The following is a 57671-nucleotide window of genomic DNA, read 5'->3' as shown; positions in this document are numbered from 1 at the left end:
CTTTGATCCGAATTTTTAGTGTCTCCAACTTCATCGATCACATGATCAATAATCTTGGAGCTGACGGTATCGTCATCCAATTTGGATGCAAGAATCTTGCCAGCTAAAGCTGCTGCAAGAACCGACACCTCTCCTTGGAGGCTGGACATGGCATGCTTATGCTGAGCCTCAATGGAATGCTGCGCTTCACTGATAATCTTCGCAGCATCCTTTTCAGCGCGTTGTCTAGCTTCGCCAATAATTTTTGAAGCTTCCGATCGAGCCTCTTCACGAGTCTTTGCAGCATCAGTTTGAGCTTGAGAAAGTTCGTTTTCAATCTGGCTCTTCAACTCGTCTGCTTCACGCTGCACATTAGCAGCCTTAGCCATTCCGCCTTCAATTTTTTCTGCACGCTCGTCGAGAATTGCCTGGAATTTAGGCATAACAAACTTGTAGAAAAACGCTGCAAGAACTACCAAAACTACTAATGACCACAGTACGTCATAAGGCTCAGGCAAGAACAACGCCAACTTATTACTTCCGGCTGCATATGCCATGGCTTGTCCTTTCTATTCTTTCAACACTATTCGTGTTGTGCATTGTAAGTTTTGTTCAGGCTCCCATAATGTAGGAAACGAAGCCAAGCAAGCCCAAAACCTCAATAAATGCCAAGCCGACGAACATAAACAGCTGAATGCGGTTGCCAACCTCTGGTTGACGTGCAGTAGATTCCATAGCCTTAGACACTACTATTGCCATGCCGAGTGCAGGGGAAATAGTTGCTACAGCAAAGCCAAGAATGCTCAGGTTGCCGGTCAAACCTGCAAGAGCGATGATACTATTCATTGGTTTCCTTTCTGTTGAAACAGTAACCAGTATAAACCCGTAAGATATGTAAAATCTGAAAATCTAAACTACTTTTATTAAGCAGCTACAACAGCAGACTTTTCTTCCTCTTCCGGATAACTTTCCGAAATGTAGACTGAAGCAAGCACTGTAAAAATAAATGCCTGCAAGCCAGCTACCATAATTTCGAATAGGGTAAACAGAATGCCACCAAGCAGCCACAAAGCACCGCCTAAGGCAAGGAGTTTATTGCTGGAATCCACCACGAAGAAATTGGTGAATACTAAACAAGTGGCCACCAGCAAATGGCCAGCAATCATATTCGCAAACAAACGAATTGTAAGCGAAAGTGGTCGCACAATTATTAATTCTATGAGCTGCAATGGCGAAAGAATAAAGTAAATCGGCCATGGCACACCCGCTGGGAACAATGCTTCGCGGAAGAATCGCAAAAAACCTTTTTCGCGAATGCCAGCAATAAGATATTGGCAAACAACCCACAAAGCAAATACCAACGGACAAGCAATGGTTGCGGTTGCAGCCATATTTAATCCTGGAATCACAGAACAAAGATTAAAGAAGAAAATAGTGAGGAATAATGTGGACATCATTGGCACATAGCGCTTGCCGCGTTCCTCGCCAATCATTTCGTAAACAATGTTGTAGCGCACAAAATCCATCAAAATTTCAAGCACGCTTTGGAATCTGCCAGGAACAACCTTTGCTCGCATAGCACCAATTCCAAAAATAATCATTACTACTACTGCCATAAGTAAGCGCACTAAAATAATGCGATTCATGGCAAATGGAGTGCCTTGGAACAAAATTTCTGGAGGCAAAAACTCACTAATATTAGGTAGCTCTGGTTTATTCGAAGCTACAGTAGAAGCTACAGTTGTGGTCTTCTGTAAAACATCAACCATTACATCCATAAGTGCCTCCTTATAGCAATTCGTTCACACGCCTCAATTCAGTGCCGCTCACTCACATACTCAATTCATTCATTCTTGCGGCATATATATCAACTAGATCATATGTTTCATATTTCGTAAGGCGCGGGGCACGAAACGAAAAATATATCTAATTGCTGATTGTACTCTTTGCTTGTACATAAAATTACGCAACGTCAAAATTTATTTATTCATACCGTACTTAACTCCGTCAAATGGATAAAAATTATCGGAGCGCGGAGAAGCTGGCTCATGTCTTATAGAACGTTCAGTTCCAAGCCTTCCAGCAGTTCTTAAATGAGGAATATCAGAAAGATTGTAAGGCGTAGTTTCGTACACCCAATTAAGCCAGTTGCGCCAAAGCAAATTCGCGTGCGCGCGCCAAGAAAATAATGGCTCTAATTTTGGATCGTCATGAGGGAAATAGTTGTAAGGAAATGGAACGTTGCTCAAACCTTTTAACATGTCACGCTCATATTCCTGCGCAAGAGTCATTTTGCCATATTCCCAGTGTCCTAGCGCAAAAACTTCAGAAAAATCACGCGTAGCAACTAAGCCCGGACCAGATTCGGGACCATACGTAAGAATTTGTAAACGCTGATCTGCAGAAATGCTGTCAACATCAACACTCGCTATTCTAGAATGCGGTTGTAAAGCGATTTCATCAAAACCATTTGTAAGAAAACAGTACTCATCCTGCAAATATTGCGGGAACACACCAAAAACTTTTTTGCTGAGAACATGCTTTTTTACGCCATATCGATAGTAAAGCGCACCCATTGCACCCCAGCACAAATACATTGTTGAGAAAACGTGTGTTGATGCCCAGTCAAGAATTTGCGTAAATTCGTGCCAGTAGTCGACATCTTCAAATTCCATATGCTCAACAGGAGCTCCCGTCACAACAAATCCGTCGTAATAGTTGTTACGAAGTGCGTCAAGATTTTCATAGAATTTTACTAAATGATCAGCGCTAACATGCGTTGATACATGCGTAGAAGTTTTCATAAAATCGACGTCGACTTGCAAAGGAGACTTAGAGATGAGTCTCAAAAGCTGAGTTTCTGTCTCGATTTTTTTGGGCATAAGATTCAAAATCAACAAACGAAGTGGTCGAACATCCTGCTGTTCTGCTTCTGGGCGTTCCAATGCAAAAATTCGCTCAGCATCTAATATGCTTCGCGCTGGCAATCCTTCAGGAATCTTAATAGGCATGTGTTTATTATACTCCACACTTGTTTATGTTTATTGTGCCTATGTCACTCATGTGCACGAATCGTAAAATTCTAACCAAATACAGCGAGACACGCCCGAAAGTTGACAAATTTAAATTTGCACCTATCGTAGATAGAGCTGCTAAAAGTAGCCGACGCGGGGTGGAGCAGCTCGGTAGCTCGCTGGGCTCATAACCCAGAGGTCCATGGTTCAAATCCATGCCCCGCTACGAATAAGGTCGTAGGTTCTACTTTTAAGAATTCTGCGGCCTTTTCTATTTCCGGAACACGCCATGGAGTGGCTTCATTTAATCTCATATTGACCGACGGTCGTGTCATATCTAATACTTCCGCCAATTCATTTTGCGTACGTCTTTGACCCGCCAAAAGCATACGAATATTCATTGTCACAATCTGATTCAATGTCAAATCCATTATCATTCATCTTTCTTTCCTAAAACCAACTAGCCTTTTCATCCTATCGGTTAGTTACATATATAGTATATCACATATTATGTATTTGTAAAAAAAAACGGACTTGAAACCGTGTAACGAAACAATACGTAAAATCTTTTCTCTACGTATTCTAGTCTATGTTTTTATGTTAAAAATCAAAAGAAAACTACTCCCTAATAGTTGGGAAACATATGTTACACATTGGCTGGAATATCTTGAAGCAAGTGGATATACAGAAGATACGATTAGATGCCGCTACTACAAAATCAGTCGGCTTGCACGCCTACTTAATCAGCCACCAGAAGATATTACAGGACAACAACTTGTTGAGCTTTTTGCACACCAAGACTGGAAACGAGAAACGCGCAAAGGTTATTCTTCAACAATACGCTCGTTTTACTCATACATGATTGAAGAAGAAATTATTGATGTCAATCCAACAGTAAAGTTACCTAAAATTCGTAAAGAATACGCAATACCTCATCCATGTCCTGATTACATCATTCGTGGTGCTTTAGCCCGAGTTAGAGGTAACAAGGAGTATGAAGCCATGCTCAGGCTCGGGGCAGAATGTGGATTACGACGTAGTGAGATAGCACAAGTATCTTCATCCGATATTATGATGCTTAATACTCATCCCCAGCTTCTTGTACACGGTAAAGGACGCAAAGAACGCACTGTCCCCATCGCGCCAGATCTCGCACAAATCATCGCCAACAAGCATGGATACATGTTTCCTAGCAGATGGACCGGTCACGTCGAAGCATCCTATATTGCGCATCACATCTCTCAGCTTCTTGGTAACGGATACTCCACACATAGTCTCAGACATCGATATGCCACTAAGGCATATGAAAGTACACACGACCTTCTCTTAGTATCTAAACTCCTTGGCCACGCTAGTGTAGAAACCACTCAAATATATATCAGTCTCACATTCCCTGATAGCAGTGCCATTACAGAAGCTGTTCGCCTCTAAAACAAGACAATATGAGGGGAGCACACGAGCATATTGACTTTATATCAAAAAGTTGCCAATCGTATTCTCACTACTATGTATAAAGCAAAAGTTATCGAGATTAGGAAAGAAAAATTAGAACGACACTAAGTATGTATATATCTTTCACCTGAATATTTACGTATAGTAAAAACATAGATAGAAAGACGAAGGATAATTATGGCTAATATGGATAAAAATCAGATTATTAAACAAGAAACCGAGATTACGAGACTAGATGCTATTTCTGGTCGCGGTGACCAGAAGCCAGGGAGCAAGAAGAAGCGTAAGCTTATCATCATTGCTACTGCGGTTGTTGTAGTTATAGCTTTGCTGGTTGCGAGTATGCTGGGTGTGAAGTCTTTAAGAGATTCCAAGACTCAAGCGTGCATCCAGGCAAACAGTGCGTACGCCAAAGCGTGGGCACAGTACGAGAAGACACGCCAGGATGCTGATGAAACTGCTAAGACTGTGACTAGTGTGGAGCAGGTTGCAAACGCTAAAACCTACACCACATTCACAGCCCAGCATGCTAAGAGTAAAAAGGTAAGTAAGGCGCAGTCTTTGAATTGTGCTATCTCCTACACTCAGGCTTTCAACGCGACCATGTCTAGTCTTGATAAGACTACAGCACAGCTTAATAAGACCACTAAGGCTCTGAAAAACTCAGTCGTTCAGGTCACAAAGTCGAAGAATGTGAAGGATCTTGAAAATGCTAAGAATATGGTGAAGGCGAAGCTTGATGAGATGAATAATCTGCTCTCCTCATCAGACGGTCAAGTGGCTGATAATGCTACTCGTGATAACCTGCAAAACCAGATAAACACGCTTACCGCAGCGTTGAATGATAAGAAAGCAACCGTCGAGTCTTTGACTAAGGCTCTTGAGCCAGTCCAAGGCGCAATCGACAGTGTAAACGCAAGTATACAAGCGAAGCAGCAGGCAGACGCTGCCGCAGCGGCTGCGGCGCAAGCAGCTCCGCAGGCTCGTTCCCAGTCTGCGGCTCGTACTAGCTCGGGAGCTCCTCGTTCAAGTACTCGTGGTGGGTCTTCTTATAGTGCGCCAGCACAGAATAAGAATTCGGGTGCGGTCGACTGGGATAAATACCTTGCTGACGGGAAAGCATATAATGAATTACATAGAACACCTAATCAATGTCGATATATCTATCGCTGTGGCACTGGATGGAATACCGATGGAACACCAGATGGTGACGGTGATGTAACTAATAGCAAATAGTTTCCATCTTTACTCATTTTCCCTTTACATAGTGGTTGGTTTTAGACGACTTCTAAAACCAACCATTTTTATCAATACCAAATTTTTATTGATATAAAATAAAATTTTTTCATTTTCTCATTACTGAATGTGAAACTTTTTGGTTTCGCATTTCATAATAAGCAATTTGAAAAAGGGAGACTTTTATGTCGCTTTTCGCTAAGCATAAAAGTATGAGAGACAAGATCCGACAAGGTTCACATCGCGCTCTTGCTGGTATCGTTGTCGCATCAACAATGTTGACAGGATCCGCATTTGCCGCTGGCGGTGCCGGATGGACAGGTGGAAACACTGGCGGATCTGGCACATATAAATCGAATACATTCTGGGTTACCGATGATAACCTAGGTTCCGCATCAGATAATGAAGCAGTGGTGCGCGCTATCCAATCAGAAGGTGTAGCCATCGGTAGCTCTGCTACCCGCGAAGCAGCAGCTAGAGCGCAAATTAACGCTGCATTATCCAAGGCTCGCGGTGATTGTGAAACAGAGTATACTGCGCGAGGTGGCACTGGTTCGGCAGACTGCCGCATCTGGGGTGTAGGCTTCACCGCAACAACAGCAGGACCAGGAATCACAAAACCGGAATATAACAATACTTCTAGCGCGCAAGCAACTGGCGCTCAATGGTTATCAGCATGGAACAACGAAACACAGAACGGTACCAGAAAATATAATCACGGCGGTAGCGAATACACAGTGTTTGATGATATTGATTCAGCTAATACACTCGCTTCATTCGCTGCTCAGGGTATGAGTACGCCAAATACTGATTTGATTGTTATCGTTCTTGCAAAAGACCAGCCTAAACTGTGGGACTTTACCCCTGATAAGTCCTGGGTAAAATACTCTAACGGCAAATGGGCAACCGTTATTGATGCGAAGCATACCAACACCACCGGTGCAGACACCCAAACCATCCTTGATGGTGACAAGCTCGGCTCTGTGGTTAACGGTAGCTTGGGCGAGAACCTGGGAGATAGCCTCGACACATTCACCCTGTCTGATGATTACACGGCTGCTGACTATTTGTGGGATCCAGATATGAGTGATGTGCATGTGTATGCTGCTCCAATCCCTGAGGCATCAACTACCGTCTCCTCAGTCGATGACATCATCACTAAGGGTACTGACGTGACAAGCCAGTTCACTATCCAACAGGCTGGCACGACCATTACTGCTACCATGACCAGTCAAGCTCTTGCTGCTGCACGTAGTCTTGCTACCCCTATGCAATACACGCTGCTTATCGGAGGCAAGGCGAATTATGCAAATGGTAAGGGTGCAGCCCAGGTACGCGCTGACGCAGGCAAAAAAGCTACGGATGAAGTCGAGTTTTGTGCTGATCCAACCACAGGCGCAGCCCTCAATTCTCATGGTTTGAAGAATAAAGGCTCAGAGTCTGCCGCGGGCAAGACAAAGACTACGAACGAACCATACGTGTGTGGTTACGTTCCACCAGTAGCAAAGGCAGTCATATCTGAGGCCTCTCAGGGTGGTGACCAGGACGATATTAATGGTAAGAGTGTCATGCCAGGACAGAAGCTGGAATACGAACTCACTAGCGAACCAACCATTCCAAACAACCTGAGTTATGCTATCGAGTCTGTTGCATTCACTGACACGTATGACCAGTATCTTGAGCTTGACAAGCAGACTATCGAGCTGCGTGACCTTGAAACCGGTCGCACCATCAGTAAGAAGAACTACACGCTTACTGCAGATACCGAGAAGCATGAGTTTACTATCGAACTCAACAAGGATTACGTGACAGCGAATATGACCGCGGGATCTAAGCATCGTTTCCAGGTTCGTTTCGAAGGCACGGTATCCAAGAACGCTCCAACAGACCATAGTGTGGATAATCAGTGGGGTTTGAAACTCAACAATAGTTTGACCTCGTCTAACGTGGTATCGAATAAGCCGGTAGAGCCAAAGCCTGAAAAGAAGGATGAAACCAAGACTGGTATCAATATTGATGGCAAGACCGCATACGTAGGAGACGATATTTACTACCGTCTCACTTTAAGCGCAGCCACGTTGAAGGACACTGCGTATAAGGTTCACCGTCTCGGCATGATCGATGACTATGATGATGAGTACTTGCAGCTCAATGACAAGAATATCGAAATCCTAGACGCAGCCGGTAAGGACGTCACCAACAAGTTCAATATCCAGGTTAAGGATGGTGTCGTCTACGTGTTCGCTAAGACCGTAGACACGGAGTATCTCGGAGATATTCTTCCAGGGGATCCACAACCAACAGATTTAAAGGCCTACGCTGGCAAGGTATTGGATGTGACAAAGGATCCTGCAATCGACCAGTCTCTCCTTGGTCAGGATTACACCATCGTGCTTCCTATGACAGTCAAGCAGGTCAAGGACGGGTATGTAGTGAAGAACACTGCCACCCAGATTACAAACGATCGCAAGGATGTAACGAACACGGTAACTAACCCGTTAAAGGTTATTAACCCGAAGAAGGATGTGACTGTTAAGGTTAATGGCGAAAGTGCGAATGGTAAGAGTATTTATAAGGATCATCAGTTCTTGTATCGTCTCGATAGCTCCAAGATCGCTGGTAACCGTGCCTACAAGCAGATCAAGAATTGGCGCATCGTGGATGATTATGATGAAAAGTTTGACAAGCTAACCGGCCAGTGGGCAGTCTATGTCAACAACGACATTAAGCTCGCTGACGGCACTGTGATCTCCAAGGGTAGCCGTATCGACGGTAGCGGTGTTGATGCCGGATATTTCACTTTCACCGAGGCTAATGGTGCGTTTACTGTAGAGGCAACACAACAGTTCCTTGATATTGCATCTGCTATGGATAGTGACTTGTCCTGGACAGCGTACGTGCAAATGACCCGTTTGGGCGTAAGCGATCGCGTAGAAAACACGTTCGTGGAAACCATGAATGATGTTGAACGCGAATCCAATATGGTGTGGACCAAGACCCCAGACCAGACCCCTGCTATTAAACTCATCAAGTACGACGCAGCATCTGGTCTTGAAGCGGGAGACCGTAACACACCAAGCGAAGCCTTGAAGTCTACCAAGAACGGCACCAAGATTGTGTTCCGTATCATCAACACCGGTAAAGTCAACCTGACCAAGATCACGTTAGATGATAAGACTATCGCAGGCTCCGGTACGGTAACTAATCTGGAGTATCCAGCAAACTGGTCTAACCTGGTATTAAAGCCTGGCGAATACGTAGAAGTCAAGGGCACGTTGACTGGTATGAACACGATGAATCATACCGACCGTGGTCACACGACTGGTACACCTATCGTGCCATGCGCATCCCATAACGATCACCCATTCGACCCAAACGGTGGAGATAATGGTAATGGTGGTAATACGGGTGTGTGCTATGACACTCCAGTCGAAGATTCTGATGATTGGAACGGTGTTACTGCTGCACCATTGGCTCAGACTGGTAGCGCGGTCGTGTCTATCGCTATCGCTGCTCTTGCAGCCCTGGGCGCAGGAGCAAGCATCATGATCACTAAGCGTAACAAGGAAAATGCTCGTAAGCATTAACCCGTAAACACGCTTAGTATTAACTGGCGAGGGGTCGCACATGCACACGGGACTATCTCCGTGCAATGGTGTGGCCCCTCACTCTATATTTTCTTCTTCCTCTATTGATTTCTTATTAATCTTTCACACGTAACGGTTCATACTCATGAGTAGAAAAGACACAGCCTTTACCCCTAGTCAACGTGCTTATCTCAACAGTCTTCCAGCTATCAAACACGCGACAGCCACACGAATCTACTACACAAGCCAATTCCACAAAGACGCTGTCCAGCAATACGATAACGGTGTCAGACCGTCTGTTATTTTTGCACAGGCTGGAATGCCGTCCACCCTCATCGGGCGCAAAAGGATTGAACGCTGCATCAACAGGCGGGAAAACACCGACTACACACAGTCCGGCATGCCAGAACAAGTACACAAGCAAGTCAGCATATTCCTCGACCAGATGGCGAGCAGAGTTGAGGGTTTTGATTGAAGCCAAGCGTTACACCTTATCCACCAATTCCACAGAAAGAATCCTGACATACGAATAGCCGGACTCTGCCAAACAGTAGGGATATCAGAAAACACGTACTACGAGCTGAGACTGGTAAATAGTTAAGGTCTAATAATGTACTACTAATTTTTATATAAAATTATTCCACAATAAGAGACACACTTGGAAAGAATGCGAATCCTGTATTAGGATTATTTGCATCTTCATAGATGAAGATGCAAATAAGATACAGCATTGTTCTTATGAAAGGAGACAAAGATGAACAAGAATAGCAAGCGCGGCGGAATCAACCCACGACCTCGACCATATCCTCATATGATTTAGGCATAATTTATCCGCACATATTCACACCAAAGGTTAATAATGAACATGACTTCGTACGAAGAAATGTTTGATGAGTATGTGAAATCAAGTGCAGCATATTGCGCTTCTCTATTTGAAGCAACAGAATATTTTTTCAAAGCAAATGCTGCACTTGAAGCCACTATCGTCAGTACAAACACAGCGAAAACATCCACCATCCATTCAATACAAGAATATTTCGAGACATGTAAAATATCGCTTATTAAAACAATTGATTTGCTACGGACATTCCAAGAAATACATACGACTATCCCTGGAGAGCAAGTAGAAGTCGATTTCGCACAACAATACTTCTATATAAAGAAAACATTATCTTGCGTCGAGCAGATTATTCAACTCTTTAGCACAGTGCGTGATGACAAGAACCTACAGCAACAGATTTGGGATAACGACGACTTTACAACATACTTCACTACTAGTGCCGATAGCATCTCTCAAGCAATAATTTGGCAATGTAATTTCGCGAAACGAGCAAACCTTGACGAATCTATTTAAACCTTACCGCGGATATCTGCGTTTAGCAGCTAGTGATTTTCTTTCTAACTATGCAACTACACTAGCCTCAACTACTATTCAATTATGGCTATTGAACTCACTTTTTATCGGTTTTCAGCAGTCAAGCCATTATTTATCGCTTTACCTCACCCTCACTGCAATAAGTGAATTAGTAGCAGGCCTTTTCTCAGGAGCACTAGCTGAGCATGTAGGAATTTTCAGGACAACAGTTGCTGCATGCTTAGCAAGAATGATTGCGGGATTATGTATTATCGCAATTGTATCGGTATCCTTCTCAACCCCATCTGCTAACAAGTTGCTCCTATTTTGGTGTGTTTGTATACTTGTAATGGTTACGACAGCATGTGATACTTTCTATTTTCCTGCTATTACTTCCTTTGTTAATCGTGTAACAAAAAATGATGATCTTATTAATGTTCTTTCACTTCTTCGCTTTACAAGCCTCATGGGTACATTAGTAGGACCAGCAGTTGCAGGTTTTGCGAGTAGTAAATATTTATACATTCCAATTCTATTTACAGAAACTATCGCATTAGCAGGAATAATAATTTTTATTTATTTTATTTACAAGCATGCAGTTAGAACCGGAATTTATACTTCAGACGTCGCAGATGAAAATCCAGAATATTCTCAAGGCTTTTTGGCAACTTGGGCTAGGGGAATGGCAACATTTGTAAAAAACCAAACGTACAGGACTTTAGCTCCATTTGCAATACTCGAAGCTATCGCATCTACTGGCATAAGCTTTGCTGGAGTCCTCTTATTCTCAATGGTTCTACATAGTGCAGAAGGATATGGCTGGTATTTAAGCGCAATGTCACTTGGGTATGCCCTCAGCTATCTCATCGCGCCAAAAGTGTCCAGCAAAATGTCCTTCTCTATGCTACTCACTCTTTCACATATACTAGTGACTCTTTCTATAATAGGACTGGCATTAGCGCCTAACGCTATAGCAGCAGCCGTGTTTGGTTTCCTTTTTGCTTTCTTCCAAGGAGTAGTAAATCCACCATTCCAAACAGTATTTATTCATGCAGTAGATGATAATCTCGTTGGACAGGTAATGTCTGTATTCATCTCAGTTGTTGCCGCTATAGGAGCAGTAAGCTATCCGCTATGGGATTACGCTTATTCCCACATGACCATTCCATCTCTACATGCAGAGTCAGGAATAATTGTCATAGCTGCTCTTATCCACTTTATACTGGTGCTTATCTGCATATTCGATAAGCGATTGCGTTCAATTAAAGCAGAATAAGATGCAATAAATATTGTAAATACGAGCACAACTACAAGCTGCGCTGTGAAAGTTCACTACAGAAGTTTCACAGCGCAGCTTATTTTTAAATTAGAACGCTTTCAATTCAGACATCTAAGTTAACCGAGTGAACCATACTTTATCTGTCATAGAGTGTTCATTTGTGCCGTGAGCAAATAGCACCAACATCTATATCTAGGATATTTATAACTGATGTCCCGTCTGTAAATTCTTTTGACTAACATCATGAGAATTAAAAGAAATATCAGCACCATACCCGGATCCACTAAAAAGTCTGGGCGGCTATTGTCTCCACGAGTTTCACTCGTGGAGACTGTACTGTTGTGGCGCAGCAAGAATGCTGCCACCGGTCGCCGCCCCCACTTTCTCGTGTTGGTAGCCCAGAGGCTAGCACACCCAGTCCAAAGACCACACGCCAGCCTTGTCACGCCACCCAACAAGCTCACCCCTGCCAGCCCATTCCACAACATGTTCCACGGGCTGACCGGAGTCGAGCCTGGAGCGTCGCACAAGGACTGGGAGTGTTCTTGTGGGTTTACGGGTGTGCCTGCCCTGGAACTACCAACACACAAGGAAAGGATAAAAAAAATGGTTACCATCAACAGCGACCACACGGTCACACTCCTAATAGGAGAGGTAGAAGCTCTCGTAGCATTCCACAACTACCTAGCAGGCTTTACCACGAAAGGATTGGACGAGAACACACTACGCTACGGTATCCAAGCATTAAGCAGTCTCCTCATCGTGCGTGACATGTTCCTTATTGATAGTTTCCATGGCTGCACCATGCAAGACTTCCTCGATAACGTTGAGCACCCATTCGCTGAGAAAACTGTCCACTATGTGCGTTCAAGCCTCGACCTGGTTTTTAGAGATGACAATTTCACCCTCGACACACGGCGCATCCATCGTGCAATAGCACTGCTGACCACCATGCTGGAACTTAAAGGATTAAGTCAGAGGGAAACTGTCACAGTCTATGGCACACTGTCATACTTGTATTGGCTGAAAAATGACACGACAAACGCTCGTATCACAGCCCAGAAAGCACTCACGATAGACGAGAAGTACTGGCTTGCACGCATCACTACTACAGCGCTCCTTCACCACATCACACCCCACTGGTGCCAGAAGTAAGCAGAGGGTTTGCTGGCAGAAAAAGAAGCGCAACTTTTTCTGCCAGCCCCTGGTGGCTTATCGCAGCCACCCTCCCGCGCGGGGCGCGTCTTACCCCTAGGGCATGCCCTGAACAAAATTCCATAAATTTTAGGGCATTACCCCCAGGAGCAAGCCGCGCTATTACCACGCGAGAAGGGTGGCTACTATGCTTCCATAAGTTCACACAAAGATGTGTGAACCAGCCGCCACCAGCAGAACAAAGAATCTGCCACCACTATCATGGCGGCAGACCCATTATCATCGCATGGAACACCTGCGGTGTACTCTCATTTTTTGCTTTTTATGACGTGTTCTTGACACTTCCCACTCTAAAAAACGGGTCACTTCCGCCAACTTCCCCGCGTCCTCCACTCGCGTTACGGACACGCGCGAAGCTAGGGCCCGCAAGGGGTTGGCTCCAGCGCATTCCGTTTTTGTCCCTTCCAGTGTTCAACAACACGAACGAAAAATAATCACACCAGGGTTTTTATATAAAACCAAACCATAAGAAAAATCATATACAAGTAGAAAGGAAAACAAGAATGAAAATTAACAGCAAGCCAGTCACCGGCACAAGCTTCGCATACGACGGATGCCACAAAATCTACATCTGCGAAAACACACAAGATGAGCAAGACGCGCAAAAAAACCGGATACACCATCCACCCCATAAGCGAGCTTGAAAACACATACGAAAACTCGTGCGACCTACGCTTCATCCACAACTGGACACTCGATAAAGACTATGTCTCCCAACTAGAGCCCGCCTTATTCCAAGAATAGCCCATGCTTCACCAGAAAGCGCCGTATTTAATGCAATGCAGAAGTCTGCAACATTATTGTTAGCAAGCTCTACGCTATCAATCGTTGTGACAAGTTTTTCGCGCAACTGTTGCGTAGTAGTATGTGCCCAATTCATTTGAGCATCAGGATTAAGAGAGCGAATCTCTTCCCGTTTTTCCTCGTCAAACTGGAGAGCTGCGGAAGGAGCATTAAACGTTACAAGATCGTTGACGTTATCATCTGGGTTGGTTAAAATATTAAGTACTTTCATCAAAAGACTCCGCATTGTTTCTTGATGAAAAGGCTTATTCGATAGCTCAGAGGTATTGCTCTGAGCTATCTTAATTTTTAGGAAAGGAAAGATATTAAAATTTGTGGCTTTGTAAGAGATTAGTTAGGAAACCCAGAGGTCCATGGTTCAAATCCATGCCCCGCTACTGAAGCCAAGAATCACACGAATTTCTCACGATTGTTGTGGTTCTTGGCTTTTTTATTTAATAACGCATAAGTCAGTCAATCTGCAATCGCCAAAATACAAGTCATCTTCATAAGAATCAATAAAGAAGTATTGCAAGGCGACGGCGAGCGCGCGCTAATCGAGCATCATCTGCAGGAAGTATGGCAAAATACTCAAGCATACGAGAACGAATAGCATCCGCATCACTCTTATGACCAGATGCAAGGAAGTCAAGCAGTCGCCCAAAAGCGTCATCAATATGACCGTCAATCATATCTACATCTGCTACTGCAAGCTGCGAATCTAAATCATCCTTATTATCGCCAGCAGCCTTTCTAACCGCAGCAACATCAGTATTAGTATTACGCGAAAGCAACAAAGCTTTTGCATGTTCACGCGATGCGAGCACATCATGAGGATCCGCTTCCATTACTTTTGCATACTCACGTGCAGCACCTTCATAATCACCCTTCATAGCAAGCGAATGAGCTTGCTCATGAGCAGGTGGAACACTCTCAACAGAATTATTCTCGGAACTATCTTGATCTGCATCTTTAGACGTTTCAGACTTTTTCTCAACCGAGGATTCCACAAAAGGAGCAGTTCCAGCAACACCAGAGCGTTCAGCAACCTGAACCAATTGCGGCAAAATAGTGCCACAAATCTGCTGTAATTCCTCATCGCTAGGTAAACCTTGCGCAATAGGCATAGGGCGTCCGCCAATTAAACCGTAAATTGCAGGAAGCTGCTGCGCTTGCAATGCTTGAGCAATACTTGGGCTTTCATCAGAGTCGATACGAGCTAACTGCATACGACCGTCAAGCGCGTTAACAGCATCCGCTAATTTCTGCGCCACATCATAATAGGCCTCGTCATTAGCTTGCCAAAGCAAAATAACAATTGGGAAACTTACAGACGTTTGCACCATCGCCTGAAAAGACTGCTCATTAACATCGATTACATAGCCGCCAGCTTTTGGAGCAGAAGAACCAGTAGAACCCGACGCAGCTTTAGCAGCTTGCTTAGCTTGAGCTTCTACACGACGCTTTACGCCTTCTAAATCTACAGCCCCAGCAAGCGAAAATCCGCCAGGATTCATGCCTTGCGCTTTGCTACTCACCATTTTTCCTCTTTTCCAAGCACACTACATTGCACTTACAAAATTTATAAAGCTTCTACCTTAATAGGCTGACGCTCAGCACCAACAGGAATAATCTTCATATGAGAACTAGCTGGAGGAACTACTAGAGCAATAACATTTACGTAAGTTACTCGCATAGTACCTTTTGCTTTACCGTCGCCAAATAATGCTTTTTCTTCATCAGAAGCAGGACGAGATTCACGCCCTTCACCAGCTTTACGAGTCCACACAGAATCTATGCGCGCAACAACCAAATCACTTCCATCGCTTGAACGCATAATGCTTATTTGTTTGAGATTTGGTGTAAAGACTTGTTCTTGAGAGCCTTTATTTCGCTCCATTCCAGCTTGCACTGCTTTAGAAAGTTCAACTAACTTTTTACGCAAATAATCGTCAGCAAAATGCTTTGCGTACTTGCTGTTTTCACCATTTTGTAAAACGTCAGCGTACGCAGCTACCGCTTCATCTGGAGTCATCACCAAACCAGTATCGTTAGATTTACCCATTGAAGAACCAATACTTGGCACAGCAAATTTAGGAAGATGCACTCCAGGGAATAAGCGCGCAACAGCCCAAAGTTTATAATTCGAACGCGCTCTCTGTTGACGTAAAACCAGCAAACGTTTTGACTGCTGATCTTTAGTAGTAGTTGTAATAGTCATTAAATCTCTTGGCCAACCAGAATTAGTTGGCACAATAGTTTGCGCGGCTTCACGCGGAATAGTGGCCTTAGGATCTAAGTTTCCAGTTTTGTTTGCAATCGTAAGCTCGCTCGTACGAATATCGAGAGCAGGTCCAGAAACTGCTTGAGATAATGAATCCACATCTTTTTCGTCGTTTGCCTTTTCTAGAGTGCGAAGCAACCCCAAGCGGATATCTTTTTCTTGCAGCATAGTCACATTAGGTAACTCTTGATTACTACGCGCTTCAGCAGGTTTCGGCACCTGCCCATCGCAAGCAGATAATCCGGTTACCATAACCGTTGATACAACACATGCTATTAATGTGACTACGTTGTTGCGCAATACGCCTCTATTTTTACTTTTTACTCGGTGAATATCGACATTACTATTACGCATTTTACTCATTTCCTCGCTCACTTGAAGAATTACCGCGGTAGCCTTTCCCATTTTTTCTGTAGCGACCGTTACCGCCGTCTCCTCTAAACCCATTTCGTTTTATGCGAGATTGCTTATCGTTGCTATTTTTAGACGAATTTTGACGTTTGTTTGATTCTGAGTTGCGATAGTTTTCGTGCTCATTAAGCTTTTTCTTACTAGATTCATGTGAAATCTTGCTATTACTATCTGAAGGCTTGACCGTTTCTAAACGTTTCTTTGCAAACTTTTCAGAATTATTAGCATTATTTCTATCGTTCTGACGATTACGCCTCTTGTTATTCTGCTGTGCATACTTATTTTGCTGCTGACGCTTATTCTTATAATCGTTCAGACTATTGCCATCCGACGCGCTTGCGTAAGATTTTTTCTTATTTCGCGGAGTCTTAATATTCTGAGAATTCCGCTTATATTGCTTATTTTCTGAATTTGCTGATTCTGCTGAATTTCCAGAATATTTCGCATTTCCTATATCTTCCGCATTTGCTAAATCTTCTCCGTTTGCCGCAGCATCCTGATTGTGCAAATCATTAAATTCATCATCAGCATTGTCTAAATCATCTAAATAAGAATTATCGTCATGTTGCTGCATAAAGCGCGTGGCAAACGCAAGCATTTCATCTTGCGCAATAACAGTAGTTTCAGCCAAAGAATCAGTAGATGCAACCGCTGTAGAAGCAGACGCAATTCGAGTTTGCATACCATTTGAGTCGCCGCTTTGCATTGAATCTTTGCGACGACGCGCATGATCTCCATGCCTTGCGTGGCTTCCAGAATCCTTCTTGTGTCGTTTGTGACCAAAAATACCAGACATGGTTCCAGAAATCGCCTCAGCAAAGGTGACTTCGTCACGCTGTGCAGACTTTACTGCCAACACTCCTGAACGGCTAGCTATTAATTGCTTATTACGACGACGATGCGGAGCCATTGCAAAAATAGTTGCAGAAAGTATAGCTAATACTGCAAAAAGCACTCCTACAAAATATAAAGGCGTTGCAAAATCTGGAATTTGATTACGACGCCACCGCAATTCTACGGAAGCTTCCGGCACATTATCCCCCAAATCAATTAGCAAAACACGTCTAGCAGCCTGCGAGCGCAGTGAAGAAGAAGACGCATCATGACTATTTGACTTACTAGCGCGAGTGCCCGATTTAGGCATTGTGCCGCTTGCAACAGCATGATCATACGACGCAGAACCAGAAGATTGAACATAATCTGCAGTATTTATTGCCAATTTCGCTAAACCAAGCTGGCATGTAACTATAGGCCATAAATTAGATTCTTGGAATTTTACGTCAGGATCCTTAATGTCCACAGAGTCACCCGCTTGCACAGAGGTTTTACCAGACACTTCAGAAACTGAAAGATTATTCCAATCACGCAAACCAGTAATTCTTTGTACTGGAGAACCTGCCACCCAGCCTCTTACGTCTTTCGTTAAACCTACAGCAACACAAATAGGCTTACGCGTATGCAAAGCAGCAACACTAATACGAACCCTGTTATCTACAAGATTCAAAACACCAGGATCAGTGACAATATAACGAGTTCCAGATACGTTAGCGTACGCAATAACAACGTTGCTAGGCTTCCAAAATGTTGCGTTAGCAACTCCAAGAACAACGCTTAATACTGCAAGCAAAGCAAAAAATGGAGCTACAACGCCGCGCATGATTTTACTGCGCAAAGTGAGCCGTCGCATTGGTCGTCGCATTGGTCGTCCTTCTGTATCAGAAGCATCTTCTATATTTGTCATAACGATACCATTCTACAGTCTTTTAATATTACTTGCATGTTTTGATGTAAAAATCAGCGTCAAGCGGTAATGTGAGGCTATGAAAAAAATCAAAACATTAGAACAAAAATCCTTTTTGCTTCGCACTTTTGCAACTATTAGTGCAGTGGCAATGTGTGTAGTACTCGCTTCATGCGGAGAAAGTTCCAACAACAAAAACAATTTAACTGATGAGAACGCTCAAAAAGCTGGAATGCAGTTGCTGGAAGGCGTAAGCGCATCTGGAGCACTTGGGAAAAAGCCTAAAATAACACTGAAAACGCCTGTAAAAGTAAAGCAAAATACTTATGCTGTTTTGCAACGAGGCAACGGAGAAACAATTAAAGAAGGCGATCGCGTATGCTCTCAGGGCATTGTGTTCGACTCCAAAACCGGCAAAGAGCTTATGAATACTTGGGAAAAAGGCAAAGCTGATTGCTCGATTTACATTAATAAAAATTCTACAAGCCGCCCATATTACGCTTTGATTAAAGGTAAGAAAATTAATACAACTATTGCTTTTGGCGTAAGTGAAGGATATAAAAATCCTTCATATGTTATGGTTCTTACAATGGTTTCGCGATCAAAGGCTATAACTAGAGCAACGGGCAAGGCTGTTACGAATATTCCCGCAAATTTGCCGAAGGTAACTCTTGATAAATCTGGAGCACCAACCTTAGATAAAAATAACTACGTTCCAGACGGAAAGCTTGTTTCTCAGACTTTGATTGAAGGAACCGGCAAAAAAGTAACTGCAAAAGACACAGTTTCTGCTCATTACACTGGCTGGACTACTGATAAAGACGGCAAATTGCATCAATTTGATTCTTCTTGGCTTCGTGGCATACCTGCAGACTTCCAACTTGCTGGAGGAGTAATCCCTGGTTGGACTAAAGGCTTAACTGGAAAGAAAGTTGGCTCCCAAGTTCTTTTGGTAATCCCACCAGAAGATGGCTACGGTAAAGAAGAAAAGAAGGACGCGCGCGGAAACGTAACTATTCCTGCAAATGCCACGCTGTACTTTGTAGTCGATATTCTCTATGCTTCGTGAGATTTGTAATTTTGCAAACTGTTGCAGAATTAACTAGCGATTCATAAATAATAAACCCCTCCTTCCCGAGGGGTTTTTACATATTTAGAACACATATTTAGAACAGACGAAGATCGTTGGACTCGACTCCACGCATTTCATCGTAATCCAATATTAAGCAAGTAAATCCACGATCCTCAGCCAAAACGCGAGCTTGCGGACTAATAGTTTGCGCAGCAAAAATACCTCTAACCGGCTTAAGTAACGGATCTCTATTCAGCAACTCACAATAACGCGTAAGTTGCTCAACGCCGTCGATACCGCCATGCCGCTTAATCTCAATAGCGACATGTACACCATCCGCGTCCTGAGCCATAATATCCACTGGGCCGATAGCCGTAGGATACTCACGGCGCACCAACGTTGCACCATCGCCGATTCGTTCAATCTGCTCAGCCAAGTAACGTTGCAAATGATCCTCAACACCATCTTTAATTAAGCCAGGATCCTCACCCAAATCGTAAGTATTATCGCTATAAACATGCTCGAGCGAAACCATAAGCAAATCATCGCTTTTAGCGGCAGCAACACGCAAAATACAGCCATCTACAACAACGCCAGCATCGGATTCGCCGCTATCTTCTTTACGTAAAACACGCATACTACAAGGAGCTACCATCCAATTAAGAGGTTTATATGCACCAAGCTCAGAAAAAATAAGTACGCTGCCATCTGCTTTAATAAGCAACACTCGCTTAGCTAAAGGAAGCGTGGCATTTAACCTACCTGTATACTCTGCACTGCAATCTGCAACAATAATTCGCACACAGCAAGCATAACAGAAATCAAGTAAAGAAGTACCTTACTTCCCCAAAGCTTCAGCTAAATCGCGATTCTGCCAATGTTGATGTAAGGCGCAGTATCCGCCGAACAATACGAGCCACACTAGTCCGCCAATTGCAGAAGCTCGCGTATCGTCGCTAATAAACAAAGTCACATACACAAAAGCAAAGAACGCTATAGTAAGAGAATTCAAAAGCTTATAATGCGGCATAACGAAGCCGTCTGGCATAAAATCAGCAGATTCACGGTATTTACGATGCGTAACCATAATCAAAATATAAATCATGATTATCACTGCCGAAGAAGCCGAAGCAAACAAAATAAACGCACCATGAATACCAGGGATCGAATTAATAATTGGTGAAAGAAGAATCAAAGCAGACGAGAACAAAATCGCGCGAGCAGGAACCTTCGTGCGTGAAACCTTACGCAACTTACCCAAAAGAGGCGAAGGTGACTCAAGCGCGATTTGATACATGTGGCGACCAGCAGAATACAGCAAAGAATTAAGCGCAGAAGAAGCAGCTGTAATAACCACAAAGAACACAAGCGCAGAAGCCCAATGCAATCCCGCGTATTGGAACACCATAATGAATGGTGACATAAATACGCCTTCCGCATTCGTAGCCCTAAACTGTTGCCACGGCACAATAAGCATAATCGCTATGAGAGCACCAACATAGAAAACCAGAACGCGTACAATAATCTCGTTAACAGCCTTTGGCAAAACCTGGCGAGGATTCTTAGTTTCCGAAACAGTCACACCAACAAACTCAATAAGCTGGTACGCGTAAAACACCATTTGGAAGCTCATTAAGAAGGAAAGCCAGCCATTTGGCATAAGCGAGAAATTGTTGAAAATATTATCTAATCCAGCGTGACCAGCAGGACTCATTACACCACCATGCAAAGGAGTTGCAGAGTAATGGTAACCAATTAAAGCCATAACTACGGCTGTGACAATAAGAGCAACAATTAGCGTAATTTTAATCATTGAGAACCAAAACTCAGTTTCCCCAAATAGCTTTACAGCTACCAAATTTATGCACACTAACGCCGCTAAAAATACTACTTCTATCAGCCATTTCCAATGACTTACGTCAATATCGAAAGTTTGGAAGAATGTGACACAATACGTACTAACTGCCGTAATTTCGCTCATACCAATAAGTACAAGCACAAACCAATACGACCATCCGGCAAAATTACCCCAACCTCTGCCAAGATAACGTGTAATAAAACTAATAAAAGTATGCTGGTTCGGATCCTTATACATAAGTTCGCCAATGCCACGCATCAGCAGGAACATAATCAAGCCCACAATAATGTAAACGAATACGATACTAGGACCTGTTAAGCTAATAGATTTTCCGGAACCAAGGAATAAGCCTGTGCCAATAGTGCCACCAATAGCAATAAATTGCACGTGACGCTTGGTAAGACTACGCTCCATTTGGTTTGCATTGCTACTTGCATTTTCTTGCGCAGATACGCGAGAAGATTGGTTTGAAGATTGATTATGAGAAGATGTGCTATTGTGCGTCTCTGCAGATTCTGTTTGTTTAGAACCTACATTAATGTCACTATTCACAGTCTCACTCATTATTACAACTCCGTTCCTTAATAGCCACGAATTTCTAATTTTATAGGAACCCTTAACTATTCATTACGCATTCCACAATTCGCGCAACTATTCCACACTTTTAAGTGAGCTTACTGGATCTATGCGATCCAAAGCTGGGTTGGTAGCCCATTGCACAATTAACGCAAAAATTAGTGTTGCAACGCCAGCAATGCAATAGCTTAAAGGAGCTACTTCAACTTCAAAATACAAAGACGGCATACGAAGCGCGCTAGTCAACAATCCTGCAATAAGCCTTCCTAATGGCAATCCAACTGCAATGCCGATAACAGTTAAAGTAAGCATTTCTTTATGCACATAGGAATGAACTTCTCTACGATAAAAACCAAGAACTTTCAGCGTAGCCATTTCGCGAGTACGTTCCGAAATATTAGTACTTGCAAGAGTAAAAAGCACAGCTAAAGCTAAGCCAGCAGCCAAAGTTACGATTAAAGCAACAACAGCATTCATAAGATCAAAACTAAAAGCATGCTTCATACGCGTAATATTCATAACAGCAAGCACACCGTCACGTTCAGAAACCTTGTCGGCATATTTAATTTTATTATTATCGCTACCTCGCAAACGCAAAATTAACGCATTATGTTTCAAAAGCTTACTGTTTTCTCCATTAAATAAGCGTTCGTAGCAATGTTCAGTCATGTAAATATTAGAACCGATAAGATTACGAACAATAGCTTTAACTTTAACCTTCGCACGTTTAAAACTAGTATTCGTCACATTAATTTCGCTACCACGAGTAATGTCCAGAGATGCAGCAGCGCTTTGAGAAAGCAACGGACCTTCATCCGTAAGTTTAACAGTTTGCAAATTATTGTTCACATCCTGCAAATTTACAAGATGAGACAAAGCTTTTGTGTCTTTTACAACAATCAACTGCACGCTTTCCGCATCCTCAACATGACGACTATTCGACTTATTTGATTGATTTTTAGCTATTTCTCCAGAGCCCACATAAGCCGGAAGTATAGTTTCTACTTTATTATTTGACTTGTCTTGCTCAACGCTTTTCTTCATATTTTGGAAAGATCCTGGAGCCGAGATAGAAATCATATCGTATCGATAAATTCCCTCGTATTGGCGAATACCCAAGGTCGCAACAGTATCGTTCAAAGCAAGACCGCAAACAATAAGCGCTGTGCAACCGGCAACTCCACCAATAGTCATGCACAATCTGCCTTTGAATCGCGCCAAATTGCGAACAGTAACCTTATTTAAGAAACTCATTCGCTTCCAAATCCAAGGCAACCTTTCAAGAAGAACGCGAGAACCAGCTTTTGGAGCTTTTGGTCTTAACAAAGCTGCAGGAACTTGCTTTGTTTCTCGCCAACTAACAACGATTGTGCATATTGCAACAGGAATCACAAATGCTAGCACACACAAAGAGCCATATAGCCAGTCATACTTCAACCTAACGTCTGGAACGGCGTATAAACCACGCAAGATTTTTAGTAAAAGTGAAGGGATTGCAAGAAAACCCATAATATCGCCAATTCCGCCGCCAACAAAGCACGCAAATATTGCGAAGAAAGCATGTCTTGTTACTGCAGTAGAACGACCGTATCCCAAACTTAAGTATGTGCCAATAAGCCCTCGCTCTTCTTCAACCATACGAGCCATAGCAGTTAAACTCATCATCATTGCTACAACAAGAAATACTGCCGGGAAAGCGTATCCAAGTGACTGTATTGAAGCAACGTCAGAACGCAAACTAGCATAACTATCGTTAGCTATACGAGTAGATATATGCCATTGAGCTTGAGGAACACGTTTTTGAATCTCTGACTTAATTTGTTTACGAATTTGCTTTTTTGCTTGCTCTTTAACAAAATTTGGAGCGCGCTGAAGTCTAGGATCGTTTGCAATAATGTTTTTTACTTCTGAGTTAACTTGGTTGTCGATAATTTGATTACGTCGAGCTGTTTCTCGCTTAGATTGCACGCGTTCTTGAATCTGTTCAGATGCATCGTCGACAATGCCCCGATAATCTTTAGAAAAAACATTGACATGTTGAGTATCATTCAAACGTACCGATATTGCTGTATACGGCAAGCCGGTCACGTTATCAGGAGCAGCAGAAGTAAATATTGGATATCTAGACGTCACAGAGTTACGAAATGCTTTAGATTGATAGCCATCAGGATTGTTTAAATCGTTGCTATCTAGCACGCTACCAGTTATGCGCAAACGATAAGTTTTAGACTTTGAATTAGAAGAATCAAGATTTCCAACGTCCACATTTTGCTGCATGTTGACTACTATCACATTGCCAATGCTCAAGCCACTATCGTGTAAAAATCGCTGAGTTACAACAGCTTCACTATTATTTTTAGGCATATTGCCCTTAAGCAAATGCAAACGATTAAGATTTTTTTGCGATTCTACATAATGCACGAAATTCATTGCGTATGAAGACTTTGCATCATCTGTCGCGTGTGCTGTTGCTTTCCAAGAACGCTCTGCTTCAACTTCACTCACACTTGGCAACGCGCGTAATGCTGCAACATCGTCTTTAGTTAAACCAAGAGTAGATACGATTTGCAAATCATAAGCATGCAATTTCGCATACATATCGTTAGTAGCGAGAAACATGTCGTTGCAGCCTGCATAAATACCAGTCATAACAGCAACGCCAAGCATTGCAATAACCGCAAGAACACAGAAGCGACGCCATTCGCGAACCCACATTCTAATTGCGCTAATAAATACTATTGGCAGCAATGAGTGCGTGCGCTTACCTTCACTGCCATTATTGGCGTTTTTATTATCAGATTGCTTTGAAACTGCTGTTACTTTCCGCATAACAACCACCTAATCACCACTCAATATCGGCTATAGCCATAGGATGTTCTTGCACAGTTTCGTCTACAACTTTTCCAGAACGGAAACGAACAACTTTGTGAGCCATCGGAGCAATGGCAGCATTATGAGTAATAATCAGCACTGTCATGCCTTCAGTTCGGCAAATATCTTGCAATAATTGCAATACTGCCTTACCTGTTTCATAATCCAAGGCACCAGTAGGCTCGTCACATAACAATAATTTAGGTTTTTTAGCAAGAGCTCGCGCAATAGATACGCGTTGCTGCTCACCGCCAGAAAGTTGAGCTGGGAAATTATGTAGCCTTTCTTTCAAGCCAACATCAATAAGCGTTTGAGCAGGGTCAAAATGATCTGCACAAATTTGCGAAGCTAACTCTACATTTTCAAGAGCAGTTAAATTTGGAACTAAATTATAAAATTGAAAAACAAAACCAATGTCTTCTCTGCGGTAGCGAACCAAATTACGACCTTTTAGCTTAGTAACATCGCAATCGCCAACAACAACACGACCGCTTGTTGCAGTATCCATACCACCCAAAATATTTAATGCTGTAGTTTTTCCCGCGCCAGATGCACCTAAAATTACTGTAAGCTCACCGCTCTGTGCAGTAAAACTGGCATCATCTAAAGCTCGCACAGCACCAGAACCTGATGGGTATTCTTTCACTACATGATCAAAAGTTATATATGCCACAACACACCTTCACAATATGAGAAACTATAAAAATTCAACTTCTATTTATTTGTATTATCTACCGTTATATTTCGTACTATTTTACTAAATGAGCGCAAAATTCGCTAACTTACTTCAGCGATGACACTCCACATCTTTCCATGCAATACGCATTACCAAGCCAAGTATGACGAGAATTTGGCCAGACAGCACCTAAACGCGGAGCACATTGACTCATCCATATACTTGGCACACGCCCATCTGCGCTTTGCGAACCAAGCAAATTAAATCCATTCTTGCTTTCAAGCCAATCTGGATGTTGTGTTGCAATAGCAAGCCCTTCTTCCAGCGTAAGAGGCAAACGCTCATCAGAATCAATAAGCTTACGAGCAACATCAGGCTCTCGATTCAAATACGATGAGCCAGTATGCGGATCGACAACTATATAGAACGGACCTTCAGGAAACTCATACCCGTCTTTAGGAAGAAAACTTATGATATCTCGCGGAGGCATAGTAGTGAATCCAGCCATGCGATTAATACTCGTCCGAGAAATCAACGATTCAGGCGAAACTAATTCACGCGTAGGAATCAATAAAATATTCGCACCTAAACTACTATTTTCAAGCGCACATAATATAGGATTTGCCAACTTACGAAAAGCATTGGCACTCATATCAGCCACATCTGGATACCCAAGTGCCACTATACGATCGAGTTGCTGCTGTATTTCTTCAGATGCTATTGACATAATTCCAGTTTACGCAAAATCTTACATAATCGCGAGCGCAATATAACCATAATTAGTTTAGGAAATTACGCTTTTTAGCAATAATTTCCGCCAATTGCACAGCATTTAATGCAGCACCTTTTCGCAAATTATCGTTAGTGATAAAAAGTGCCAATCCCTTATTTCCATCTACTGCTTGATCTTTCCTAATTCTGCCAACATAACTTGCAGATTTTCCGGCTGCTAGCTGAGGAGTAGGAATATCGTTAAGTTCAACTCCTTCAGCATTGCTCAATACTTCGCGAGCCATGTCTGGAGTTACATCATGCTCAAACTCAGCGTTTACACTCATGCCGTGACCAGTGAAAACACCTACTCGCACACAAGTACATGAGGCTGCAAGATTTGGCAAATGCAAAATCTTACGGCTTTCATTGCGCAATTTTTGTTCTTCGTCAGTTTCTTCAGATCCGTCATCAACTATTGAACCAATAAAAGGCACTACATTAAAAGCAATAGTACGAGCAACTTTTGTAGGCTCAGGGAAATCTATTGCACTACCGTCGAAAACGAGTTTATCTGCTCCTTGGTTTAATGCAGCTTGAGCCTCATTCATGAGTTGCAAAGCACCGGCTCGACCGGCACCAGAAACAGCTTGATAAGACGAAACTATTAAACGTTTTAATCCAAAAGCATCAGCAAGCGGCTTTAATACAGGCATGCAAGCCATAGTTGTGCAATTTGGATTTGCTACTATTCCTCTTGGAATAGTATCTAAATCTTCAGGATTTACTTCCGCAACTACCAAAGGCACATCGTTATGCATACGCCATTGCGAAGAATTATCTACTACAATTGCGCCAGCTTCAGCGAATTCCGGAGCCCAAATTTTTGAAGTTCCGCCGCCTGCAGAAAAAATAGCTATATCAATTCCGTGCAAATCTGCTTTTTCTACATCTTCTACAACTACGTCTTTGCCACGATATTGCAAAACTGTGCCAGCAGAATGAGCAGAAGCCATAAAACGTAAATCTTTTATTGGGAAATCACGCTCGTCAAGCACTCGACGCATTACCATACCAACTTGGCCAGTTGCGCCAAGTACTGCCACGTTCACGCCTTTTTCGTTGATAATTGTCATCGAGACTCCCTTAAAAGTAAGCACGTATAATTTCTACAGTTTTTACAATTCTACAATTTAAATAATTTAGTTAATTTAATAATTTAATAATTTAAATTGCTTCAGCGCCCGCTTCCGCCGTACACTACTGCTTCAACCTGACTTGCGTCCAAACCGTAAGCAGTATGCAAAGCGCGAACAGCTTCATCAATTTGTTCAACAGGAACCATGGCAGCAATACGAATTTCCGAAGTAGAAATCATCAAAGTATTTATACCATGTTCACTTAGCGCAGTGAAGAAGGTAGCAGCTAGGCCTGAATGTGTTTTCATACCAACGCCAACAACAGCTACTTTTCCTACTACTGGAACGACATCCATAGAAGTAAATTTCAATTCATCATGCGCTTCTTCTAGAACTTTACGGACTGCTTCCATTGATGCTCCTGGAGCAGTAATAGAAATATCTGCTGTACCAGTAGAAGCACTTGCTTGCGCAATCATGTCAATATTTACATTTGCTTTTGCAAGAGTTGTAAATACTTTCGCAGCCATACCAGGAATATCTGGAATACCGCGAACCGTAATCATTGCCTCACTGCGATCATGAGCAACGCCAGAGATAACAGGAGTTTCCGGACCTAAATCAGGAAATAAATCGCCCATAGTCGAAAGAATATCGTGGTTTACCATTGTTACCGCCTTTAAGCTCGAAGATTATTTGACATTATCTATTAATATTTAGTTTTGTATTTTCTAACTCAGATTAGGCAAATCGTTCGGATTAATATTATTTGGAACTATAAGCGTTCCGTTCCTATGTGAGAATGAACTTCTAACATGAAGAGGCATACCAAAACGCTGAGCGTACTCAACACAACGCAACGCAAGCACGCGCGAGCCGCAAGATGACATTTCAAGCATTGAATCATAATCAATTACAGGAATACGTTTTGCAGTTGGCACAATACGTGGGTCCGCAGTAAATACTCCATCTACATCCGTGTAAATCTCACATACATCAGCACCTAAAGCAACCGCAAGCGCTACAGCGGAAGTATCCGAACCGCCTCTACCGAGAGTCGTGTCATCTCCAACTTCGTTAATTCCTTGGAACCCGGCAACAATTGCAACACTGCCTTTGCTAAGAGCTCTTCTGACACGATCAGGCTTAACCGCACGAATATGCGCAGCTCCAAACTGAGTATCTGTCATAAATCCAGCTTGAGAACCAGTAAAAGAATAAGCATGAGATCCTTGAGCATGAATAGCCATTGCAAGCAAACTCATAGAAATTCGTTCGCCTGCTGTCATAAGCATATCCATTTCGCGAGCAGGAGGATGAGTGTTTACACTCATTGCTTGATCAATTAAATCGTCAGTCGTATCTCCCATCGCTGAAACTACAACAGCAACATCATTGCCTGCTGCTTTTGTAGAAAGAATGCGTTTGGCAACACGTTGTATGGAATCCGTATCCGCTACAGAAGAACCACCGTATTTCTGTACGATAAGCGACAATTTTTACCCCTTGCTCATGTCAATATTGATAAACGCACAGGATATGCCAAATAATGGCTTCAATATCAGACTACCAACTATGCCCTATTTACTAATAATGATTTGTGCTCATAAAAACAATATTCAAAATTACACAGATTGACGACCAGAAAATGCACGACCTAAAGTGATCTCATCCGCATACTCTAAATCTCCACCAACAGGCAATCCACTTGCCAAGCGAGTAACTTTAATTCCTAGAGGATCGAGCAATCGAGCCAAATACGTAACAGTCGCTTCACCTTCTATATCAGGATCAAGCGCAAGAATAATTTCTTGAACTTTTGCATCTTTAAGACGTTCAAGTAATTGCGTAATTGCTAAGTCCCCAGGCCCAACATTTGCCATTGGGTTAATTGCACCACCAAGAACATGATAAACACCTGAATATTCATGAGTTCGCTCAATACTCATAATGTCTTTAGGTTCTTCAACTACACAAATTTTGCTATGATCACGCCGAGGATCTGCGCATACTATGCAAGGGCTCTGCTCACATACGTTTCCGCATACATCACAAAAACGCACACTTTCTTTCATGTTATTAATTGCGTCTATTAGCTCTTGAACATCTTTATCCGAAGAAGAAAGTAAGTAAAACGCAATGCGCTGAGCGCCTTTAGGTCCAATCCCTGGAAGCTTTGAAAATGCTTCAATTAAATGACCAATTGCTCCATCATATGACGATGAATTATGCACTGTAAACTACTCCTCTTGCTTTTTCTTAACGCTCATAATCGCATTTTTAGGATTTTTAGGATCAGTAGAAGCAAATTCTTCAACAGATTTAACTTCAAAAATTTGTTTAAGCTCATCAGTGCTTACAGACGTTGCGGATTCTAATGAAGCATCATCCATCGAACATTCGTCAGCAGTAGCTCCATTCGTAGGAGAAACAGTAGTCTGAATTGATTCAGTAGACAATTCTGAAGTATTAGTTGCATTCTGAACTTGAGAGTGTAGTTTAGCTTGATCCAAGACACCAGAAATAGCTTCAGATTGGTTATGAGAATGCGAACTCTTCTGTATTGCAATCTCGTCATCATGATTCATGAGCTCATCTTCAATAGAAGAGTCTTTAGTAGAAGAATCTTCCGGCATTGCAATCACATCCGACATGGGCATAGACGACATATCTGCCCAAACATCATCATCCGCATTCGCAACATCACTTAACTCATCCGCAGTATTTTCAGAAGCTACTGATGCTGCGGAGCCATCAGCGCCACTAAAACCCGAAGATTCTTTTTTAGTAGGATTTTTATTTATTCCGCTGCCATCAGAATCAGTTTTATTACTAAATCCAGCAGATAGGCCAGTTTTGCGTAATAAAATATCTCGCTTAACTTTGGCAAGATTTTGCGGATCCATTCGAGCAACAGATTCTACTTGTTCACCATTAGCAGCAACTGGTGCAGGAGCAATCATTACTTGCGCACCAAATACTTCATGCACTTCATTCATTACTACTTTTGGCACTTTTTGCCCATCATATGGAGAAGTAGTGCATACTGCGAGCGCAAATGCATGTTGACTCATAGGCTCATTAAAAGTCAAAATAAGACGCTGCCGACCTGATTGTACTGGAGTAAGTTGCACTGTAGGAACATACTCACGAGTTACATATTCACGTACGTCATCAGGCAATTTTGAAACTACTTTATCCCACATTGCATCAGTATCCATGGAATCATTCTTTGAATTAGCATTATGTGCATCGTTCAAAAACGCTTTTTTAGATTCCATTTCTTTTGTGCGTGGAGCAGATTGCGTTTCTGCTTTAGCAATAGGAGATGCCGTAGTTTCAGAAGGTAGCGAAGAATTTGAAGTACTATTATTCTCACTATTTGCAGAAACATATTTTTTATTGCTTGTAGAACCTACGAAATGAGCACCAGAAGATACTTTATTTTGAATATTCTGCTTAGAAGTTGAAATATTTTGTTGCTGCACGTTATTGATGCGCAAATTAGTTGCAACAGTATTTGAAGTTTCGCTGTCTGCAAGCAAACGAGCAACTAAAATTTCCAAATTCATTCGAGGAGAAATTGCACTAGCCATTGCACTTAAAGCATCATTAATTGTTTGAGCCATACGTGCTAAATCATGCAATGTCATGCTTGCAGATTGCTTATTCAATATTTCCAAATCTTCTGGAGAAACATCATTAAGTAAGCTTGAAGCCGCTTTAGGACCTGCAGATACCATAAGCAACAAATCACGAACTCTACCTAATAAATCTTCTACAAACTTACGAGTATCGTAGCCTCCAACAATAACGCGACGAACTACATCGTATATCGAAGCACCATCATGATTAATAAGATTGTCAATGAATTCACTAATCAATGAATTAGGCGTAAAACCTAATAAAGCAACCGCAGAATCCAAAGAAATTGAACCATCAACAGCACCCACCATAAGCTGATCGAGCACAGATAACGTATCTCGCATTGATCCTGCACCAGCGCGCATGACAAGGCGAAGAACTCCCGGCTGTGGCAGAATACCTTCTTTTTTGCAAATATCTTCAAGATATGGAGACATTACCTCTGGAGGCACAAGTCTGAAAGGATAATGGTGTGTACGCGAGCGAATAGTGCCAATAACTTTATCCGGCTCAGTGGTAGCAAAAATAAACATTACATGTTCAGGCGGCTCTTCTACAATCTTAAGCAAAGCATTAAAACCTTGCTGCGTAACCATATGAGCTTCATCGAGAATGAAAATCTTATAACGGTCACGAGCAGGAGCGAAGCCAGCACGCTCACGCAACTCTCTAGCATCATCGACACCGTTATGGCTTGCAGCATCAATCTCTACAACGTCGATAGAACCGGCACCGCCAGTAGCTAAATCTTTACAGCTTTGGCACTCTCCACATGGGTGCGAAGTTGGTCCTTTTTCGCAATTAATGCAGCGAGCTAAAATTCGCGCAGAACTTGTTTTACCGCATCCACGCGGCCCAGAAAATAAATATGCATGCGTTATTTTTCCTTGGTCTAATGCTCTAGACAAAGGTATGGTAACCTGATCCTGCCCAATAACACCATCAAACGTGTCAGGACGATATCTACGATACAGTGCAAGTGCCATGTTTCCTAACCTACCGCGACCTAACTATTTCCCCGATATATCTTAGTTAAGACTATCAGCAGCCGCCACCCGACTGCTGATATTTATATTCGTTTTTGCTACTTACTACTTATTGCAATCTTCTAGTCCTGCTCTAGCAGAAACTTCCACGTTAGAAGCAAATGGAATATTTAGCCCAACAGAAACACGAACAGTTACATCATTACTAGTAGAGTTGCAAGATTTCAAAAAAGCATTGCTTGAAGCAACAGTACGCGCAACAACCTCACACGCATTATCCTCCATCCTTTGCAACGCAGAAGCACCAGATAAAGCAGCAGAAGTTGCAACAGCATAAGCTTGATGTTTAGCTCCGAGAACATTACATAAAATAGCAGAAAGCACTACTATTGAGCAGACTGCGATCACTAGCATAATGCCAAGCATAGTGCCAGAACCGCAGTCAATGCCCTTACATCGCTTATGAATGAAATTTATTGAATGCTTCACAAAATTCTTGCGCCTACTCATACTAAAACCTGGCTTACATGACTTTCCACTAGAGGCGGCAAAATATGAAGAGGATCGGGAATAAGAGGACATTTAACAACAATATTCGCCATATTATTGCTACGACTTATTTTCACCGACGCTCCTTGACCTGCGACCGACTGCACAATACTTGCGGCAGCTTTATCGTCCTTATGAGTCACAAGATAATACGCAACTTGCGCAGCAGCATCATGACAATTCATAGTACATACAACTGCTCTACCTATGCCAATTAATACAAATAACAGTATTAATGCACAAGGCAAAACAATAGAAAATTCAGCAGTTACCGTCCCTCTGTCATAATCACTAATTTTGCGCAACAATCTTTTGCACACAATAACTTTCCGCATCATAAGCTCATTTCATCTGCTAAAACATGCCGTTAGCCGATTTTCAATGCTTTTTTCACTAAATCTGTCAACGTTGTGCGAACCGTATCTGATTTCAAAATAGCAACTAGCAGTGCAGCAAAACCAGTAGCAGCAATAATAACTACTGCATACTCAGCTGTTACAGCTCCAGAATCCTTATTTTTAAGACCTTCAGCGTACAGTTTTCTTTTTTGACACAAACGTGACTCAATATTCACTAATTGTTCATTTACTTGAAGCATAGACACAGCGTATCGTGCAACAAGTTTTTGCATTATCCCAACCATCATCTTGTACCTTTCACTTCAAACTATCCGAAATTTTCGGATAGAAATATTATTACAACTTGTTTTGCGAATGAAAATAAAAAAATTGCATTGTGGATAAAAGCTAATTTATTTTTCTAAAAATTTATTTTTAAAAAGCTAGCGCATAAGCGACATAACTGTTGGCAAAATTCCTATGCATATAAAAGACGGCAAAAAACATAATCCAACAGGAAGCAGCAATCGCACAGACAACTTAGAACTTTCTTGTCTAGCAATATTGGCCATATTTATCTCATAATGTTGAGCAAGTGCAGACAATACAGGAACTGGAGATGAACCATAACACCATGATTCTTTTAAAGATGTCATTAACCATCTAGCTAATATTTCTGAAGAATCTAAGTTTTTACGATTAGTAAATTTTGATTTATTTTCTAATTCAAAATTATCTTGTTTAGTATAAGTAGAAGACCATGCTTCATGCCACGTATCTCCTGCAAGTAAAGCATTGGAAACAGAGCAAAGCCACATGCCTTGACCACAAGGAAACACTTCTCCAACAGCACTAAGAGCCCTAGTAATAGCAACACCACTACGAAGTGAAACAATAATCATATGTAAACCAAGAAGAGGATCTACATATGAAACTTTGGAGTTACGCCATTCGTACTTAACTAGCATAATTTTACTGTTAAAACGCATACGATTATCTAATGAATCGCACTCTAATTTCAAACTCACCCATTGCCAAACAATTACAACAAACAATGGGATGATAAACAAAAGCTGCTTTGTGGATTCCATAAATCAGCCTTCCAGCGAGGCAGCATCCATTGCATGCTGAGATATTTGCAACATAGAACTAACCCATGCCAAACCCAATCCATAACATATTCCACCTATTGTTAATAAAATCCATCCATTTACTGTTGTAATTAACATCAAAATAGGGTGCCCACCTAATAATTCACCAGCAAAAAGAGCCAAAATAGGTAGAGCAGTAAGTAGTTTTATTGTTGCTTTTGGCATTGCAGCTACGTCAGCACGTAAATCTTCTGCACGCTTCTGAGCATGATATGACGCTGCCGTAGCTTCCACACATTCTGCCATAGCACAACCAAGAGTATTACTCAATTCATATGAAGCCATAAGACTTTCAGAAACAGTATGCATATGTTTTTCAAGCTGACGACGTTGATTCTTATTCATATTGCGATTCTTTGGAAAACAACGTTCATAAAGCCATTTATAAATAATTTTTGTATTAACTGCACTACTGCAAATACATTGTTGAGACTTAGAGTCACTGTGAACAATCATTGCAAAAGTAGAACCAGAACGTAATGCAGCAATCATTCCAGCAAGAACTTCTTCAATATCCATTTTTACGCTCCAAGCAACACAATCGACTACTAATTATTTGAACTGTCAACACATATGTTGGCCATATTTTCGGGAAGATTCCAATAATTTGAAAACTTAACCCATGCAGGCAAAAATTTCATGACAATACTGCCGTCAATTCCACAAGATAATTGCAAAACTGGAATGCCACACAGCAACGAAGCGCTAGAAGCGTATTGCAAAATACCGAGTTCTTTGATCATTCGACGCCCGTTAGAGGATCTCTCTACATGAATAACAACATCGAATGCTCCAGCAGCTAAAGCACATAAAGCTGCAGGCTCCAACCCAGCCAATAACCCTAATGCCATAAGACGAGCGGGAACTTTTTCTATTTCATCTGCATGAAGAGTTGTCATTCCACCCTTATGCCCGGAAGTAAACACTCTCAACAAATCAGCAATTTCTTCCCCACGACATTCACCAAGAATAATGCGATCCGGGCGCATTCTTAATGTTGCTTTTACTAATTGAGATAAGCCAATTTCTCCTACACCTTCTACATTAGCTTCTCGCGCACTTAACGAAACATGATTTTGTGTCAACTCGCCGAGCTCTCTAATTTCTTCAACAGATACAATACGATCTTCGCAATCAGCAGCAGCCAACAAAGCCTTCATAAGTGTGGTTTTCCCAGATCCAGTACTTCCAGTGATCATTATATTTGCTCGCTTTTTAACTAAAACGCTTAGAATACAAGACAATTCTTTTGGAAACATGCCTTGATCGCTTAAAGAAACAAGATTATAACGATTAACTGAAGGAAAACGAATTGACAATGCTGCTCCTTGAGATACAAGTGGTGCTAAAACAGCATGTATGCGAATGCCAGAAGTACTTGAAGCATCAGCAATAGGACACGCATCATCCAGTCTTTTGCCTAATTGTGCACAAAGCCATACAGCATATTCTCTTAACAAAGCAGGGTTGTTAAGCGGAACTCGAGTTGCGCGTTCCTTGAGACCTTGCCCACAATCTACCCACACACGACCGGACTCACTTACAACCATGTCTGTAACTCTTACATCATTGGCAAATTCCTGCAGAATTCCAAAATCGATATCACGAATATTATTTACGATCATATTTACCTCTTGAGTATTTCGAACGACGATATTGCGAACGACGATATTTAGTTACAGCATTTTTTGTATTTGATATAACATCTCCGATAAGCCAATTATTTATGCGTTTCATGGTTTCCTTCATTGAAGATGGCACATTTCGAATACCATATCCCCCTATAATGTCGGTGTACATGCGAGCATCGTGTTGCAAAGAACCAAGAAATGTAGTTGATAGATATTCAGAAGCTTCATCGATACTTAAAACATAAGATTTTTGCGTTAAACCACGAGGAGACAATCCAACAACAGCAAATTTATTAAACTTTACTTCAGAATCACACAAAGTATCTAATTTTTGTAGCAACGCTCTAAACCTTGCTAAATCAAGCACAGATAGCTCAACAGCAGCAAGAGTCGCACTGTCAATAAATTGCGGAATATTATGGTAAGACTTCATAGCAGTCTCGCCAGAACCTATATCTACAATAACTACATCAACAGCATCAGCTAAACCTCTAATAGCAGCCTCTAAAACCCAAGGTTCAGGATACTTACCATGCCATGGAGAAAATGCTAAAACATCCACATTGTCCCAATGCAATAGCTCATTGCGTAACACATAGCCATCGCATTTACCTAAAGAAGCATCAACTTCTTGCAACCTGCGGCCTTCATCTGATTCCAAACCAAGCAGAACGTCTAAACCACCATGAGTCAAATCAGCATCTACAAGAGCAACACTATGACCTTGTTCACTTATATAGCGCGAAAGAATAGATAGCGAAGTGCTTAGCCCAATGCCATCTGCAGCAGACATTCCAACTAAAATATTTTTAGGCAACGGATCTAAAGAATCACGCGCAATAAGATTATCTTCTTCAGAATTATTAAACATGCAAGACTTATGCTTAATAGAAATATCTTGTGAGCGTTCAGTGTGTTGAAAACTCTCCACATCTTGAGAACTCTTAGGCAAAAGAGTCATAACAGTATGATCGTCAGCTATACAAGGCGTGCTTTTTACACCATTAGACGCAGATTCGTATATAGATTTATCTGCAACTTGAGGAGGATAAACATAACGTTTAACATCTCTAAATGCGCCTACAGCTTCGCCATTGTTATAATTTTTATCAATCTGCTTAACGCCAATTGATTTGTTGCTTACACTCATATTCATACTCATGCGCCTATTGAAACGCATACAGCAATGAGTTTTCAACAATATTCATGCAATGTGGTTAAAAGCTCAGGAAATATTAAGAATAAGCAAATATTGCACAAAAATTATCTATAAAAACATCTATTTTACAGAATTTACAGATGGCAATACTAAATCTTTATTAACTTTCATATAGCGTTCAAGTAACTCACCATAAATTGGCTTAGTTTTTAGAATATCCGAAATAAGCAATGCGATAAATGCAGAAGCTGCAACTGGAAGCGTATGAATCATAGTTCCAGACATTTCAACAGTAAGCAAAATCGAAGTGAGTGGAGCTTTTACAGATGCAGACAACGTACCAGCCATAACGCAAACTGCAAACACAGATACAAATTTTGTATCAATGCCAAATGCTGAAACGCTAGTAATCCAGCGCGCAGCAACACCACCTGCGAGCGCACCTACTGCAAGAATAGGCATAAAAATACCACCGGGAGCGCCACAACCAAAACTCGTAGAAGTAAACAACATTTTTGCCACAAATAGCAAACAAAGCATTGCAAGACTTGCTTTTCCATATTCAGAAAGTCGCACTAAATTAGATCCGCCACCAAGAACTTCAGGCAGGAACAAGCCAACTGGTATTGCAATTAAGCAAGCAATAGCAACAGGCATCCACTTTGGCAAATATCCGTATAATGTTTGCAAACCAAGTAACGAACGATTCATTATCGAGCCTACAAAACCTGCAAAAATACCAAGAGGAATAATCCAAATATGCAAGTTCATTGGCAAATCTGGAATCTGACCAAAATCAAGAACTGGACGCAACCCGAAACAAGTTTGCGAAACAAAATCAGCACATAAAGCAGCTGCAGCAGCTCCTATAAGAACAATTGAAGTTAAGCCGTGCTGAATCTCCTCCATAGCAAACATAACTCCAGAAAGTGGCGCAGAAAACGCAGCAGATAAACCGGCTGCAGCTCCAGCAGTTACTACATAATGCTCTTTAATATCGTCACGCCTACCTTTACGGAAAATTCGAGACAACATTTGAGCACCACATGCACCTATTTGAATAGATGGACCTTCACGCCCAAGAGACAATCCAAATAAAGAACCAAGTAAACCGCCAACAAAACGCACTGGCAGAATCGTGTGCCATCGCATATTCAAACCGCGATTAACATATCCCACGACTTGAGGAATACCACTTCCAGAAGCCATACTTTCTTTACGACTCATCCAGCCAATAATTAAACCTGCAATTACAGCAAAAATTAAGCATGGCAAAATCCACCATGCGTTATGCCGGATTTGTAAATACATCCAACGCGCAAAATCCGTACCGTATTCAATACCAAGCCTGTAAGAAGCTACTAATGAACCAGAAACAACGCCGACAAATATCCCAGCTAATATTACTTTCCAACGAAGCTGGCAAAAAGTTTTTGATATTTGCTTTAAGTTATTACTCAAAAAGCTCAATGCATTCTTAAACTTCACTACAACTCGATTCTGCGCACAACACTTAACTTCTAAATACTAAATTACGTACAGTAACAATATTTGCGAAACAATATACCCAACAGAAGCAGCAAAGAATGGAACAATAAGTTCTGCAAAAAGCAAGAACACTCCATCTTTTATGCGCTTTCTTTGAATAAGATCCACACCTTCAAAAATTGCAGTAGAAAACGTGGAAAATCCACCCAAAAATCCCAAAATCATCAAATAAGCAAAACGTACTCCACATATTGCAGCTGCAACCATGAAAACATTAGACATAACACCTATAGCAAATGAAGCAACGCAATTGATAAATAGCGTTGCAACTGGAACTTCGCTTTTATGAGCAGCTGAAATTTTTTTAGTCATTGCGCATCTTAAAACAGCACCTAAACCGCCAAAAAAGCAAGGCAAAATAAACATAATAAAAACGTATAAAGAATTCATCACTTCATCACCTTAGTATTAGCTTCTGCAACAGATCGACTTTGCTTTTTGTTCATGCAATTCGCAATTCCTGTTCCAACCCAATTACCAACAAAAGCCATAAAAACGCCAAAAAGCAGCGAAAAAAGCATGCCCAAAACAACAAGCGTCATGCGTGGAGACATAAAAGACATTGCACTTTCAAACGCGAAAGTAGACATAGTCGACAATCCGCCACAAAAGCCTGTTCCTAGCGCATATTTATACAAAGTCTGCTTTTCTTGCGTTAAAGCTTTAACAGATATTGCAGTAACAAGAGCAAAAATAAAGCATGCAATCATATTCGACAAAAAAGTTCCTAAAGTAAGCTGACCAAATATAAATGATTGTCCGTCTACTTGGTGAATCGTGTGCGCATAAGAAGAAATTACTGCGCGCACGAAAGCTCCACATGTACCACCAATAAAAACTAAAAAGTATAATCGACAATTATTTTTTTTATTTTTTCCGCTTATTTTACTCATTTTCACTCTTTTTGAAATTATCGTCATAAACCAAAACGACACTCCCAACCGAGAAGTGCCGTTTTGCTAAGTTAATCATAAAATAATAAACAATTTCAGTCAGTTAGTGAGTGAACACTAATGATATGATCACGCTGCGGACCAGTTCCAATAGCAGAAATACGGCAATGAGAAAGCTCTTCCAAACGCTTTACATAACTTTGCGTGTTTTGAGGCAAATCTTCAAACTTATGAATTTGAGAAATATCCTCATTCCAGCCTGGAAGCATCTCGTATACTGGTTTCGCAGAAGCAAACAGTGATTGATCTACAGGCATTTCTTCCATACGCTGAACTGTTTCATCAGACAAAGTTACATCATAAGCTACGCAAATTGGGATTTCCTTCAAACCAGTCAAAACGTCAAGCTTAGTAAGAACAATATCCGTCAAACCATTTACGCGAGTTGCATAACGGCTTACTACAGAATCAAACCATCCACAACGACGAGGACGACCAGTTGTAACACCATATTCATGGCCTTGCTCACGCAACCAGTCACCCTGCTCATCCAAAAGTTCAGTTGGGAATGGACCTTCACCAACACGAGTAATATACGCTTTCGCTACTCCAATTACGCGCGTAATACGAGTAGGACCAACACCAGTACCCGTGCAAGCACCACCAGCAGTAGGGTTTGAAGAAGTTACAAACGGATAAGTGCCATGATCGACGTCAAGCATTGTGGCTTGTCCACCTTCAAACAGCACAGTTTTGCCTTCATCCATTGCTTCATTCAATACTAATGAAGTATCAGCAACATATTTCTTCAAGCGTTTGCCAAGCTCCACAAGTTGAGCAGTAACTGCATCAATATCAATAGGATGTTGATTATAAAGTTTTACAAGCATTTGATTCTTTTGATGCAAACTTGCTTCAACTTTGTCGCGCAAGTGATCAGCATTAAATAAATCATGCACTCGAATACCAACACGATTAATTTTATCTGCGTAAGTAGGTCCAATACCACGACCAGTCGTGCCGATCTTGTGTTTGCCAAGAAAACGCTCAGTTACTTTATCAATAACTCGATGATACGGAGTAATAACATGCGCAGCTTCGCTCACAAGCAAGCGCGAACAATCTACACCGCGAGATTCCAAAGCGTCAATTTCTTCAAGCAATACCTCTGGATCAACAACAACACCATTACCAATTACAGGCGTAACATTAGGGCTGATAATTCCGCTTGGAAGTAAATGTAATGCATAAGATTTATCACCAACAACGACAGTGTGCCCAGCATTATTACCGCCATTAAAACGTGCGACAATATCAACCTTTGAACCAATTAAATCTGTTGCTTTGCCTTTACCTTCGTCACCCCATTGAGCTCCAATAAGCACAATACCAGGCATGCCGCACCTCCATTTTTGAGCTAACGCTGCTCAAATAAGCACAATCCTTACCTGTTAAGACTATCTCTATGCCCCTACCGAATAAGAAAATGAAATATATAAAATTAAAAATTTACTATTTCAGTGCTTTACCAGCAGAACCTAACTGCACACAAGCTTCTGCTACACGCTGAGCCATGGCTTTTTCGGCTTCACGACCCCAAGATCGAGGATCATACAACTTCTTTTCGCCAACTTCTCCGTCTATTTTAAGAACAGAGTCATAATTGCTGAACATGTGACCAGCGATTGCACGAGTAAAAGCGTATTGAGTGTCGGTATCTATATTCATTTTAATTACGCCGTAACGCACAGCTTCAGCAATCTCTTGAGCAGTAGAGCCAGATCCGCCATGAAATACCAGCAGGAACGGCTTTTTAGAAGCGCCAAAGGTGCGAGTATCACAAATATTTTGATAGTTCTGATATACAGTTTTTTGGATTTCTTGCAATAATTTAGGATGCAGTTTTACAACGCCAGGCTTATAGGCTCCATGAACGTTGCCAAAAGTAAACGCTGCCATATACCTGCCACGTTCACCCAAGCCAAGTTTATCTACAACACGCAAAGCATCTTCAGGCGTAGAATACAATCTCTCGTCAATATCAGCACGATGCCCATCTTCTTCTCCACCAACAGCACCAATCTCAATTTCAAGAATTGTGCGAGATTTTTGCGAAGCATCCAGCAACTGTTCTGCAACGTCTAGATTATGTTGCAAAGGCACCGTTGAGCCATCCCACATATGCGACTGAAATAATGGTTCTTCGCCTTTTTTGACTCGTTCTGTTTCATAAGAAATTAGTGGTTGAATCCAATCATCTAAATATTGCTCAGCACAATGATCTGTATGAAGCGCAATAGTGATATTAGGATATTGAGCTGCTACTTCGTGCGCAAATTTTGCAAATGCTATTGAACCAACAACACGATTATTGAGAGATTGACCCGAAAAATAAGCAGAGCCACCGACAGAAACTTGGATAATGCCATCAGATTCAGCTTGAGCAAATCCCTGCAAAGCTGCATTAAGAGTTTGCGTACTAGTAACATTGATAGCAGGGTATGCGTAGCCACCTCGACTTGCAGCATCAAGCATATGCGCATAACGTTCAACAGTTGCAATAGTCATACTTGTATTATCCGCCTTTATTACTCAGATAGCCACGCATATGCACAAAAACATTACATACCGATATGCGAAAATCTATTTTCAAAATCTACAAACTGATTGTGATTCATAGTTCAACGCAATTAAAATAACAGAAATATCTAATCTCAAGACTGCATTTGCTGATGACGTTTCTTAGCCTCAGTAACAACAAACTCGTGATATTTCAACGCAATCGAAGAATCTAATCCGGCATTTTCCGCAATATTTAGCAAACTTTCTATTTGCTGCTGCTCTCTTTTAGAATCCTCAGGAGCAAATCCAGCTTCAGCCTTCAACTCACCAATTCGTTTCGTAGTTTTAAACCGCTCAGCAAGCAGCGCAATTATTGCATTATCAAAATTATCAACAGATTGACGCAACACAATAATCTCTTCGGCAGCAACTTTGCAACATGTCGTAAGAGATGTATCGCGCGCGTCAACCGTTGTTTCAGAAAAATCACACATATTATTTAATCGAAATATGTTTGCAGAACCATAGTTGTTTCTGTACTGACAGGGACTATGCGATGAATGGTATTAATAAGTTCTTCCAATTTGCTTGGCGTAGCAACACGCACTACCAGCATAAAACTTGGACTACCAGTAATCGAATAGCAAGCTTCAATACCAGAAATATCACGCAATTTGTTAGGTATTGTAGCTTCCTGCCCAAAATCAAGTGGCGTAACAGACACAAATGCGCTTACAGGTAAACCACGACGCTCATAATCAATTAACGCGCGATAACCAGTAATAACACCTTTACGCTCAAGCTTTTGCACTCGAGATTGAACTGCAGAAACAGACAAACCCGAAGCCTTCGCCAAACGAGTTAACGTCGCTCGACCATCATGTTCGAGAATATCAACAATGATTGCATCAGTTGAATCCATAGCTATACTAGTTTCAGCTTTATGAGGATTTCCAGCCATACGTCCTCCATTCTCCAGTCGACGCTGAATTGAGAATCTAAAACGAATCTATGTAGCGCCACATTGCAGTCTCTTTCATGGTACAGTATTTTTTACAGAAAAAGAACAAATTTATTCAAAAAATAATAAAAAATACAAATTATTACGTTAAAAATAATTTTTTCTTTTAACATCAGCCGTAATAGTGTTGTACAATTCGCATAATAAGCGTATAAACGAAGCCTATAACCTTTAAAGATTATTCTTATAAAATCAAAACCAACAATCAAAAAGGAGCACAGCATGGCAAAAGTAGCGAAACATGCAATTTCAATACCTCGTTCAGGTATTAGAGATGTATTTGACCGTGTAGAACAAATACCAGACGCTATTTCACTATGCCTAGGAGAACCAGGCGAAACTGCTTCCTCACACATTGTTGAAGCCGCGTGCAACTCATTACGAGAGGGAAAAACAAAATACACAGACGTTTTAGGCATACCAGAATTCCGCGAGGCAGCTGCAAATTATACGAATAGAGTAAAAGGTTTAAACTACAACGCAGACACAGAAATTCAAGCCGTTGACGGCGCTACTATTGGATTATATTTAGCTATTAAATCAGTAATAGATCCGGGAGATGAGGTTATTATTCCATCTCCATACTTCACATCATACGATGCAGAAGTGCTAATGTGCGAAGGAATTCCAGTAACTGTAGCCCTTAAGCCAGAACATGGAATGCATATTAATGCAGCAGAAATACGCAAAGCTATATCGCCACGCACTAAAGCCATCATTATCAATTCTCCATGCAACCCAACCGGTGCTGTAACAACCGCAGAAGAACTCGAAGAAGTTGCAAAATTATGCCAAGAATTTAATCTTTGGGTAATTTCTGACGAAGTCTACCATCCATTCGTATTCGCAAGCAATCCAGAAACTGAACCTTGCGGAAATGCTGTAGCACCATCTATTGCAGCAGCTGAAGGAATGCACGAACGAACCATTATTGTAGAAAGTTTATCGAAAACTTATGCAATGACAGGATGGAGAATTGGATATATTCTTGCACCAAGTCAAGTTATTGAGCAAACCAGCAAAATTGCAGAAATGATGCATTCTTCTGTAAATTCTACCGCACAATATGGCGGCGTAGCTGCATTAACAGGTCCGCAAGATCACGTGCGCGAAATGAGAGAAGAATATCGTGCAAAACGTCAGCTTGTTATAGACGGATTGGCAAATTGCAATGCATTGCGTCTTATAGAACCTCAAGGTGCATTCTACGTTTTTGTTGACGTTCGACCAACTGGTTTAAGTTCAGAAGAATTTAGCAAAAAACTTTTAGATGAAGAAAAAGTTGCTGTTGTGCCAGGAGAAGCCTTTGGCGCAGAAGGAAGCGGATTCGTGCGACTATCTTACGCTGGGAAAGCAGAAGAACTTAAAGAAGGCGTAGCGCGCATAAGCAAATTTGCACTTGCGCAACAAGCTTTACATGCTGCATAAAATATTAGTTATTAACGAATATAAATATAAATAAAATTATTGCCCCTTGGTAGATAATCCAAAGGGCAATAATTTTAATTCCTTACGAAATAAGAACTACGCAATAGTCGTAGAAGAAGAATTATTCGTAGCAGTGCCAGTTTGTTGAGTTATGGCAGCCAAGAAATCACGGTTTGAAGCAGTTTTCTTCAATCGAGGAATCAAAGTCTGATACGCTTGCTCTGCCTCAAGACCACCAAAGAGACGGCGCAAACGATAAATAACTGGCAAATCTGCAGCTGGAGTAATTAACTCCTCACGACGAGTTCCAGAGGCATTAATATCTACTGCTGGGAAGAGACGCTTATCAGCCAAATCTCTACTCAAGCGCAATTCCATATTTCCAGTGCCCTTAAACTCTTCGAAGATTACTTCATCCATCTTAGAGCCGGTTTCAACCAATGCAGAAGAAATAATAGTCAAAGAGCCGCCATCTTCAATATTTCGAGCAGCACCGAAGAACTTCTTTGGTGGGTACAACGCCTGAGCATCAACACCACCGGAAAGAATACGACCAGAAGTAGGAGCAGCAATATTGTAGGCTCTAGCTAAACGAGTCATAGAATCAAGCAAAACCACAACATCCTGACCAAGCTCAACCAAACGCTTAGCACGCTCAATAGCAAGCTCAGCAACAGTAGTGTGATCCGTTGCAGGACGATCGAATGTAGAAGAAATCACTTCGCCTTGCACAGTGCGTTCCATATCGGTAACTTCTTCTGGACGCTCATCGACAAGCACAACCATAAGATGCACTTCAGGATTATTTGTAGTAATTGCATTTGCAATATTCTGAAGAGTAATAGTTTTACCAGCCTTTGGTGGCGACACAATCAAACCGCGCTGACCTTTACCAATTGGGGCAACTAAATCAATGACACGTCCCAACATGCGATTAGGAGTAGTTTCTTGCTTTAAACGCTCCTGCGGATATAACGGCGTCAACTTAGCAAATTGCGGTCGAGACTGAGCTTCTTCAACGCTCATGCCATTAATGCTATTAACAGTTTGCAACGGAACAAACTTCTGACGCTGATTCCTGCGATCACCCTCGCGAGGAGCACGAATGGAGCCTTGAACTGCATCACCCTTGCGTAAACCATATTTTTTAATTTGGCTCATTGAAACATACACATCGTTAGGGCCAGGCAAATAACCAGAAGTGCGCACAAATGCGTAAGATTCTAAGACATCAACAATTCCGGCTACTGGTACGAGCTCTTCCTGAGGCTCTTCACGGCGAGTCTCGCGTAAATCATGTTCTTCACGAGAGTCACGTGCATCACGCGCATCACGATCAAGACGAACATTACGATCTTGACGTTCTCCACGCTCAGCACGACGTTCATCACGATCGTCACGTTCTACTCGATCCATGCGTTCTGAACGATTCTGTCGATCTGAATAATCTGAACGAGACTCATCGTAATCACGCGCACGACCGCGCATACGACGCTGGAAACGATCAGCACGATTTTGCTGTTCTTCTCTATCAAAGTCACGAGAAGCTACACGCTGACGACGCTGCTCACCCTCTGCGTGAGAATCTTCACCAGGTAATGTTGCCAAAATTTGATCCAACTCATGCGAATCCATCCCATCTTCTCTACGATCGCGATTATCATTACGATCTTCTGAGGAACGACGACGCTGGAATGTATTATTACGATTCGCATCGCGTCGATAATTTTTATTCCCAAAATCTTCTTCGTCTCTATAGCGACGATCTGAAGCAGCATTGGGAACCAAAACTTCTAACGCTTCTAAATCACTATTGTCTTTCGATGACCTAACATCTTCTATATCTGTACTAGTATCTGCAGTTTTATTAGCATTCACAACATCACGAGGAACACGAACACTTACACCTGCAGGCGCTTCTCCCCCATTACGAGCAGCCGTCAGTGTAGCCACCAACTCAGGCTTACGCATTGTAGATGTACCACGCAAACCCATTTGTTTCGCAAGATCTTTCAATTCTGAAAGCTTCATTTTTTCAAGATTCTGGCCTGTTGCCACAATTTTACCTTTCCTTAACTCGCACGGAATAGAAACCCGGCAAGTCTTTACATGGAAGATTACGGAAAAATCCGTCACGAACTCGCTGCTATTTCATAACAATTCATATGTACATAACAACGAACATTATGTATGCTACTACAGCTATACGACGCTGTACAATGCGACGCGCCATAGTATTTAGTATTTTATTGCAATTTCTATAAAGCTTTTAAAGAGCTACTCGCATAAACAAAAAGCGCCAATAACCTGGGTAACACCCAGTATTATTGACGCTATATCGCTAAATTATTTGCGCTTTAAAATCAAACGCTCAAATTTATATGAGAATTAATTACTACTTCTTTTCGTGATACGACTTTTCAGTATTAACAGACCACACGTTCTTCTTAGAAGTTTCTCCAGTTCGGATATCTTCTACAGCCTCAATAGCAGTTGCCATTGAATGATCTTGGTTATTATAACGATGCTGTCCATTACGACCAACGCAATACAAATTACCAAAGCCATCAAGATAATCAATCAATTCAGGCATCTGAGCGTATGTGTCAAAGTAAGCAGGATATGCCTTTGGAACTCGCTCACGGTGAGAATCAAGAACATCTTCCTCACCATTGATAACCTGCATACGAGTCAACTCGTCAATAGCCATCTTGCGAGCATCATCATCACTCATATTCCAGAAGTCGTCGCCTTCGTCGCAGAAGTACTCAAGACCAATCCAAACAGTGTTATCAACATCCTTAACGAGATATGGGCTCCAGTTGTTGAAGATTTGCAAACGTCCGACTTTATATCCAGGATCCTGCACGTAAATCCAGCAATCAGGAACAATAGGAGGATTACCAAGCGTTGGAATAGTGGTAGTATTACGCAGACGCACGCGCTTAACAAGCAAGCCTACAGTCACAAAATCGCGATAAGGTAAACCTTTGGCAACGCGTTGCATTTCTGCTGGAACTTCAGCCTTTTCGTCACCATTTGCACCCTGCTCAAGAGCAGCTACCAAATCCTTAATTGGCATAGAAGATATAAACTGGTCGGCGTGCAATTCTGAACGCTCTCCATTTGCATCTTCAACTACAACACTGGAAATCTTTCCGTCTGCTTGCTTAATAGCAACTACCTTTGCGTCTGTGCGCACAGTAGCACCGTTTTCGCGGCAACGACGCTCAACCGTTTCCCACAACTGACCAGGACCAAGCTTTGGATACCAGAATTCCTCAATTAATGAGGTTTCTACTTCCTTTTCCTTGCCTTTTTTCTTAGGGAAAAGCTTGGAAAAAGCGTTCTTCAACACTTCCACAATGCTCAAACCCTTAACGCGCTGAGCACCCCAATCGGCAGAAATCTGGCTTGGATGTCTACCCCAAAGCTTCTCTGTATAGCCCTCAAAGAACATGGAATAAAGTTTCTTGCCGAAACGATTAATGTAGAAATTCTCAAGATTAGTTTCTGGCAACTTGTGAATCATAGACCACAAATAGCTGAAGCCAACCTTCATAGTCAAGATAAAGCCCATAGAACGCAAGGTTGCTGCAGAAAGAGAAATTGGATAATCAAAGAAATGATGATTCCAGAAAATACGAGAAACGCGATGACGCTTCAACATCACTTCATCTTCAACTTCAGGATCAGGTCCACCTGCTTCCAAATCATGATGACGACCAAGCTTTTTATCATCATATGAAGGCGCACCCTGGAGAGGTAGCATTTCACGCCACCACTGCATAATACGGTCATCTTTTGAGAAGAAACGATGACCGCCAATATCCATACGATTGCCGTTATACTTCACAGTACGCGAAATGCCACCAAACTCACGCGTGGCTTCGAGCACTGTTACGTCGTAGCGGCTAGATCCGCCATCCTTAACGAGTTCCCAGGCTGCCGTCAACCCTGCCGGACCACCACCAATAATTACCACAGATTCCTTTGGGGATTGTGTATCCGTCACTTGTCCTCCATCTTAATACATCAAATTTTTACGAAAACACTTTGCGTGCTAGGTAAGCAATTCCTATACATCCTTATTGAGCATACGCGCATCACGCGATAGATTCAGGAATGTCAATGTCTGTTTTTTGTACTTCTTCAACATTTACATCTTTAAAAGTTACTATTCGTACATTTTTAACAAAACGCGAAGGGCGGTAAACATCCCATACCCAAGCGTCCGTAAGTTGAACATCAAAATAAACATCCTGACCTGCTGAACGCACATTAAAATCGACTTTATTGGCTAAATAAAATCGTCGCTCTGTTTCTACAACATAAGTAAAAAGCTTAATAACATCACGGTATTCTTTGTATAACGCAAGTTCTGCATCGGTTTCATAGTTGTCGAGATCTTCGGCGCTCATTACTTACCTTCCGTATTACGTTTGCGTCCACGACCTATAATGCGCCACCAAGCTTTTTTTGATGAACTTCCTTCAGAGACGTTTACATTGTACGGCCATGCTTCATCAAGATTATCACGATGCACAGGTATAGCCACAGAATGTTCATGCGCACTCAAAGCTTCAATTACACCAGGATTTTCTTCAATAACGTGTAACCCAAAAGCATCTAGCGAGCGAATAGCATCATATTCATCTACAAGAGTGTCCATTACAACAAAATCTTGATATTTTTGATTCTGGGCATCCCATAATGCATCGCGCGCAGTGCCTGTTTTTACAAAGCCAAGCGATTGATACACCGAAAGCGAACGAGTATTAGTTGCCGGAACTCCCACCCAAATTCTATGCAACCCTAGACCAGTCGGCTCTGATGCAAAAGCATAAGTCATCACTCTAGGCATCGCATCGCGCGAATAGCCTCTTCCTCGATAATTTTTGCCTAAAACAACTTGAATTCGAGCACTGCGAGACCATCCGTCAATATCTATAAGGAAAATCATGCCAATAATGTCGCCGGAAGCGTTATTTGAATCATCCAAAACATCAGGAACAATCGCCCACGCAATAGTGTGACGCAATTGAACATCGCCAGCAAAACGACAAGATTCAGAAGGATTTTCGCCAATAAGACTATCTTTAGTCCATTGCATAGAGCTTTCAACCCACGAATGAACCATAGAACGCTCTGAATTAGCATCCTTTCCAGTAATAACTGCAGCACCATCAAATGCGCACAAATCATCCATTCTTTGCAAATCATTGCACGTAGCTGGACGAAGGTGCGCCATCTCTCCACGAATTTGAGGAATTACTATAGATTTTGGTAACTCGCGAGAGTTAATAACACCATCATTGGTTTGTTGCATAGTCACCTACTTGTATTGTGCCTTTGAGAATTAAGCCCTTCGCATAATTCTCATGTCGCATAGTATATGATAATCCAGAAGACGAAAAATGCCTCGCAATGTTGATAAATAGTAAATTCTGCGCACCTGCTACACAAACAAACCTGATTTGAGTATGCAGCAAGTACGCAGCACTTACTTTTGAATATTGATTACGCTTTTACGTTTATACATTAGCGTTATCAAATATTAAATTTTTCAGCCTTTACGGCACTTTTCAGCCTTTGATTTTTGCCATCACAATCTTAGTAACAGCCTTAGCATCAGCCTGACCTTTAGTTGCACGCATAACAGCGCCAATAATTGCACCCATCGGCTTCATATTTCCAGCCTTAAGCTTTTCTGCAACTTCAGGATCAGCAGCAAGAGCAGCGTCAACAGCAGCTTCCAAAGCACCGTCGTCGTTCATAACCTTAAATCCGTGCTTCTTAACAACTTCATCAGGCTTACCCTCGCCAACCAAAACGCATGCAACAGTTTGCTTAGCGAGCTTATCGTTAAGATTGCCGTCTGCAATTAGCTTTTCAACTTCAGCCACATCTTGCGGAGTAATAGGCAATTCTTCCAAAGTCACGCCACGAGTGTTTGCTTCGCGAGCAAGCTCACCAAGCCACCACTTCTTAGCACCTGCTGCAGTTGCACCAGCTTTAACGGTTTCTTCAACCAAATCAAGAGCATCCGCGTTCAAAATATCGCGCATTTCAAGATCGCTAATGCCCCATTCGCTTTGCAAACGGTTACGGCGCTCGCGAGGCATTTCTGGCATCTCGGCCTTCATGCGCTCAATATGCTCTTTAGTGATGTGAAGCATAACCAAATCAGGATCTGGGAAGTAGCGATAATCGTCGGCGTCGGACTTCACACGACCGCCAGCAGTGGTCTGAGTTGCTTCATCCCAGTGGCGGGTTTCCTGCAAAATCTCGCCGCCTTCGCTCAAAATAGCAGCCTGACGACGAATCTCATATTGCAGTGTCTTTTCGATTCCGCGGAATGTGTTCACATTCTTAGTTTCGGAACGAGTGCCGAACGGATCGGTCGGATTTTTGCGTAGCGAAACGTTCACGTCAGCGCGCATATTGCCCTGCTCCATGCGCGCGTGGGAAATGTTGAGGGCGCGAACAATATCGCGGATTGCGCGCATATAAGCACCAGCAATTTCTGGAGCGCGGCTACCCGCACCTTCGATTGGCTTAGTTACAATCTCGATTAAAGGCACGCCTGCGCGATTGTAATCAACCAAAGAATGATTTGCACCTTCAATACGGCCGTCAGCACCGCCAACGTGAGTATTCTTACCAGCGTCATCCTCAATATGAGCGCGCTCAATCGGCACGCGGAACACGGTGCCATCTTCGAGCTCAACATCCAAGTAACCGTTGCCGTTAGTAGGCTTATCGTACTGGGAAATCTGGTAATCGCGAGGCATATCTGGGTAGAAGTAGTTCTTACGAGCGAACTGGCTCCACTCAGCAATTTCGCAATGCAACGCCAAACCGAGCTTAATAGCGTAATCAACTGCAGTTTTGTTTACGACTGGCAAAGAGCCTGGTAAACCAAGGCTTACAGGAGTTAGCTGAGTGTTTGGCTCACCACCAAAAGACACTTCCGCTGGGCAAAACAGCTTCGTACGAGTGCAAAGCTCAACGTGCGTTTCCAAACCGAATACTGGATCAAACTGCTCAACAGCATCGGCGTATTTCATAAGTTTTTCAGCCATGAGAATCCTTCTTACTTAAGCTTTATTTCACTTTACTTAGCCAATGAATCGAGCCAACCAGCTTTAAGCGACTTCCAGATTGGGCCGCTCCACTTTTCTTCGAGCGCTGCTTCCAACGCTGCTGCAGGCTTGTACATCTTTTCATCATGGCATTGCGGAGCAATAATCTGAATACCAACAGGCAGACCATCGTCGCTTAAGCCAGCTGGGAGGCTCAAAGCTGGAACGCCAGCCATGTTTGCAGGAATCGTAGCAATATCGTTCATATACATAGAAAGTGGATCGTCCATCTTCTCACCAAACTTAAATGCCGTTGTAGGGCTTGTTGGAGAAATAAGAACATCTACTTTCTTAAACGCTTCTTCGAAATCGCGAATAATAAGCGTACGAACTTTCTGTGCAGAACCATACCAAGCATCATAATAGCCAGCGGAAAGCGCGTAAGTACCGAGAATAATACGGCGCTTTACTTCGTCACCGAAACCAGCTTCACGAGTTGCGGCCATCATATTTGCAGCAGTCTGAGGCTTGTCTGCTGGCGGCATTACGCGCAAACCGTAGCGCATGCCGTCGTAACGAGCCAAATTAGAGCTAACTTCTGAAGGCATAATAATGTAGTAAGCAGCCAAAGAGTAAGGGAAATGAGGGCAAGAGACTTCTGTTACTTCTGCACCCATATCCTTAAGCAATTGCACAGCTTCATTAAAGCGTGCTTCAACTCCCGGCTGGAAGCCTTCGCCACTAAGCTCTTTAACTAAACCAACCTTCAAGCCCTTCAAATCACGGCGAGCACCCTCGCGTGCAGCCTGAGCCATTGGAGGAACAGGAGCTGGAATAGAAGTAGAATCGCGCCTATCGTTACCACCGATAATTTCCTGCAAAAGCGCAGAATCAAGAACGGTACGAGAAACAGGTCCAATCTGATCCAAGGAACTTGCCATAGCGATTGCACCAAAACGGCTAACACCGCCATAAGTTGGCTTTGCGCCGACTGTACCAGTTAAAGCACCTGGCTGACGAATAGAGCCACCTGTATCTGTACCCAAAGCAATAGGAGCCTCGAATGCAGCAACAGCTGCAGCTGAACCGCCGCCGGAACCACCAGGAACACGCTCAGTATCCCAAGGATTGCAAGTAGTTTGATAAGCAGAATGTTCTGTAGAAGAACCTTGAGCAAACTCATCCAAATTAGTCTTGCCGAGAATTGGCATGCCAGCTGCTTTGAGCTTTTCAATAACAGTAGCATCGTAAGGTGGAACCCAGCCTTCGAGGATCTTCGATGCTGCAGTGGTTGGAATGCCTTTAGTGACAATCATGTCTTTAATTGCAATTGGAACGCCTGCAAGCTCAGGCAAGCCTTCAGTCTCACCATTAGCGTTCTTAGCATCAAAAGCATCTGCCTGCTCGAGAGCAATATCTGCAGAAACATGCAAGAATGCCTTAATTTCTGGCTCTGCAGATTCAATGACTGCCAAGTGAGCTTCAACAAGTTCACGGCTAGAAACTTCTTTAGCTTTTACAGCCTTTGCCATATCGGCAGCAGAAAGTTTTACCAAATCTTGAGTATTAGTCATGTTTTTATTCCTCCCCCAAAATTCGAGGCGCTACAAACATGCCAGACTCACTTCTAGGAGCATCCGAAAGAGCTTCTTCTTGAGTCAAAGGTGTAGCAGGCTCATCTGGACGCAAATAAGCTTCCAAAGGCACTGGATTTGCAGTAGGTGGCACATCTTCGCCAGCAACTTCCTGCACTTTATTAATAGATTCTGCAATGACGTTCAATTCGCCTTGCAAGCGACTGATTTCTTCGTCGCTTAAAGCAATCTGGGATAAAACGCCCAAATGCTCAATTTCTTCGCGTGTGAATGTAGGCATAACCTCAACTATATGTGTGATACGTGACCTTCGTTAGTAGAAAAAAGCAATGTGGATAAAAGCTTTATGAGAATTATTTGTTGATTATTTTGTTTTATTGAGAAAGTACTACAAATTAATTCTTTAAGACTGAAGCAATTAAAAATTGCGCATGTGTAACACTAAATAATACTTGCACAAATATTTTGCATATATTTTCACAAAATTATCACGAATCAAAATACGTAAAATCCGTTCATTTTATCTGTCAACACGCCGAAACGACAAAACTGACGTAACAAAAAAGTATTGGTATTTCAGCATTATTTAAACTTTTGTTTGAAACTTAAAAAATTATTTTAAACAATTATCGCATAAATAAAAAGTGTGTAATAATCGTGTGATGTGAGAAGCTGAAGCTGATGCACTGAAGCATATATATGCACTGAAGCACGTATTTGCAGCATCTCACTGAAAAAATAATTTGAAATAAAATCTAATAAAAATCGAAGGATACATATGAAGAGCACAAAGTTCTACCGTAATGCAGCAATGTTGTTGCTCGCGGGCGCGACTATTATTCCACAATGCTTAGCAGTTCCAGCAATGGCAGATTCTTCTGCAAAGCCTTCTGCACCAGCTGCATCTTGCGCAGCCAGCAAGGACTCGCTGAACAACTACTTGTGGGATTTGCATTACGATAAAACGAATATTCTCGCACGTCACGGCGAAACAATTAACAATAACTTCTCCAGCGACAGCTTCAACAAGAACGGCGAATTCGTTGTTGTTGAGCATCAGAAGAAGAACATCACCAATACAACGTCAAACTTGTCGGTAACTTCGGCCAACAATGATCGCGTGTATCCTGGTGCATTATTCCGCGCTGACCAGAATTTGATGGATAACATGCCAAGCTTGATTTCAGCAAATCGCGCACCATTAACTTTGAGCATTGATTTGCCAGGCTTCCACGGCGGCGAGAGTGCTGTAACTGTGCAACATCCAACCAAGAGCTCCGTTACTTCAGCAGTTAACGGTTTAGTTTCTAAGTGGAATGCACAATATGCAGCAAGCCATCATGTGGCAGCTCGTATGCAGTATGATTCCGCAAGCGCACAGAGCATGAACCAGCTCAAGGCTAAGTTTGGTGCTGATTTTGCAAAGATTGGCGTACCGCTGAAGATTGATTTCGATGCAGTACACAAGGGTGAGAAGCAGACTCAAATTGTGAACTTCAAGCAAACTTACTACACAGTAAGCGTCGACGCTCCAGATAGCCCAGCAGATTTCTTTGCTCCATGCACTACGCCAGAAAGCTTGAAGAACCGTGGCGTTGACAGCAAACGCCCACCAGTTTACGTGTCAAACGTAGCTTATGGTCGCTCAATGTACGTAAAGTTCGATACCACCAGCAAGAGCACTGATTTCCAGGCTGCAGTAGAAGCGGCAATTAAGGGCGTAGAAATTAAGCCAAACACCGAATTCCATCGCATTCTCCAGAATACTTCTGTTACTGCAGTGATTCTCGGCGGCAGCGCTAACGGCGCAGCAAAGGTTATTACCGGCAATATCGATACGCTGAAGGCTTTGATTCAGGAAGGTGCAAATTTGAGCACCTCTAGCCCAGCTGTTCCAATCGCTTACACTACTTCCTTCGTAAAAGATAACGAAGTAGCAACTCTCCAGAGCAACAGCGATTATGTTGAGACTAAGGTTTCTGCTTACCGTGACGGTTATTTGACCTTGGATCACCGTGGAGCTTATGTAGCTCGCTACTACGTCTACTGGGATGAGTACGGCACTGATATCGACGGAACTCCATACGTACGTTCTCGCGCTTGGGAAGGAAACGGCAAGTATCGTACCGCTCACTTCAGCACAACGATTCAGTTCAAGGGCAATGTGCGCAATCTTCGCATTAAGTTGGAAGAAAAGACCGGCTTGGTATGGGAACCATGGCGTACAGTGTACAACCGTACTGATTTGCCGTTGGTTCGTCAGCGCACAATCAAGAACTGGGGCACAACCTTGTGGCCTCGCGTTGCTGAAACTGTAAAGAATGACTGAACTCATATTGCAATTGAGCATAAATAAATAAAACTGAAAAAATTAAGGACTTTATCTTGTAGCCAGTTACGAGATAAAGTCCTTAATTTTTTACACAAATAGGGTTTCTATTACATTTTTCGCAGTAGGATTTAGTTATGTTAGAGATACAAAATATATCCAAGTACTATAAAAACAGCAAGTACTCAATAATATTTCTTTTGTAGCAGAAGATAGCAAAGTTACGGGATTTGTTGGCCCTAACGGTTCAATCAACTGCGCTATATTGCGCATTGGGACTCATAAAAGCCAATGAAGGTGAAGTATTATTCGACGGCGTCCCATACAAAAAGCTTAATTCCCCAATAAAAACAGTCGGCAAAGTATTAGATTTAAAAGCTAATTATAGAAATACTAGTTCTATAAAAAGCTCACATTCGTTGCAAAATATTGTAAAATTCCAAAAAGTCGCGTATCAGAGATTATGGATATTGCCGGAATCAGCTCTATGCAAAATATGAAAATCAAAGAAATATCAACCGGCATGCGCAACCACAACATGCTAAGCCTACTACCGAGCTACCATTGCCTGATACTTCATATATTGGACCAGAGTATGCTCATCCTCAATTTGCTAAAAAGAAACAAGATGATCAGGATTCTCAAGAAAATACACAATGAGCTTAGTGCCAGAATTAGTGCCATCTATTATTACTATGGCTGCTTGGGCTATCGCGTTATTTGCAGCTGGGTGCTCTATTTCTAGCAAGAAGAAGAATTAGAAATTAGTATCGGCAAATAGTTGCAACAAATAAGCCCCGCTCACTTGCTCAGTAATGATTGCGATTGAACAGGGCTTATTTTATTTATACTTACTATGTTTAAATATCGCGATGCTTTTCAATAACGTAGCCAATTGCGTACATGATTACAGCCCAAGCAAGAACCACTAAACCGGACTGCCACCATGTAAAAACATATGCGTTTGGTGGAAGTTGCAGCCCAGAATTAGCGGAGGCTTCTAAGAATTGGCTTACAGCACTGCCTGGCAAAATCTGAATAAGTATTGAAGTCCACTTCGCAAAATTGCTTGCAAGCATAATAATGCTAACAATGGTCTGCAGAATCACCACGGCTCCAATAACGCACATAATTCCGCCAGCAGTTGACTTGCAAATCATGCCAAAACCGTAGGCCATTGCTGACACAACAACCATAATTGCAGGAGAGCCAAGGAACAGAGTAAGCGGCAATTTCCACACGTTGCTTCCCGATAATCCGGAAATGTTATCTCCCATAAAAGCTAATTCTGCAGCAGCTAGCGAAACTGTCATTGCAATAAGTTGGGCTACAAAAACGTAGATTGCAACCGCAACAAATTTAGCCGTAAAGAACATACCCCTTCGAGGTACAGCAGTAAGAGAAGCCTGAATCGAAGTTGTAGAATGCTCCGCGGTTACAGCAAGCACTGCAAAAATCGCCAAAACAATCAAAGATATAGAAGCAAAGCTAATAACTAAGCGGAAAATGCCTTCTTGAGATGCAATAAGATCACTTTTATCGCTCGGCCCAACGGTAATCGCAGCACTTGATTTGCTACCAGCTGCACCATTGTTATGAACGTCAACTTTAGACATTGCTTTCTGCACAAGCGCGATAATAAAACTAAAAATTACTGGCAAAACAATTGTTAATGCCATGCACCACCACGTAGACGCAAGTCCGCGCAGCTTAACAATTTCAGATTTAAGCGTGTGCATAAATGTAAGGCGTAAGTGCTGAGCGTTCATGCTGCGGCCTGTTTTGTAAGAATTGCTCGCCGGATATTCAACAGCTTGTTCAATTTGCCCACTCATTTTGCGCTCCTTCCATCTACATATTGCGTTCCAGTCGCAGCAGTAGTATTTGGCAATGCTTTTGTTACGTACTGCTCTTGACCGTGCGTAAGAGCCAAATATGCTTCCTCAAGCGAAGCATGCTCTTGATTCAGCTGATATACCAAAATCTGATTATCCGCAATTTCGCGCGCAATCTGGTTGAGCTCGCAACCTGTTATTCTGAGTAGCTCGCCTTCTTGAACGTCTTGAGGCGTGCGATTATCTGGCAAAATCTTGCATTCAGGATGATTCTGAACAAGCACAGACTTTAGCTTTTCACCTTCTGGCGTTACTAAACGTATAGCATGCTGAGAATGTGCGTCAACAAAATCTTGTACTGTTGTGCGCTCCAAAATTTCGCCATGCGCAATAATCACAAGGTTATCTGCAGTAAGCGCAACTTCGCTCATCAAGTGCGAACTAAGCAGAATTGCTCGACCTTGGCTTGCGTAATACTTGCACAATTCGCGAACCCACTTAACGCCTTCTGGATCCAAACCGTTAATTGGCTCGTCCAAAATAAGATTGTGCGGATCTGCTAAAAGTGCCGCCGCAATCGAAAGACGCTGGCTCATGCCGAGTGAGAAGGATCCCGCTTTGCGAGTTTTTACGCTAGTTAAACCAGTAATATCAATCACTTCGTCAACGCGCTTTTTT

The 57671-nt window shown here is 42.1% G+C and carries 53 protein-coding genes and 1 tRNA gene (2 of these 54 cut by a window edge); 10 read left to right on the top strand and 44 right to left on the bottom strand.

Annotated elements, in window-relative coordinates:
* The 4 genes from HXT57_RS00510 to HXT57_RS00495 all read right to left on the bottom strand — a co-directional run.
* On the bottom strand, positions 1–536 hold the 5' portion of the coding sequence (locus HXT57_RS00510; RefSeq protein ID WP_004109948.1) for a F0F1 ATP synthase subunit B. Its footprint begins 7 nt before the window's first position; the window shows 536 of its 543 coding nt (coding positions 1–536); its start codon is at positions 534–536; the stop codon falls past the left edge of the window.
* 55 nt (positions 537–591) lie between these two features.
* On the bottom strand, positions 592–825 hold the full coding sequence (gene atpE / locus HXT57_RS00505; RefSeq protein ID WP_004109950.1) for an ATP synthase F0 subunit C: 234 nt from the start codon (positions 823–825) through the stop codon (positions 592–594).
* Positions 826–902: 77 nt separating this feature from the next.
* The gene (gene atpB / locus HXT57_RS00500) at positions 903–1757 is read right to left on the bottom strand and encodes a F0F1 ATP synthase subunit A (RefSeq protein ID WP_004109952.1); all 855 of its coding nucleotides are present in this window, start codon (positions 1755–1757) and stop codon (positions 903–905) included.
* Positions 1758–1958: 201 nt separating this feature from the next.
* Entirely contained in the window at positions 1959–2990 is a 1032-nt protein-coding gene (locus HXT57_RS00495) for a homoserine O-succinyltransferase (protein WP_004109954.1), read from the bottom strand.
* Positions 2991–3145: 155 nt separating this feature from the next.
* Here HXT57_RS00495 and HXT57_RS00490 point away from each other — a divergent pair.
* A tRNA-Met gene (locus HXT57_RS00490) sits at positions 3146–3219 on the top strand.
* Here the strand turns inward: HXT57_RS00490 and HXT57_RS00485 are convergent.
* Positions 3179–3382 (bottom strand): helix-turn-helix domain-containing protein, encoded by a 204-nt coding sequence (locus tag HXT57_RS00485; RefSeq protein WP_408609799.1) that lies wholly within the window; start codon positions 3380–3382, stop codon positions 3179–3181. The two genes, HXT57_RS00490 and HXT57_RS00485, sit on opposite strands and share 41 nt — an antisense overlap.
* A 208-nt stretch (positions 3383–3590) precedes the next feature.
* Between HXT57_RS00485 and HXT57_RS00480 the strand changes: the two genes are divergently transcribed.
* From HXT57_RS00480 to HXT57_RS00470, 3 genes are all read left to right on the top strand, one after another.
* Positions 3591–4424, top strand: a complete 834-nt coding sequence (locus HXT57_RS00480; RefSeq protein WP_116431970.1) for a tyrosine-type recombinase/integrase — start codon at positions 3591–3593, stop codon at positions 4422–4424.
* Between the two features lie 198 nt (positions 4425–4622).
* Positions 4623–5681, top strand: coding sequence for a hypothetical protein (locus HXT57_RS00475; RefSeq protein ID WP_004109958.1), 1059 nt, complete (start codon positions 4623–4625; stop codon positions 5679–5681).
* A gap of 185 nt (positions 5682–5866) precedes the next feature.
* The gene (locus HXT57_RS00470; RefSeq protein WP_009993957.1) at positions 5867–9268 is read left to right on the top strand and encodes an LPXTG cell wall anchor domain-containing protein; all 3402 of its coding nucleotides are present in this window, start codon (positions 5867–5869) and stop codon (positions 9266–9268) included.
* 115 nt (positions 9269–9383) lie between these two features.
* Here HXT57_RS00470 and HXT57_RS00465 read toward each other — a convergent pair whose 3' ends face one another.
* A complete protein-coding gene (locus HXT57_RS00465) occupies positions 9384–9749 on the bottom strand; it encodes a hypothetical protein (RefSeq protein ID WP_162861110.1) in 366 nt (121 codons plus the stop codon).
* Positions 9750–10133: 384 nt separating this feature from the next.
* Between HXT57_RS00465 and HXT57_RS00460 the strand changes: the two genes are divergently transcribed.
* Together HXT57_RS00460 and HXT57_RS00455 are read left to right on the top strand one after the other, a co-directional pair.
* Positions 10134–10622: a hypothetical protein gene (locus HXT57_RS00460; protein ID WP_226988337.1), complete on the top strand. Its 489-nt coding sequence runs from the start codon at positions 10134–10136 to the stop codon at positions 10620–10622.
* Positions 10606–11898 (top strand): MFS transporter, encoded by a 1293-nt coding sequence (locus HXT57_RS00455; RefSeq protein WP_076002578.1) that lies wholly within the window; start codon positions 10606–10608, stop codon positions 11896–11898. The genes HXT57_RS00460 and HXT57_RS00455 overlap by 17 nt, the downstream gene beginning before the upstream one ends.
* 408 nt (positions 11899–12306) lie before the next feature.
* On the opposite strand, the gene HXT57_RS00450 is transcribed toward HXT57_RS00455, so the two are convergent.
* A complete protein-coding gene (locus tag HXT57_RS00450; protein ID WP_255358933.1) occupies positions 12307–12429 on the bottom strand; it encodes a hypothetical protein in 123 nt (40 codons plus the stop codon).
* 78 nt (positions 12430–12507) lie between these two features.
* Here HXT57_RS00450 and HXT57_RS00445 point away from each other — a divergent pair, with 78 nt between their 5' ends.
* On the top strand, positions 12508–13056 hold the full coding sequence (locus HXT57_RS00445) for a hypothetical protein (RefSeq protein WP_231130963.1): 549 nt from the start codon (positions 12508–12510) through the stop codon (positions 13054–13056).
* 736 nt (positions 13057–13792) lie between these two features.
* Here HXT57_RS00445 and HXT57_RS00440 read toward each other — a convergent pair.
* The 4 genes from HXT57_RS00440 to HXT57_RS00425 all read right to left on the bottom strand — a co-directional run bounded on the left by HXT57_RS00440 (position 13793) and on the right by HXT57_RS00425 (position 18335).
* Positions 13793–14131: a hypothetical protein gene (locus HXT57_RS00440; RefSeq protein WP_004109968.1), complete on the bottom strand. Its 339-nt coding sequence runs from the start codon at positions 14129–14131 to the stop codon at positions 13793–13795.
* A 283-nt stretch (positions 14132–14414) separates the two neighbouring features.
* Positions 14415–15440 (bottom strand): tetratricopeptide repeat protein, encoded by a 1026-nt coding sequence (locus tag HXT57_RS00435; RefSeq protein ID WP_102703311.1) that lies wholly within the window; start codon positions 15438–15440, stop codon positions 14415–14417.
* 41 nt (positions 15441–15481) lie between these two features.
* The gene (locus HXT57_RS00430) at positions 15482–16546 is read right to left on the bottom strand and encodes a hypothetical protein (RefSeq protein WP_004109972.1); all 1065 of its coding nucleotides are present in this window, start codon (positions 16544–16546) and stop codon (positions 15482–15484) included.
* Entirely contained in the window at positions 16539–18335 is a 1797-nt protein-coding gene (locus HXT57_RS00425; protein WP_004109974.1) for a hypothetical protein, read from the bottom strand. Before HXT57_RS00425 ends, HXT57_RS00430 begins: the two co-directional genes overlap by 8 nt.
* A 79-nt stretch (positions 18336–18414) precedes the next feature.
* Here HXT57_RS00425 and HXT57_RS00420 point away from each other — a divergent pair, with 79 nt between their 5' ends.
* On the top strand, positions 18415–19404 hold the full coding sequence (locus HXT57_RS00420; RefSeq protein ID WP_004109977.1) for an FKBP-type peptidyl-prolyl cis-trans isomerase: 990 nt from the start codon (positions 18415–18417) through the stop codon (positions 19402–19404).
* Between the two features lie 97 nt (positions 19405–19501).
* Here HXT57_RS00420 and nucS read toward each other — a convergent pair whose 3' ends face one another.
* The 24 genes from nucS to HXT57_RS00300 all read right to left on the bottom strand — a co-directional run bounded on the left by nucS (position 19502) and on the right by HXT57_RS00300 (position 42661).
* Complete coding sequence (nucS, locus tag HXT57_RS00415) at positions 19502–20209, bottom strand: endonuclease NucS (RefSeq protein ID WP_064621458.1); 708 nt, start codon at positions 20207–20209, stop codon at positions 19502–19504.
* A gap of 36 nt (positions 20210–20245) precedes the next feature.
* Positions 20246–21679 (bottom strand): amino acid permease, encoded by a 1434-nt coding sequence (locus HXT57_RS00410; RefSeq protein WP_100066729.1) that lies wholly within the window; start codon positions 21677–21679, stop codon positions 20246–20248.
* 237 nt (positions 21680–21916) lie between these two features.
* The gene (locus HXT57_RS00405) at positions 21917–24670 is read right to left on the bottom strand and encodes an ABC transporter permease (protein WP_033888549.1); all 2754 of its coding nucleotides are present in this window, start codon (positions 24668–24670) and stop codon (positions 21917–21919) included.
* A gap of 13 nt (positions 24671–24683) precedes the next feature.
* Positions 24684–25385: an ABC transporter ATP-binding protein gene (locus tag HXT57_RS00400; protein WP_004105770.1), complete on the bottom strand. Its 702-nt coding sequence runs from the start codon at positions 25383–25385 to the stop codon at positions 24684–24686.
* Between the two features lie 109 nt (positions 25386–25494).
* Positions 25495–26115, bottom strand: coding sequence for a DUF5701 family protein (locus tag HXT57_RS00395; protein WP_004109989.1), 621 nt, complete (start codon positions 26113–26115; stop codon positions 25495–25497).
* Positions 26116–26167: 52 nt separating this feature from the next.
* On the bottom strand, positions 26168–27235 hold the full coding sequence (locus tag HXT57_RS00390) for an aspartate-semialdehyde dehydrogenase (protein ID WP_004109990.1): 1068 nt from the start codon (positions 27233–27235) through the stop codon (positions 26168–26170).
* 101 nt (positions 27236–27336) lie between these two features.
* On the bottom strand, positions 27337–27906 hold the full coding sequence (locus tag HXT57_RS00385) for an ACT domain-containing protein (protein WP_004105778.1): 570 nt from the start codon (positions 27904–27906) through the stop codon (positions 27337–27339).
* A 63-nt stretch (positions 27907–27969) separates the two neighbouring features.
* Positions 27970–28734, bottom strand: a complete 765-nt coding sequence (locus tag HXT57_RS00380; RefSeq protein WP_004109991.1) for an aspartate kinase — start codon at positions 28732–28734, stop codon at positions 27970–27972.
* A gap of 129 nt (positions 28735–28863) precedes the next feature.
* Positions 28864–29472 (bottom strand): recombination mediator RecR, encoded by a 609-nt coding sequence (gene recR / locus HXT57_RS00375; RefSeq protein WP_004109996.1) that lies wholly within the window; start codon positions 29470–29472, stop codon positions 28864–28866.
* Between the two features lie 6 nt (positions 29473–29478).
* The gene (locus tag HXT57_RS00370; RefSeq protein WP_004109999.1) at positions 29479–31869 is read right to left on the bottom strand and encodes a DNA polymerase III subunit gamma and tau; all 2391 of its coding nucleotides are present in this window, start codon (positions 31867–31869) and stop codon (positions 29479–29481) included.
* A gap of 105 nt (positions 31870–31974) precedes the next feature.
* Positions 31975–32379 carry an Rv3654c family TadE-like protein gene (locus HXT57_RS00365; protein ID WP_033888548.1) on the bottom strand — a complete coding sequence of 135 codons (405 nt, stop codon included), beginning with the start codon at positions 32377–32379 and terminating at the stop codon, positions 31975–31977.
* Positions 32376–32756 (bottom strand): TadE/TadG family type IV pilus assembly protein, encoded by a 381-nt coding sequence (locus tag HXT57_RS00360; protein WP_032835337.1) that lies wholly within the window; start codon positions 32754–32756, stop codon positions 32376–32378. The genes HXT57_RS00365 and HXT57_RS00360 overlap by 4 nt, the downstream gene beginning before the upstream one ends.
* 29 nt (positions 32757–32785) lie before the next feature.
* Positions 32786–33061: a DUF4244 domain-containing protein gene (locus HXT57_RS00355; protein ID WP_033888546.1), complete on the bottom strand. Its 276-nt coding sequence runs from the start codon at positions 33059–33061 to the stop codon at positions 32786–32788.
* 138 nt (positions 33062–33199) lie between these two features.
* Positions 33200–33847 (bottom strand): type II secretion system F family protein, encoded by a 648-nt coding sequence (locus HXT57_RS00350; protein ID WP_004110027.1) that lies wholly within the window; start codon positions 33845–33847, stop codon positions 33200–33202.
* 3 nt (positions 33848–33850) lie between these two features.
* Entirely contained in the window at positions 33851–34426 is a 576-nt protein-coding gene (locus tag HXT57_RS00345; protein WP_004110029.1) for a type II secretion system F family protein, read from the bottom strand.
* A 29-nt stretch (positions 34427–34455) separates the two neighbouring features.
* A complete protein-coding gene (locus HXT57_RS00340) occupies positions 34456–35532 on the bottom strand; it encodes a CpaF family protein (protein WP_421783574.1) in 1077 nt (358 codons plus the stop codon).
* The gene (locus HXT57_RS00335; protein ID WP_102703308.1) at positions 35519–36694 is read right to left on the bottom strand and encodes an ATPase; all 1176 of its coding nucleotides are present in this window, start codon (positions 36692–36694) and stop codon (positions 35519–35521) included. The genes HXT57_RS00340 and HXT57_RS00335 overlap by 14 nt, the downstream gene beginning before the upstream one ends.
* A gap of 123 nt (positions 36695–36817) precedes the next feature.
* Positions 36818–38185: a ClC family H(+)/Cl(-) exchange transporter gene (locus tag HXT57_RS00330; protein WP_004110037.1), complete on the bottom strand. Its 1368-nt coding sequence runs from the start codon at positions 38183–38185 to the stop codon at positions 36818–36820.
* Between the two features lie 39 nt (positions 38186–38224).
* A complete protein-coding gene (locus HXT57_RS00325; RefSeq protein ID WP_004110041.1) occupies positions 38225–38635 on the bottom strand; it encodes a fluoride efflux transporter FluC in 411 nt (136 codons plus the stop codon).
* Entirely contained in the window at positions 38635–39138 is a 504-nt protein-coding gene (locus HXT57_RS00320; protein ID WP_064622047.1) for a fluoride efflux transporter FluC, read from the bottom strand. The genes HXT57_RS00325 and HXT57_RS00320 overlap by 1 nt, the downstream gene beginning before the upstream one ends.
* 95 nt (positions 39139–39233) lie before the next feature.
* On the bottom strand, positions 39234–40535 hold the full coding sequence (locus HXT57_RS00315) for an adenylosuccinate synthase (protein WP_421783571.1): 1302 nt from the start codon (positions 40533–40535) through the stop codon (positions 39234–39236).
* A gap of 115 nt (positions 40536–40650) precedes the next feature.
* Positions 40651–41706 carry a class II fructose-bisphosphate aldolase gene (gene fbaA / locus HXT57_RS00310; RefSeq protein WP_004110047.1) on the bottom strand — a complete coding sequence of 352 codons (1056 nt, stop codon included), beginning with the start codon at positions 41704–41706 and terminating at the stop codon, positions 40651–40653.
* Between the two features lie 146 nt (positions 41707–41852).
* Positions 41853–42194, bottom strand: a complete 342-nt coding sequence (locus HXT57_RS00305) for a chorismate mutase (protein WP_004110050.1) — start codon at positions 42192–42194, stop codon at positions 41853–41855.
* Between the two features lie 5 nt (positions 42195–42199).
* Positions 42200–42661, bottom strand: a complete 462-nt coding sequence (locus HXT57_RS00300) for an Lrp/AsnC family transcriptional regulator (RefSeq protein ID WP_004105907.1) — start codon at positions 42659–42661, stop codon at positions 42200–42202.
* A 282-nt stretch (positions 42662–42943) separates the two neighbouring features.
* Here HXT57_RS00300 and HXT57_RS00295 point away from each other — a divergent pair, with 282 nt between their 5' ends.
* Entirely contained in the window at positions 42944–44149 is a 1206-nt protein-coding gene (locus tag HXT57_RS00295; protein ID WP_004110055.1) for a pyridoxal phosphate-dependent aminotransferase, read from the top strand.
* 96 nt (positions 44150–44245) lie between these two features.
* On the opposite strand, the gene rho is transcribed toward HXT57_RS00295, so the two are convergent.
* From rho to gatC, 7 genes are all read right to left on the bottom strand, one after another.
* A complete protein-coding gene (rho, locus tag HXT57_RS00290) occupies positions 44246–46207 on the bottom strand; it encodes a transcription termination factor Rho (protein ID WP_410310259.1) in 1962 nt (653 codons plus the stop codon).
* A 337-nt stretch (positions 46208–46544) separates the two neighbouring features.
* Complete coding sequence (locus HXT57_RS00285; protein WP_012913735.1) at positions 46545–48164, bottom strand: NAD(P)/FAD-dependent oxidoreductase; 1620 nt, start codon at positions 48162–48164, stop codon at positions 46545–46547.
* 91 nt (positions 48165–48255) lie between these two features.
* Positions 48256–48570, bottom strand: coding sequence for a DUF2469 domain-containing protein (locus HXT57_RS00280; protein ID WP_004105898.1), 315 nt, complete (start codon positions 48568–48570; stop codon positions 48256–48258).
* Positions 48570–49478 carry a GNAT family N-acetyltransferase gene (locus HXT57_RS00275; RefSeq protein WP_012913734.1) on the bottom strand — a complete coding sequence of 303 codons (909 nt, stop codon included), beginning with the start codon at positions 49476–49478 and terminating at the stop codon, positions 48570–48572. The genes HXT57_RS00280 and HXT57_RS00275 overlap by 1 nt, the downstream gene beginning before the upstream one ends.
* Positions 49479–49734: 256 nt before the next feature.
* Positions 49735–51234, bottom strand: coding sequence for an Asp-tRNA(Asn)/Glu-tRNA(Gln) amidotransferase subunit GatB (gene gatB, locus HXT57_RS00270; protein ID WP_119504625.1), 1500 nt, complete (start codon positions 51232–51234; stop codon positions 49735–49737).
* 32 nt (positions 51235–51266) lie between these two features.
* Positions 51267–52808: an Asp-tRNA(Asn)/Glu-tRNA(Gln) amidotransferase subunit GatA gene (gatA, locus tag HXT57_RS00265; RefSeq protein ID WP_119504626.1), complete on the bottom strand. Its 1542-nt coding sequence runs from the start codon at positions 52806–52808 to the stop codon at positions 51267–51269.
* Positions 52809–52812: 4 nt separating this feature from the next.
* Positions 52813–53109, bottom strand: coding sequence for an Asp-tRNA(Asn)/Glu-tRNA(Gln) amidotransferase subunit GatC (gene gatC, locus HXT57_RS00260; protein WP_004105888.1), 297 nt, complete (start codon positions 53107–53109; stop codon positions 52813–52815).
* A gap of 498 nt (positions 53110–53607) precedes the next feature.
* On the opposite strand from gatC, the gene vly reads away from it, so the two are divergent.
* Complete coding sequence (gene vly, locus HXT57_RS00255) at positions 53608–55158, top strand: cholesterol-dependent cytolysin vaginolysin (protein WP_421783569.1); 1551 nt, start codon at positions 53608–53610, stop codon at positions 55156–55158.
* An 860-nt stretch (positions 55159–56018) separates the two neighbouring features.
* Here vly and HXT57_RS00250 read toward each other — a convergent pair.
* Positions 56019–56993, bottom strand: coding sequence for an ABC transporter permease subunit (locus HXT57_RS00250; protein ID WP_103013765.1), 975 nt, complete (start codon positions 56991–56993; stop codon positions 56019–56021).
* Positions 56990–57671 carry the 3' portion of an ATP-binding cassette domain-containing protein gene (locus HXT57_RS00245; RefSeq protein WP_004136505.1) on the bottom strand. Its footprint extends 311 nt past the window's final position, so 682 of the gene's 993 nt are visible here — the last part of the coding sequence; its start codon lies off the right edge, out of view; it ends in the stop codon at positions 56990–56992. The genes HXT57_RS00250 and HXT57_RS00245 overlap by 4 nt, the downstream gene beginning before the upstream one ends.

The sequence above is a fragment of the Gardnerella sp. KA00771 genome, assembly GCF_049244045.1.
In the GTDB taxonomy this organism is placed as follows: Bacteria; Actinomycetota; Actinomycetes; order Actinomycetales; family Bifidobacteriaceae; genus Bifidobacterium; species Bifidobacterium swidsinskii.
This window is presented reverse-complemented; position numbering and strand designations above follow the sequence as displayed.

Bases quoted from the DNA above. Each gene is read 5' to 3' on its own strand.
- HXT57_RS00405 (WP_033888549.1), bottom strand. From the start codon at position 24,670: ATGCGGAAAGTAACAGCAGTTTCAAAGCAATCTGATAATAAAAACGCC.
- gatC (WP_004105888.1), bottom strand. From the start codon at position 53,109: ATGCCTACATTCACACGCGAAGAAATTGAGCATTTGGGCGTTTTATCC.
- HXT57_RS00355 (WP_033888546.1), bottom strand. From the start codon at position 33,061: ATGGTTGGGATAATGCAAAAACTTGTTGCACGATACGCTGTGTCTATG.
- HXT57_RS00250 (WP_103013765.1), bottom strand. From the start codon at position 56,993: ATGAGTGGGCAAATTGAACAAGCTGTTGAATATCCGGCGAGCAATTCT.
- HXT57_RS00305 (WP_004110050.1), bottom strand. From the start codon at position 42,194: ATGTGTGATTTTTCTGAAACAACGGTTGACGCGCGCGATACATCTCTT.
- HXT57_RS00365 (WP_033888548.1), bottom strand. From the start codon at position 32,379: ATGAGTAGGCGCAAGAATTTTGTGAAGCATTCAATAAATTTCATTCAT.
- HXT57_RS00280 (WP_004105898.1), bottom strand. From the start codon at position 48,570: ATGAGCGCCGAAGATCTCGACAACTATGAAACCGATGCAGAACTTGCG.
- HXT57_RS00300 (WP_004105907.1), bottom strand. From the start codon at position 42,661: ATGGCTGGAAATCCTCATAAAGCTGAAACTAGTATAGCTATGGATTCA.
- HXT57_RS00385 (WP_004105778.1), bottom strand. From the start codon at position 27,906: ATGGTAAACCACGATATTCTTTCGACTATGGGCGATTTATTTCCTGAT.
- fbaA (WP_004110047.1), bottom strand. From the start codon at position 41,706: ATGACTATTGCAACTGTTGAACGTTATGCGCATATGCTTGATGCTGCA.
- HXT57_RS00335 (WP_102703308.1), bottom strand. From the start codon at position 36,694: ATGAATATGAGTGTAAGCAACAAATCAATTGGCGTTAAGCAGATTGAT.
- HXT57_RS00430 (WP_004109972.1), bottom strand. From the start codon at position 16,546: ATGAGTAAAATGCGTAATAGTAATGTCGATATTCACCGAGTAAAAAGT.
- HXT57_RS00340 (WP_421783574.1), bottom strand. From the start codon at position 35,532: ATGATCGTAAATAATATTCGTGATATCGATTTTGGAATTCTGCAGGAA.
- HXT57_RS00275 (WP_012913734.1), bottom strand. From the start codon at position 49,478: ATGCAACAAACCAATGATGGTGTTATTAACTCTCGCGAGTTACCAAAA.
- HXT57_RS00460 (WP_226988337.1), top strand. From the start codon at position 10,134: ATGACTTCGTACGAAGAAATGTTTGATGAGTATGTGAAATCAAGTGCA.
- HXT57_RS00345 (WP_004110029.1), bottom strand. From the start codon at position 34,426: ATGGATATTGAAGAAGTTCTTGCTGGAATGATTGCTGCATTACGTTCT.
- HXT57_RS00425 (WP_004109974.1), bottom strand. From the start codon at position 18,335: ATGACAAATATAGAAGATGCTTCTGATACAGAAGGACGACCAATGCGA.
- HXT57_RS00295 (WP_004110055.1), top strand. From the start codon at position 42,944: ATGGCAAAAGTAGCGAAACATGCAATTTCAATACCTCGTTCAGGTATT.
- vly (WP_421783569.1), top strand. From the start codon at position 53,608: ATGAAGAGCACAAAGTTCTACCGTAATGCAGCAATGTTGTTGCTCGCG.
- HXT57_RS00325 (WP_004110041.1), bottom strand. From the start codon at position 38,635: ATGAATTCTTTATACGTTTTTATTATGTTTATTTTGCCTTGCTTTTTT.
- HXT57_RS00420 (WP_004109977.1), top strand. From the start codon at position 18,415: ATGAAAAAAATCAAAACATTAGAACAAAAATCCTTTTTGCTTCGCACT.
- gatA (WP_119504626.1), bottom strand. From the start codon at position 52,808: ATGACTAATACTCAAGATTTGGTAAAACTTTCTGCTGCCGATATGGCA.
- HXT57_RS00410 (WP_100066729.1), bottom strand. From the start codon at position 21,679: ATGGAGCGTAGTCTTACCAAGCGTCACGTGCAATTTATTGCTATTGGT.
- HXT57_RS00360 (WP_032835337.1), bottom strand. From the start codon at position 32,756: ATGATGCGGAAAGTTATTGTGTGCAAAAGATTGTTGCGCAAAATTAGT.
- HXT57_RS00440 (WP_004109968.1), bottom strand. From the start codon at position 14,131: ATGAAAGTACTTAATATTTTAACCAACCCAGATGATAACGTCAACGAT.
- HXT57_RS00495 (WP_004109954.1), bottom strand. From the start codon at position 2,990: ATGCCTATTAAGATTCCTGAAGGATTGCCAGCGCGAAGCATATTAGAT.
- HXT57_RS00370 (WP_004109999.1), bottom strand. From the start codon at position 31,869: ATGGCACTTGCACTGTATCGTAGATATCGTCCTGACACGTTTGATGGT.
- HXT57_RS00435 (WP_102703311.1), bottom strand. From the start codon at position 15,440: ATGGTGAGTAGCAAAGCGCAAGGCATGAATCCTGGCGGATTTTCGCTT.
- HXT57_RS00390 (WP_004109990.1), bottom strand. From the start codon at position 27,235: ATGACAATTATCAACGAAAAAGGCGTGAACGTGGCAGTACTTGGCGCA.
- HXT57_RS00485 (WP_408609799.1), bottom strand. From the start codon at position 3,382: ATGCTTTTGGCGGGTCAAAGACGTACGCAAAATGAATTGGCGGAAGTA.
- HXT57_RS00315 (WP_421783571.1), bottom strand. From the start codon at position 40,535: ATGCCTGGTATTGTGCTTATTGGAGCTCAATGGGGTGACGAAGGTAAA.
- atpB (WP_004109952.1), bottom strand. From the start codon at position 1,757: ATGGATGTAATGGTTGATGTTTTACAGAAGACCACAACTGTAGCTTCT.
- HXT57_RS00480 (WP_116431970.1), top strand. From the start codon at position 3,591: ATGTTAAAAATCAAAAGAAAACTACTCCCTAATAGTTGGGAAACATAT.
- HXT57_RS00320 (WP_064622047.1), bottom strand. From the start codon at position 39,138: ATGAGTAAAATAAGCGGAAAAAATAAAAAAAATAATTGTCGATTATAC.
- HXT57_RS00350 (WP_004110027.1), bottom strand. From the start codon at position 33,847: ATGGAATCCACAAAGCAGCTTTTGTTTATCATCCCATTGTTTGTTGTA.
- gatB (WP_119504625.1), bottom strand. From the start codon at position 51,234: ATGGCTGAAAAACTTATGAAATACGCCGATGCTGTTGAGCAGTTTGAT.
- HXT57_RS00470 (WP_009993957.1), top strand. From the start codon at position 5,867: ATGTCGCTTTTCGCTAAGCATAAAAGTATGAGAGACAAGATCCGACAA.
- HXT57_RS00395 (WP_004109989.1), bottom strand. From the start codon at position 26,115: ATGTCAATAGCATCTGAAGAAATACAGCAGCAACTCGATCGTATAGTG.
- atpE (WP_004109950.1), bottom strand. From the start codon at position 825: ATGAATAGTATCATCGCTCTTGCAGGTTTGACCGGCAACCTGAGCATT.
- HXT57_RS00445 (WP_231130963.1), top strand. From the start codon at position 12,508: ATGGTTACCATCAACAGCGACCACACGGTCACACTCCTAATAGGAGAG.
- HXT57_RS00475 (WP_004109958.1), top strand. From the start codon at position 4,623: ATGGCTAATATGGATAAAAATCAGATTATTAAACAAGAAACCGAGATT.